Source organism: Beutenbergia cavernae DSM 12333 (assembly GCF_000023105.1).
In the GTDB taxonomy this organism is placed as follows: domain Bacteria; phylum Actinomycetota; class Actinomycetes; order Actinomycetales; family Beutenbergiaceae; genus Beutenbergia; species Beutenbergia cavernae.
Genome location: NC_012669.1, coordinates 2169889 through 2227559 on the forward strand (window position 1 = coordinate 2169889; position 57671 = coordinate 2227559).

At 73.7% G+C, this 57671-nt stretch carries 51 protein-coding genes, 1 pseudogene and 2 riboswitches (1 of these 54 running past the window's edge); of the genes and pseudogenes, 35 read left to right on the forward strand and 17 right to left on the reverse strand.

The window, feature by feature from the left end; translation table 11 throughout:
* Positions 1-12: 12 nt before the first annotated feature.
* From BCAV_RS09600 to BCAV_RS09610, 3 genes are all read left to right on the forward strand, one after another.
* Entirely contained in the window at positions 13-1239 is a 1227-nt protein-coding gene (locus BCAV_RS09600; RefSeq protein WP_015882401.1) for a pyrophosphate--fructose-6-phosphate 1-phosphotransferase, read from the forward strand.
* Positions 1240-1327: 88 nt separating this feature from the next.
* Positions 1328-2689 (forward strand): class II 3-deoxy-7-phosphoheptulonate synthase, encoded by a 1362-nt coding sequence (locus BCAV_RS09605; protein WP_015882402.1) that lies wholly within the window; start codon positions 1328-1330, stop codon positions 2687-2689.
* Positions 2686-3291 (forward strand): molybdopterin-dependent oxidoreductase, encoded by a 606-nt coding sequence (locus BCAV_RS09610; protein ID WP_015882403.1) that lies wholly within the window; start codon positions 2686-2688, stop codon positions 3289-3291. The genes BCAV_RS09605 and BCAV_RS09610 overlap by 4 nt, the downstream gene beginning before the upstream one ends.
* Before the next feature lie 30 nt (positions 3292-3321).
* On the opposite strand, the gene pknB is transcribed toward BCAV_RS09610, so the two are convergent.
* On the reverse strand, positions 3322-5289 hold the full coding sequence (gene pknB, locus BCAV_RS09615; protein WP_015882404.1) for a Stk1 family PASTA domain-containing Ser/Thr kinase: 1968 nt from the start codon (positions 5287-5289) through the stop codon (positions 3322-3324).
* Positions 5290-5365: 76 nt separating this feature from the next.
* Between pknB and BCAV_RS09620 the strand changes: the two genes are divergently transcribed.
* Together BCAV_RS09620 and BCAV_RS09625 are read left to right on the forward strand one after the other, a co-directional pair.
* The gene (locus BCAV_RS09620) at positions 5366-5746 is read left to right on the forward strand and encodes an Rv2175c family DNA-binding protein (protein ID WP_245529000.1); all 381 of its coding nucleotides are present in this window, start codon (positions 5366-5368) and stop codon (positions 5744-5746) included.
* A gap of 47 nt (positions 5747-5793) precedes the next feature.
* Entirely contained in the window at positions 5794-6531 is a 738-nt protein-coding gene (locus tag BCAV_RS09625; protein WP_015882406.1) for a dienelactone hydrolase family protein, read from the forward strand.
* 37 nt (positions 6532-6568) lie between these two features.
* Here BCAV_RS09625 and BCAV_RS09630 read toward each other — a convergent pair whose 3' ends face one another.
* The gene (locus tag BCAV_RS09630) at positions 6569-7657 is read right to left on the reverse strand and encodes a polyprenyl synthetase family protein (protein ID WP_015882407.1); all 1089 of its coding nucleotides are present in this window, start codon (positions 7655-7657) and stop codon (positions 6569-6571) included.
* A gap of 120 nt (positions 7658-7777) precedes the next feature.
* Here BCAV_RS09630 and BCAV_RS09635 point away from each other — a divergent pair, with 120 nt between their 5' ends.
* The 6 genes from BCAV_RS09635 to BCAV_RS09660 all read left to right on the forward strand — a co-directional run bounded on the left by BCAV_RS09635 (position 7778) and on the right by BCAV_RS09660 (position 15861).
* On the forward strand, positions 7778-8920 hold the full coding sequence (locus BCAV_RS09635; RefSeq protein WP_015882408.1) for a DUF4192 domain-containing protein: 1143 nt from the start codon (positions 7778-7780) through the stop codon (positions 8918-8920).
* 82 nt (positions 8921-9002) lie between these two features.
* Positions 9003-9398, forward strand: coding sequence for a universal stress protein (locus BCAV_RS09640; protein ID WP_015882409.1), 396 nt, complete (start codon positions 9003-9005; stop codon positions 9396-9398).
* 80 nt (positions 9399-9478) lie between these two features.
* A riboswitch (glycine riboswitch) is annotated at positions 9479-9570 on the forward strand.
* Positions 9571-9673, forward strand: a riboswitch (glycine riboswitch). It abuts the riboswitch before it with no gap.
* A gap of 31 nt (positions 9674-9704) precedes the next feature.
* Entirely contained in the window at positions 9705-10850 is a 1146-nt protein-coding gene (gene gcvT, locus BCAV_RS09645) for a glycine cleavage system aminomethyltransferase GcvT (protein ID WP_015882410.1), read from the forward strand.
* 26 nt (positions 10851-10876) lie between these two features.
* Positions 10877-11251 (forward strand): glycine cleavage system protein GcvH, encoded by a 375-nt coding sequence (gene gcvH / locus BCAV_RS09650; protein WP_015882411.1) that lies wholly within the window; start codon positions 10877-10879, stop codon positions 11249-11251.
* Positions 11244-14111, forward strand: coding sequence for an aminomethyl-transferring glycine dehydrogenase (gene gcvP, locus BCAV_RS09655; protein ID WP_015882412.1), 2868 nt, complete (start codon positions 11244-11246; stop codon positions 14109-14111). Before gcvH ends, gcvP begins: the two co-directional genes overlap by 8 nt.
* A gap of 250 nt (positions 14112-14361) precedes the next feature.
* The gene (locus tag BCAV_RS09660; protein ID WP_015882413.1) at positions 14362-15861 is read left to right on the forward strand and encodes an RNA polymerase sigma factor; all 1500 of its coding nucleotides are present in this window, start codon (positions 14362-14364) and stop codon (positions 15859-15861) included.
* A 78-nt stretch (positions 15862-15939) separates the two neighbouring features.
* On the opposite strand, the gene BCAV_RS09665 is transcribed toward BCAV_RS09660, so the two are convergent.
* Positions 15940-16683, reverse strand: coding sequence for a LysR family substrate-binding domain-containing protein (locus tag BCAV_RS09665; RefSeq protein ID WP_015882414.1), 744 nt, complete (start codon positions 16681-16683; stop codon positions 15940-15942).
* 35 nt (positions 16684-16718) lie between these two features.
* Here BCAV_RS09665 and BCAV_RS09670 point away from each other — a divergent pair, with 35 nt between their 5' ends.
* Both BCAV_RS09670 and BCAV_RS09675 read left to right on the forward strand, forming a co-directional pair.
* Positions 16719-17129 (forward strand): DUF5997 family protein, encoded by a 411-nt coding sequence (locus BCAV_RS09670; RefSeq protein WP_015882415.1) that lies wholly within the window; start codon positions 16719-16721, stop codon positions 17127-17129.
* Between the two features lie 67 nt (positions 17130-17196).
* A complete protein-coding gene (locus tag BCAV_RS09675; protein WP_015882416.1) occupies positions 17197-18297 on the forward strand; it encodes a GNAT family N-acetyltransferase in 1101 nt (366 codons plus the stop codon).
* A 68-nt stretch (positions 18298-18365) separates the two neighbouring features.
* On the opposite strand, the gene BCAV_RS09680 is transcribed toward BCAV_RS09675, so the two are convergent.
* Positions 18366-18566 carry a DUF7455 domain-containing protein gene (locus tag BCAV_RS09680; protein ID WP_043346947.1) on the reverse strand — a complete coding sequence of 67 codons (201 nt, stop codon included), beginning with the start codon at positions 18564-18566 and terminating at the stop codon, positions 18366-18368.
* 171 nt (positions 18567-18737) lie between these two features.
* Between BCAV_RS09680 and BCAV_RS09685 the strand changes: the two genes are divergently transcribed.
* Positions 18738-20864 carry a DNA gyrase/topoisomerase IV subunit B gene (locus BCAV_RS09685; RefSeq protein WP_015882418.1) on the forward strand — a complete coding sequence of 709 codons (2127 nt, stop codon included), beginning with the start codon at positions 18738-18740 and terminating at the stop codon, positions 20862-20864.
* Here BCAV_RS09685 and BCAV_RS09690 read toward each other — a convergent pair.
* Positions 20782-21372 carry an rRNA adenine N-6-methyltransferase family protein gene (locus tag BCAV_RS09690; RefSeq protein WP_015882419.1) on the reverse strand — a complete coding sequence of 197 codons (591 nt, stop codon included), beginning with the start codon at positions 21370-21372 and terminating at the stop codon, positions 20782-20784. The two genes, BCAV_RS09685 and BCAV_RS09690, sit on opposite strands and share 83 nt — an antisense overlap.
* 97 nt (positions 21373-21469) lie before the next feature.
* On the opposite strand from BCAV_RS09690, the gene BCAV_RS09695 reads away from it, so the two are divergent.
* From BCAV_RS09695 to BCAV_RS09710, 4 genes are read left to right on the forward strand one after another with little or no spacing between them, the layout of a single operon-like run.
* Complete coding sequence (locus BCAV_RS09695) at positions 21470-22492, forward strand: GNAT family N-acetyltransferase (RefSeq protein WP_015882420.1); 1023 nt, start codon at positions 21470-21472, stop codon at positions 22490-22492.
* Between the two features lie 32 nt (positions 22493-22524).
* Positions 22525-23583, forward strand: coding sequence for a GNAT family N-acetyltransferase (locus BCAV_RS09700; RefSeq protein WP_015882421.1), 1059 nt, complete (start codon positions 22525-22527; stop codon positions 23581-23583).
* Between the two features lie 55 nt (positions 23584-23638).
* Positions 23639-24982: a M20/M25/M40 family metallo-hydrolase gene (locus BCAV_RS09705; RefSeq protein WP_015882422.1), complete on the forward strand. Its 1344-nt coding sequence runs from the start codon at positions 23639-23641 to the stop codon at positions 24980-24982.
* Positions 24983-24994: 12 nt separating this feature from the next.
* The gene (locus BCAV_RS09710; protein ID WP_015882423.1) at positions 24995-26521 is read left to right on the forward strand and encodes a YfcC family protein; all 1527 of its coding nucleotides are present in this window, start codon (positions 24995-24997) and stop codon (positions 26519-26521) included.
* Positions 26522-26527: 6 nt separating this feature from the next.
* Here BCAV_RS09710 and BCAV_RS09715 read toward each other — a convergent pair whose 3' ends face one another.
* The gene (locus BCAV_RS09715; RefSeq protein ID WP_015882424.1) at positions 26528-28987 is read right to left on the reverse strand and encodes a DNA gyrase/topoisomerase IV subunit A; all 2460 of its coding nucleotides are present in this window, start codon (positions 28985-28987) and stop codon (positions 26528-26530) included.
* 71 nt (positions 28988-29058) lie between these two features.
* Between BCAV_RS09715 and BCAV_RS09720 the strand changes: the two genes are divergently transcribed.
* From BCAV_RS09720 to BCAV_RS09735, 5 genes are read left to right on the forward strand one after another with little or no spacing between them, the layout of a single operon-like run.
* Complete coding sequence (locus BCAV_RS09720) at positions 29059-31782, forward strand: bifunctional acetate--CoA ligase family protein/GNAT family N-acetyltransferase (protein ID WP_015882425.1); 2724 nt, start codon at positions 29059-29061, stop codon at positions 31780-31782.
* A gap of 38 nt (positions 31783-31820) precedes the next feature.
* Positions 31821-32336 (forward strand): DUF5998 family protein, encoded by a 516-nt coding sequence (locus BCAV_RS09725; RefSeq protein ID WP_342618174.1) that lies wholly within the window; start codon positions 31821-31823, stop codon positions 32334-32336.
* A complete protein-coding gene (locus tag BCAV_RS23580; protein ID WP_342618176.1) occupies positions 32308-32400 on the forward strand; it encodes a hypothetical protein in 93 nt (30 codons plus the stop codon). The genes BCAV_RS09725 and BCAV_RS23580 overlap by 29 nt, the downstream gene beginning before the upstream one ends.
* Positions 32397-33545, forward strand: coding sequence for an alkaline phosphatase family protein (locus tag BCAV_RS09730; RefSeq protein WP_015882427.1), 1149 nt, complete (start codon positions 32397-32399; stop codon positions 33543-33545). Before BCAV_RS23580 ends, BCAV_RS09730 begins: the two co-directional genes overlap by 4 nt.
* Positions 33546-34235, forward strand: a complete 690-nt coding sequence (locus tag BCAV_RS09735) for a thymidine kinase (protein WP_015882428.1) — start codon at positions 33546-33548, stop codon at positions 34233-34235.
* Positions 34236-34245: 10 nt separating this feature from the next.
* Here the strand turns inward: BCAV_RS09735 and sepH are convergent, their stop codons facing one another.
* Entirely contained in the window at positions 34246-35376 is a 1131-nt protein-coding gene (gene sepH, locus BCAV_RS09740; RefSeq protein WP_015882429.1) for a septation protein SepH, read from the reverse strand.
* A gap of 88 nt (positions 35377-35464) precedes the next feature.
* On the opposite strand from sepH, the gene BCAV_RS09745 reads away from it, so the two are divergent.
* Both BCAV_RS09745 and BCAV_RS09750 read left to right on the forward strand, forming a co-directional pair.
* Positions 35465-36298 (forward strand): inositol monophosphatase family protein, encoded by an 834-nt coding sequence (locus tag BCAV_RS09745; protein WP_015882430.1) that lies wholly within the window; start codon positions 35465-35467, stop codon positions 36296-36298.
* Positions 36299-36475: 177 nt separating this feature from the next.
* A complete protein-coding gene (locus BCAV_RS09750; protein ID WP_015882431.1) occupies positions 36476-36775 on the forward strand; it encodes a DUF4193 domain-containing protein in 300 nt (99 codons plus the stop codon).
* Here BCAV_RS09750 and BCAV_RS09755 read toward each other — a convergent pair.
* Positions 36745-37272 carry a DUF3093 domain-containing protein gene (locus BCAV_RS09755; protein ID WP_015882432.1) on the reverse strand — a complete coding sequence of 176 codons (528 nt, stop codon included), beginning with the start codon at positions 37270-37272 and terminating at the stop codon, positions 36745-36747. The genes BCAV_RS09750 and BCAV_RS09755 overlap by 31 nt on opposite strands.
* An 82-nt stretch (positions 37273-37354) precedes the next feature.
* Between BCAV_RS09755 and dut the strand changes: the two genes are divergently transcribed.
* The 4 genes and pseudogenes from dut to BCAV_RS09775 form a co-directional block, all read left to right on the forward strand.
* On the forward strand, positions 37355-37888 hold the full coding sequence (gene dut / locus BCAV_RS09760; RefSeq protein WP_015882433.1) for a dUTP diphosphatase: 534 nt from the start codon (positions 37355-37357) through the stop codon (positions 37886-37888).
* The gene (locus tag BCAV_RS09765; protein WP_015882434.1) at positions 37885-38619 is read left to right on the forward strand and encodes a DUF3710 domain-containing protein; all 735 of its coding nucleotides are present in this window, start codon (positions 37885-37887) and stop codon (positions 38617-38619) included. Before dut ends, BCAV_RS09765 begins: the two co-directional genes overlap by 4 nt.
* A gap of 52 nt (positions 38620-38671) precedes the next feature.
* Positions 38672-39049 carry an OB-fold nucleic acid binding domain-containing protein gene (locus tag BCAV_RS09770; protein ID WP_015882435.1) on the forward strand — a complete coding sequence of 126 codons (378 nt, stop codon included), beginning with the start codon at positions 38672-38674 and terminating at the stop codon, positions 39047-39049.
* 140 nt (positions 39050-39189) lie between these two features.
* A pseudogene (locus BCAV_RS09775) lies at positions 39190-39702 on the forward strand (DUF3159 domain-containing protein); the annotation flags it as partial.
* Position 39703: 1 nt separating this feature from the next.
* On the opposite strand, the gene BCAV_RS22120 reads toward BCAV_RS09775, so the two are convergent.
* Both BCAV_RS22120 and BCAV_RS09785 read right to left on the reverse strand, forming a co-directional pair.
* Positions 39704-40429 carry a potassium channel family protein gene (locus BCAV_RS22120; RefSeq protein ID WP_015882436.1) on the reverse strand — a complete coding sequence of 242 codons (726 nt, stop codon included), beginning with the start codon at positions 40427-40429 and terminating at the stop codon, positions 39704-39706.
* A complete protein-coding gene (locus BCAV_RS09785) occupies positions 40429-41079 on the reverse strand; it encodes a potassium channel family protein (RefSeq protein WP_015882437.1) in 651 nt (216 codons plus the stop codon). Before BCAV_RS09785 ends, BCAV_RS22120 begins: the two co-directional genes overlap by 1 nt.
* Before the next feature lie 116 nt (positions 41080-41195).
* Here BCAV_RS09785 and BCAV_RS09790 point away from each other — a divergent pair, with 116 nt between their 5' ends.
* From BCAV_RS09790 to BCAV_RS09810, 5 genes are all read left to right on the forward strand, one after another.
* Positions 41196-43232 carry an APC family permease gene (locus tag BCAV_RS09790; protein ID WP_015882438.1) on the forward strand — a complete coding sequence of 679 codons (2037 nt, stop codon included), beginning with the start codon at positions 41196-41198 and terminating at the stop codon, positions 43230-43232.
* Positions 43225-44442, forward strand: coding sequence for a class I SAM-dependent RNA methyltransferase (locus BCAV_RS09795; protein ID WP_015882439.1), 1218 nt, complete (start codon positions 43225-43227; stop codon positions 44440-44442). The genes BCAV_RS09790 and BCAV_RS09795 overlap by 8 nt, the downstream gene beginning before the upstream one ends.
* A complete protein-coding gene (locus BCAV_RS09800) occupies positions 44439-46838 on the forward strand; it encodes an HAD-IC family P-type ATPase (protein WP_015882440.1) in 2400 nt (799 codons plus the stop codon). The genes BCAV_RS09795 and BCAV_RS09800 overlap by 4 nt, the downstream gene beginning before the upstream one ends.
* A 76-nt stretch (positions 46839-46914) precedes the next feature.
* Positions 46915-49659 carry an aconitate hydratase AcnA gene (gene acnA, locus BCAV_RS09805; protein ID WP_015882441.1) on the forward strand — a complete coding sequence of 915 codons (2745 nt, stop codon included), beginning with the start codon at positions 46915-46917 and terminating at the stop codon, positions 49657-49659.
* Between the two features lie 112 nt (positions 49660-49771).
* On the forward strand, positions 49772-51052 hold the full coding sequence (locus BCAV_RS09810) for a serpin family protein (RefSeq protein ID WP_015882442.1): 1281 nt from the start codon (positions 49772-49774) through the stop codon (positions 51050-51052).
* Positions 51053-51081: 29 nt separating this feature from the next.
* Here the strand turns inward: BCAV_RS09810 and BCAV_RS09815 are convergent, their stop codons facing one another.
* From BCAV_RS09815 to BCAV_RS09830, 4 genes are all read right to left on the reverse strand, one after another.
* On the reverse strand, positions 51082-51963 hold the full coding sequence (locus BCAV_RS09815; RefSeq protein WP_015882443.1) for an aminoglycoside phosphotransferase family protein: 882 nt from the start codon (positions 51961-51963) through the stop codon (positions 51082-51084).
* A gap of 79 nt (positions 51964-52042) precedes the next feature.
* Entirely contained in the window at positions 52043-52717 is a 675-nt protein-coding gene (locus tag BCAV_RS09820) for an NUDIX hydrolase (RefSeq protein ID WP_015882444.1), read from the reverse strand.
* Positions 52714-53388 carry a trimeric intracellular cation channel family protein gene (locus tag BCAV_RS09825; RefSeq protein ID WP_015882445.1) on the reverse strand — a complete coding sequence of 225 codons (675 nt, stop codon included), beginning with the start codon at positions 53386-53388 and terminating at the stop codon, positions 52714-52716. The genes BCAV_RS09820 and BCAV_RS09825 overlap by 4 nt, the downstream gene beginning before the upstream one ends.
* 145 nt (positions 53389-53533) lie before the next feature.
* Positions 53534-54991, reverse strand: a complete 1458-nt coding sequence (locus tag BCAV_RS09830) for a GuaB1 family IMP dehydrogenase-related protein (protein ID WP_015882446.1) — start codon at positions 54989-54991, stop codon at positions 53534-53536.
* Positions 54992-55091: 100 nt separating this feature from the next.
* On the opposite strand from BCAV_RS09830, the gene BCAV_RS09835 reads away from it, so the two are divergent.
* Positions 55092-55460: a YciI family protein gene (locus BCAV_RS09835; protein ID WP_015882447.1), complete on the forward strand. Its 369-nt coding sequence runs from the start codon at positions 55092-55094 to the stop codon at positions 55458-55460.
* Positions 55461-55488: 28 nt separating this feature from the next.
* Here the strand turns inward: BCAV_RS09835 and BCAV_RS09840 are convergent, their stop codons facing one another.
* The 3 genes in view from BCAV_RS09840 to BCAV_RS09850 are tightly spaced (at most 10 nt apart) and all read right to left on the reverse strand, a layout consistent with a single transcriptional unit that may run on beyond the window.
* Positions 55489-56382 carry a carbohydrate ABC transporter permease gene (locus BCAV_RS09840; protein ID WP_015882448.1) on the reverse strand — a complete coding sequence of 298 codons (894 nt, stop codon included), beginning with the start codon at positions 56380-56382 and terminating at the stop codon, positions 55489-55491.
* Entirely contained in the window at positions 56379-57458 is a 1080-nt protein-coding gene (locus BCAV_RS09845; RefSeq protein ID WP_015882449.1) for a carbohydrate ABC transporter permease, read from the reverse strand. The genes BCAV_RS09840 and BCAV_RS09845 overlap by 4 nt, the downstream gene beginning before the upstream one ends.
* A gap of 10 nt (positions 57459-57468) precedes the next feature.
* Positions 57469-57671 carry the end of an extracellular solute-binding protein gene (locus BCAV_RS09850; RefSeq protein ID WP_015882450.1) on the reverse strand. Its footprint extends 1057 nt past the window's final position, so 203 of the gene's 1260 nt are visible here — the last part of the coding sequence; its start codon lies beyond the right edge, outside the window; its stop codon occupies positions 57469-57471.

Genomic DNA, 57671 nt, shown 5'->3' on the forward strand with positions numbered 1-57671 from the left:
GAGGTTGTCTCCATGTCCGTGAAGCGTGTCGCCCTGCTCACCGCCGGGGGCTTCGCCCCGTGCCTGTCGTCGGCTGTCGGCGGCCTCATCGAGCGGTACACGCAGCGCGCGCCGGACGTCGAGATCATCGCGTACCAGTACGGCTACCACGGTCTGCTCACGGGCACGAAGGTCGTCGTCGACGACGCCGCCCGTGCCCAGGCGCACGTCCTGCACCGCTTCGGCGGCAGCCCGATCGGGAACAGCCGCGTCAAGCTGACGAACGTGAAGAACCTCGTGGACCGCGGCCTCGTCGCCGAGGGTGCGGACCCGCTGGCCGTGGCCGCGGAGCAGCTGCGCACGGACGGCGTGGACGTGCTCCACACGATCGGCGGGGACGACACCAACACGACCGCCGCCGATCTCGCCCACTACCTCGAGGAGCACGACTACGGCCTGACCGTCGTCGGGCTGCCCAAGACGATCGACAACGACATCGTGCCGATCCGGCAGAGCCTCGGTGCGCACACGGCCGCCGAGCAGGCCAGCGAGTTCGCCCAGAACATCATCGGCGAGCACCGCTCGAACCCGCGGATGCTCATCGTGCACGAGGTCATGGGGCGGCACTGCGGCTGGCTCACCGCCGCGGCCGCCCGGCGCTATCGCGAGTGGGTCGCACAGCAGGAGTGGGCGCCTTCCATCGGGCTGCAGCGCGAGCGCTGGGACGTGCACGCGGTGTTCCTCCCGGAGCTCGCGCTCGACCTCGAGGGCGAGGCCCGCCGGCTGCGGACCGTCATGGACGAGATCGGGAACGTCAACATCTTCCTGTCGGAGGGTGCCGGCGTGCCGGAGATCGTCGCGGAGCTCGAGGCCCGGGGCGAGGAGGTCCAGCGCGACCCGTTCGGGCACGTCAAGCTGGACACGATCAACCCTGGCGCCTGGTTCGCGAAGCAGTTCGCGGAGCTCATCGGGGCCGAGAAGACGATGGTCCAGAAGAGCGGGTACTTCTCCCGCTCGGCGGCCGCGAACGCGGAGGACCTCGAGCTCATCGGCTCGATGGTCGACCTCGCCGTCGAGTGCGCGCTCGAGGGCACCTCGGGCGTCATCGGCCACGACGAGGAGCGCGGTGACGAGCTGCGCGCCGTCGAGTTCGCGCGCATCGGCGGCGGCAAGGCGTTCGACACCTCAGTGGGCTGGTTTACTCGTCTCCTGACGGGCATCGGGCAGCCGCTCGTCCCGGCCGCGCCCGGCGCCCACTGACGGCCGCGACGCGCCGGCGGGCGTCGTCGCCGGAGTCCGCGCTACGGACGCGGCGGGAGCCGTCCCTCCGGGTGCCTATCCTGGGGTCGTGACGATCCCCGCCGACCCGCAGGTCCTCGCCGGCCTCGACGCCTGGCGCCGGCTGCCGGCCGTGCAACAGCCCGAGTGGCCGGACGCGGCGGTGCTGGCCTCGATCGGCGCCGAGCTGGCGGCGGCGCCCCCGCTCGTGTTCGCCGGGGAGGCCGACGCGCTGCGCGAGAAGCTGGCCGCGGCGTCGCGCGGCGAGGCGTTCCTGCTGCAGGGCGGCGACTGCGCGGAGACGTTCGCCGAGAGCTCCGCCGACAACATCCGGAACAAGGTCAAGACCATCCTCCAGATGGCCGTCGTGCTGACGTACGGCGCGAGCCTGCCGATCGTGAAGATGGGCAGGATGGCGGGGCAGTACGCCAAGCCGCGCAGCACCGGCACCGAGACGCGTGACGGCGTGACGCTGCCGGCGTACCGCGGCGACACGATCAACGGGCACGAGTTCACGGCCGCGTCACGCACACCGGACCCCGCTCGGCTGCTCAAGGCGTACCACACGTCGGCTGCCACGCTGAACCTCATCCGCGCCTTCACGATGGGCGGGTTCGCGGACCTCCGGCGGGTGCACGAGTGGAACCGCGGCTTCATGACCAACCCGTCGTACAAGCAGTACGACGAGCTCGCGTCCGAGATCGACCGGGCGATCAGGTTCATGGCCGCCGCGGGAGCCGACTTCGACGCGCTCCGCACCGTCGAGTTCTTCTCGAGCCACGAGGGTCTGCTGCTCGACTACGAGCGCCCGCTCACCCGCATCGACTCCCGGACCGGGCTGCCCTACGACTGCTCGGCGCACTTCCTGTGGATCGGCGAGCGCACCCGCCAGCTGGACGGGGCGCACGTCGACTTCTTCTCCCGCGTGCACAACCCGATCGGCGTCAAGCTCGGGCCGACGACGTCCGGGGACGACGCCCTCGCGCTGATGGACGCGCTCAATCCCGACGGCGTCGCGGGGCGGCTCACGTTCATCACCCGCATGGGTGCTGGCCGGATCCGCGACGCGCTGCCCGGCGTCGTCGAGAAGGTCGCCGCCGACGGCCGGCCTGTCGTGTGGGTGTGCGACCCGATGCACGGCAACACGATCACGTCGGCGAACGGCTACAAGACCCGACGGTTCACCGACGTCATCGACGAGGTGCGCGGCTTCTTCGAGGTGCACGCCGCCACCGGCACCGTGCCGGGTGGGCTGCACGTCGAGCTCACCGGCGACGACGTGACGGAGGTGCTCGGCGGGGCGGAGGAGATCGACGACGTCGGGCTCGCCCGGCGGTACACGACGCTCGTCGATCCGCGCCTCAACCACCAGCAGTCCCTCGAGATGGCGTTCCTCGTGGCGGAGATGCTGCGGGAGCGTCCCACCGCGTGACGGCGCCGGAGGTCCCGGCCGAGCTGCCGGCAGACCGGTCGCTCCCCCCGGGGCAGCGCCTCGTCGGCGCGCTGCCCGTCATGCACTACGGTCCCGTGCCGAAACGCCGCCCCGAGCGATGGGACCTGCGCGTCGGCGGGGCGACGGCGAGCGGTGCCGAGCACGTCCTCGGGTGGGACGACGTCGCCGCCCTGCCTCGGCTGGAGGTCGTCGCCGACCTGCACTGCGCGAGCCGGTGGAGCGTGCTCGACCAGTCCTGGTCGGGGCACGCCGCGAGCGCCCTGGTGGAGCTCGCCCCACCACGCAGCGACGTGGCGGAGGTGCTCGTCTTCGCGGAGTTCGGGTACGCCGCCGTCGTCGCCCTCGAGGACCTCGTGTCCGGTCGCGCCGTGCTGGCGACCCACCTCGACGGCGAGGTGCTCGACGACGCGCACGGGGGCCCGTTGCGCCTCGTGATCCCGCACCTGTACAGCTGGAAGGGTCCGAAGTGGCTCCGGGGGTGGACCTACCTCACGGAGCCCGAGCGTGGCTTCTGGGAGGCACGCGGGTACCACCGGCGGGGGGACGCCTGGCGGGAGGAGCGGTACGCCTACCAGGAGTGACGCCTCGGTGCGCGAGGTGACCGGCGCGCCCTAGACGACGGTGAGCGTGATGACCGTGCCGCGAGGCTGCATCGACCCGGCCTCGACGCTCTGCAGCCGCACCGTGCCGAACAGTCCGCCGAACACGTCCTCCCTGGCCACCTCGAACCCCAGGCCGGTGAGCAGCGCCTCGGCATCGACGAACTGTTCGCCGACGACGTCGGGCACCTCGAACAGCTCGGGTCCCTTCGAGACGACGATCGTGACCGGCGTGCCCTGGACGGAGGGACCGACGACGCTCTGCGAGATCACGTGCTGAGCCGCGACGTCGTCGCTGAACTCCTCGGTGACAGTGATCTCCTCGCGGGTGATGTCGAGCACCCGTGTGAGCTCCTCGACGGCGTCGTCCACGTGCGCCCCGAGCAGCTCCGTCACGGTGACCGGCTCGGGCCCCTCGGAGACCGTGAGCTCGACCACCGTGTCGTGCGGGACGGAGTCGCCCGCCTCGACGTTGGCGCTGACGACGGCGCCCTCCGGGACGTTCCGGTCGTGGTCGCGGTCGGGTTCTGCCGCGGTCAGCCCGACGGACGCGAGGGCGGCCAGCACCTCGTCCTCGGGGACGCCCACGAGCTCCGGGACCTCGACCATGCGGATCCCGAGGGAGACGACCAGGTCGATGGCGGCGCCCCGGGCGAGACGGCTGCCGGAGGACGGGTCGGTCCCCACCACCTGGCCGGCCGGGATCGAGTCGTGGTGCTCCTCGGACCGGGAGACCTCGAGGTCGAGCTCCGTCAGGGCGGCGGCGGCGTCGTCGGCCTCCTCGCCGGCGAGATCCGGGACGAGGACCGGCGCGCCCGGCCCGAGCGTCACGTACCAGCCGCCGGCCCCGGCCACGGTCACCAGCAGCAGCGCGAGCACCCACGCGATGATCCGGCGCCGCGGCGACCGACGGCGTCGCGGCGCCGGCGGAGCCTCCGCGGCGGGCGGGGACACGGCACCGATGGGCAACGCGATCGTGCCCGTGCCCGGGCCGTCGTCGAGCCGGGTGGTCGGGGAGTGCGGGATGCCGTCGAACGCGTCGTCGACGGCGTCGTCGCTCTCGTCCGGGTCGTCCTCGACGCCGATCTCCTCGCCCGCCCCGGGGACGTCGGCGCGCAGGGCGAGCGCCCGGTCGTCCATGGCGGCCCGGGTCCGGCGGAGCTCGACCACGGCGGCGCCGGCGTCGACGGGGCGTTCGTCGGCGTCGCGGGCGGTGAGCGCGGCGAGCAGGTCGTCAACCTCGATCGGCAGCCACGGCACCCGGTCCGACGGCGCCGGGACGTCCTCGTGGACGTGCTGGTAGGCGACCTGGATCGGGGAGGTCCCCGTGAACGGCTGGCTCCCGGTGATCGCCTCGTACAGCAGGATGCCGGCGGCGTACACGTCCGCGCGCGCGTCGGCCTCACCGGAGGTGACGATCTCGGGGGAGAGGTACGCGACGGTGCCCAGCAGCGTGCCGGTGCTGGCCGCCGTCGCCTCCGTCACCGCCCGAGCGAGCCCGAAGTCCGCGACCTTCACGCGACCCTCCGGCGTCACGAGCACGTTCTCCGGCTTGACGTCGCGGTGCACCAGGCCGGCGCGGTGCGCGGCCGCGAGCGCGTCGAGCACGGCTTCCCCGACGTCGAGCGCCTCCCCGAGCGGCAGCGAGCCCCTGGCGTGCAGCTCCGCCCGGAGGTTGCGCCCGGGCACGTACTCCATCGTGAGGTAGCTGAGGTCGCCCTCGGTGCCCTGGTCGAGCACGGCGACGATGCCCGGGTGGGTGAGCCGGGCGGCCGCGCGGGCCTCACGGCGGAAGCGGGCGACGACGTCGGTCCCGTCCGCGAGGTGCGGGTGCATGACCTTCAGCGCCACCTCCCGGTCCAGACGCCGGTCGGTCGCGAGATAGACGGTCGCCATGCCGCCTCGGGCGATCCGGCGCACGACCTCGTACCGCCCGTCGACCGTCCGGCCGACGAGAGGATCCGTGATCGTGGTCGCCACGCGGCCGATGGTACCTGCGGGAAAGCGTGTTTCCCGCGAGGCGCCGCGGACGGTGCGGCGCCTCTACGCTGGAGGGGTGGACATCGATCTCGACGCCCTGGTCACAGACTGGCTCTCGATCCCGGAGGCGGCCGACCTGCTCGGCGTGGAGCAGCGGCAGGTGCGCTCCCTCGTGCGCGACCGCCGGCTCGTCGCGGTTCGCCGTGGCTCGAACGACGCCCTGGGCGTCCCGGCGGCGTTCCTCGTGACGACGACGGACGACGACGGGGCCGCGACACGTGTGCTGCCGCCGCTCCGGGGGAGCCTGATCCAGCTCGGCGACGCCGGGTACGACGATGCCGAGGCCGTCCGGTGGCTCTTCACCCACGAGGAGTCCCTCGACGCGCGGCCGGTGGACGCGCTCCGAGCCGGCCGGGCGAGCGCGGTGCGACGAGCGGCGCAGTCGCTCGCGTTCTGATGCGAGAGCGCGATCGGGCCGCCGGCGGAGGCCCCACGACCTCGACGATGCACGTCATCGCCGAACGCCTCATCGACGACGGCGTCCTCGAGCGTGAGTTCACCCTCGGCGAGATCCCCGGCGTCCTGTGGACGCCCCCATCCGCCTCCGCATCCGCGCCGGCGCCGGTGATCCTGCTCGGCCACCCTGGCGGACTGAACGGGATGTACCCCCGGCTGGCGGGGCGTGCCCGGCAGTGCGCGGCGAACGGCTTCGCCGCCGCCACCATCGAGCTCCCGGGAAGCGGCGACCGGCCCCGATCCGTCGACGCCGAGCAGGCTCGCGCCGACCTGCGTCGGGCGGTGGCGGCCGGCGAGCCGGTCGACGGCGAGATCGTCGACCGGCTGGTCCTCCCGCTGGTCGAGAAGGCGGTCCCGGAATGGCGGACCACGCTGGACGCACTCCTCTCGCTGCCCGAGATCGGCGGACCGGTCGGGTACTCGGGCGGCGTGATCGCGATCGGCGTCCGGCTGGCGCTGGTCGAACCGCGCATCGCGGCCGCCGGTCTCTTCGCCGGGAGCTTCGTGCCCCGCGCCACGTTCGACGAGGCCCGACAGGTCACGATCCCGCTGCACGTCCTGCTGCAGTGGGACGACGAGGGAAACGACCGGCAGATGGCCCTGGACCTGTTCGACGCGTTCGGCTCCGAGGAGAAGACGCTGCACGCCAACATGGGCGGGCACACCGGCGTCCCACGGTTCGCGGGGGACGACGCGGCCAGGTTCTTCGTCCGGCACCTGCGGTGAGGCCCGAGCCGTAGGCGTCGGGAGTGCGGGGCCGCGCTCAGGCGACGCGCGCGACGGCGGAGCGCAGCAGGCGCTCCAGTCGCTCGGTCGAGCCGACGCCGGGGGGCGGGTCGGCCAGTGCCGCCAGACCTTCCTGCGCCCGTGCCTCGATCATCTCCTCGACGGCGTGCAGCGCACCCGAGGACGTGAGGATGCCCCGCAGCCGGGCGACGCCGTCGGCGTCGAGCCCCTGGTCGCCGACGGCGGAGCGCAGGTCGTCGGCGTCGGCGTCGTCGGCGAGCTCGAGACCGAGCGCCAGGAGCACTGTCCGCTTGCCCTCGCGCAGGTCGTCCCCGGCGGGCTTCCCGGTGACGGCGGGGTCGCCGAAGACCCCGAGGACGTCGTCGCGCAGCTGGAACGCCGTCCCCACGGGAAGGCCGACCCTGCTGCACCACGCGAGGACGTCGTCGTCGGCCCCGGCGAGCGCGGCGCCGAGCACGAGCGGGTGCTCCACCGAGTACCGCGCCGCCTTCGCCTCGATCACGCGCCGCGCGCGGTCGGCGTCCCCGGCGGGATCCCACGGGGCGAGCGCCGCGTAGACGTCGAGGTACTGGCCGAGCGTCACCTCGCCGGACATGTGGGCGTAGACCTCGTCCGCGCGTGCGGCGCGCTCGAGGGGCACCAGCCGGACGGCCCGCGCGAACGTCGACGAGCTGAGCATGAGCAGGAGGTCCCCGAGGAGGATGGCCCCCGCCTCGCCGAACCGGTCCGCGTCGCCGAGCAGGCCGGCCGCACGGTGCTCTGCGGCGAGACGGCGGTGGGCGGCGGGCGCGCCCCGGCGGACGTCCGACGCGTCCATGACGTCGTCGTGCACGAGTGCCGCCGCCTGGAACAGCTCGAGCGCCGCCCCCGCGAGCACGACCGGGTCGCCGGCGCTCGGGACCGCGCCGCCGGCCGCCTCCCACGCCGCGCAGCACAGGAGGGCGCGGAGCCGCTTCCCTCCGGTCGCGGCCTGGGCTGCGGCCGCGAGCAGCGGCAGCGACTCCGGCCCGATGGACGCGTAGGCGGCGCCGGCGGCATCCAGCGACTCGCCCACGCACTGCTCGACGAGCGCACGGTCGCGCTCGTCGGGATCGATGGTCGGCACGTGGTCAGCGTAGGCGAGTCGCGTGTCGCGGGTTGTCCCCGGATCGCGCTGCGTCCTGGGTCCGTGACGTCGTCCACACCGCGCCGACGAGCCCGGCAGCGAGCGCTGTGTGATGCCGTCATGAGCCCCTCATCCTCAGCCCCGCGTCCCACCTCCGGATCCGCCGACGTCGTCCCTGTCGTCCGCGCCAGCGAGCCACGCGAGATGCTCGCGTTCCTGCCCTACGCCGTGGGGTTCCACCCCAGCGACTCCGTGGTGGTGGCCTCGCTGCGCCCGCCACGCGGCCGGATCGGCCTCGTCGCGCGCCTCGACACGGCCGATCTCGCGGGTCCGGACGGCGACGCCGTCGCCGCCGCCCTCGCGCACCACCTCGCCCGCGACGGCGCGAGGCGCGTGTTCGTGGCCGTCTACACCGACCTGGATCCGGCCGAGGCGCGTGAGCCCGGGAGCGTCCCGGCGCGAGCTCTCGGTGCGTTCCTGGCGACGCCCGAGCTCCCCGAGGTGCTCGAGCCGTGGGTGGTCGGCCGCAGGGGGTACGCCGGGTGGCGATGCGCGGACGCCACCTGCTGCCCGGCTGCCGGCCGGCCGCTGCGCGAGCTGGACGGGACGCAGGTGGCTGCGCACATGGTGCTCGCGGGCGAGCGGCCCGCCCGGGACAGGTCGGATCTCGTGCCGCGACCGGAACCGAGCGGGCCGCGCCGTCGCGCGGCAGCCGCTGCGGCTCGGCGCGTGCGCCTCGCGCCCGGGGCGTCACGGTCCGAGCTCGCGGCATGGCGTGCCGAGCGGGCCGAGCAGGTGATCGGGCTGCTCGACGACGCCGACGGCGGCGGTGCCGGGCCCGCTCCTCGGGCGCTCGGCGAGCTGGCGGCCGGGCTCGCTGACACCGGCGTGCGGGACGTCGTGCTCGCGTGGCTCGTGCACCACGGCGTGGGAGCCGGGGCGTGCCCGAGCACGGGCGCCTGCGACCTCGACGTCGGGGCGGCGCTCGGTGCCGTGTTCCGACCGGGCGGCGTGCAGCCGCGTCCCGCGCTCCTCGCGCCGGCCCAGGGCGTGCTGGAGGCGGCCGCACGGGTGGCCCCGAGAGCGACGCGGGTGCACGTCCTCACCACGTTGGCGTGGGTGGCGTGGTGGAGCGGCGAGGGTGCACGGGCGGGTGCCCTGCTCGAGGCCGCGCTCGTGCTCGACCCGGACCACGCGCTCGCCGGACTCCTGGACGCGACGCTCGCGGGAGGGATCCCGCCCGGGTGGGCACGTTCGGCCTGACCGCTGCTGCCCCGTGCCGGGCCGGTGCCGTGGGGATCGGGTAGCCTCGCGGCACCTGGACACCGAGCCGAGGAGGGCCTCCATGCCGATCGTCGTGGGCTACCTGGCCACCGCGGAAGGGGAGGCCGCTCTCGAGGCGGCTCTCGCCGAGGCGAGGCGCCGCGAGGACCGCCTGGTCGTCGCCGTCTCGCAGCGACGCGGGGACGACGACGCGGCCGGTCTGGAGGAGCGCATCGAGGCGGTCCGCGACCGGCTCGACGCCGAGGGCGTCGGGTACGAGGTCCGGCAGGTGCAGCGCGGCAGCGACGTCGCCGACGACCTCATCGCCATCGCGGAGGAGACCGACGCGTCGCTCATCGTCATCGGGCTGCGCCGGCGCTCACCGGTGGGCAAGCTCATCCTCGGCTCCAACGCCCAGCGCATCCTGCTGGACGCACCCACCCCCGTGCTGGCGGTGAAGTCCGCAGGAGAGCGGTGATAGCGTGCCCGGCGGGCGCCAGGTGCCCGGCACACGCCGGGCAGAGCCGGAACCCACCACAACTGCACACGAGGCCATGACGAGTCGCGGCGGGAGAGCCCCCGGATCCCTGGGGGCACCGAAGGAGCAACGACCCCGCCAATCTCTCAGGTACCCGTACCGCCGTGACCAGGCCACTCTGGAAAGCAGGGCGCCCCGCGCCCTCGCCCAAGGTGAAAGGCTCCCCGACCAGCTGGGGCGCCGAAGCTCTCAGGCACCGCAACAGAGGGGGAACGCCCAGCTCGCCCCTGCCCCCGGAGCGCCGTCGTGACCGAACCCGCTGCAGTTCCCGCCCCACCCGTCTCGCCGCTGCTCCAGGAGCACGTGCGCGCTGGCGCGACCCTCACCGACTTCGCCGGTTGGCGCATGCCGCTCCGCTTCACCGGCGATCTCGCCGAGCACCACGCCGTGCGGCAGGGCGGTGGGCTGTTCGACCTCTCGCACATGGCGCAGATCGAGGTCACCGGCCCCGCCGCCGCAGCGGGCCTCGACGCATCGGTCGTCAGCCGCGTCGCCGCCCTGGAGGTCGGCCGCGCGCGGTACACGATGCTCCTCGCACCGGACGGCGGCGTCCTCGACGACGTGATCGTGTACCGGCTCGCCGCTGACGACTTCCTCGTGGTCGCGAACGCCGCGAACCGGCTGACCGTCCTCGACGCGCTCACCGCCCGCTGCCCGGGCACCGGCGTCGCCGTGACCGACCGGACGACGCAGCGGTCCCTCGTCGCGCTGCAGGGTCCGGTCGCCGAGCGCGTGCTCGGCACGCTCACCGACACCGACGTGACGGCACTGCGCTACTACACGATCGCCGCGGCCACCGTCGCCGGCGTTCCCGCGCTGCTCGCCCGCACCGGGTACACCGGCGAGGACGGGTTCGAGGTGTCCGTGCCCGCGTCGTCCGCCGTGAGCGTGTGGCGGGCGCTGCTCGAGGCCGGCGCGGCGGAGGGTGTCATCCCGTGCGGCCTCGCCGCCCGCGACTCGCTCCGGCTCGAGGCCGGCATGCCGCTGTACGGTCACGAGATCGACGCCACGACCACCCCGTTCGAGGCGGGACTCGGCCGGATCGTGCACCTGGACCCGGACCGCGAGTTCGTGGGCCGCGCCGCCCTGGAGCGACGCCGCGACGAGCCCGGTGCGCGGCGGCTCGTCGGGCTCGCGGGCGAGGGACGACGCGCGGCACGGGCGGGATACCCGGTGCTCGACGCGGACGGTGCCACGGTCGGCACCGTGACGTCCGGCGTGCTCTCGCCGACGCTGGGTCACCCCGTGGCGATGGCCCTGGTGCACGACCCCGCCGGCGCCCTCGTGCCGCCGTCGGACGACGCGCCGTCGAGCACCGTGCACGTCGACGTGCGGGGCCAGGCCCTGCCGATGTCCGTCGTGGCCCTGCCCTTCTACCGCCGCCCCCGCTGACAGCGCCCCACCCCGAGGAGACCCTCATGTCCGTCCCCACCGACCGCTCCTACACCGCCGAGCACGAATGGGTCCTCGTCGACGGGTCCGTCGCGACCGTCGGGATCACCGAGTTCGCCGCCGAGGCGCTCGGCGACGTGGTATTCGTCCAGCTCCCCGACGTGGGCGCCCAGCTCACGGCGGGGGAGGCGTGCGGCGAGATCGAGTCCACCAAGTCCGTGTCCGACCTGTTCGCGCCCGTCACGGGCTCGGTCATCGAGGTGAACTCCGCCATCGACGCCGGCCCCGAGACGGTCAACAGCGACCCGTACGGTGCCGGCTGGCTGTTCCGCGTCGAGATCGCCACCGCCGGTGAGCTTCTCGACGCCGCTGCGTACGCGGCGCTGACCAGCGGTGAGTGAGTTCGCGCGCCGGCACATCGGGCCGGACGAGGCCGAGACCGCCGCGATGCTGGCCACCCTCGGGCGACCGAGCGCCGGTCAGCTGCTCCGCGAGGCGATCCCGGAGGACATCGCGACCACGGCCGCCAGCTCGCTGCCGCACGCGGCCGACGAGGCGAGCGTGCTCGCGGAGCTGCGCGCGATCGCGTCGCGCAACACCGTGCGGACGTCGATGATCGGCCAGGGCTACTACGACACGCTGACGCCGTCCGTCCTCGTCCGCGGGATCCTCGAGAACCCCGCCTGGTACACGGCGTACACGCCGTACCAGCCGGAGATCTCGCAGGGCCGGCTCGAGGCCCTGCTCAACTTCCAGACGATGGTCGAGGACCTGACCGGCCTCCCGGTGGCCGGCGCGTCGATGCTCGACGAGTCGACTGCTGTCGCCGAGGCGATGCTCCTGGCCCGCCGCGTCGTGCGTGGCGAGGGCGGCACGTTCCTCGTCGACTCACGCACGTTCCCGCAGACGAAGGCGGTCCTCGCCACGCGCGCCGAACCCCTCGGCATCCGGCTCGCCGAGTTCGACCCGACGGCGGCGCCGGAGGAGAGCCTGCTCGAGGACGCGTTCGGGGCGGTGATCCAGTACCCGGCCGCCGACGGGCTCGTCTACCCCCGGTCCGCGGTCGAGGCGTGGGCCGCGGCGGTGCACGACCGGGGCGGGCAGCTCGTGCTCGCCGCCGATCTGCTGGCCCTCACGCTGCTGGCCTCGCCCGCCTCGCTCGGGGCCGACATGGCGGCGGGGACGACCCAACGGTTCGGTGTCCCGATGGGCTTCGGCGGGCCGCACGCCGGGTACCTCGCCGTGCGCGACGGGCTCCAGCGGCAGCTGCCCGGACGGCTCGTCGGCGTCTCCGTCGACGCGGAGGGTGCCCCCGCGCTGCGGCTCGCGCTGCAGACCCGGGAGCAGCACATCCGGCGCGAGCGGGCGACGTCGAACATCTGCACCGCCCAGGTGCTGCTCGCGGTGCTCGCCTCGATGTACGCCGTCTACCACGGGCCCACGGGGCTGCGCGCGATCGCCGAACGCGTGCACGGCCGGGCCGTGGAGCTGGCCGCCGAGCTGCGCGTCCGCGGGGCCGACGTCGTGCACGCGCGGTTCTTCGACACGCTCACCGTGCGGGTGCCCGGTCGCGCGGCGGAGCTCGCCCGGGCGGCGCTCGAGCGGGGCGTCACGATCTGGGTCGCCGACGCCGACACGGTCTCCCTCTCGTGCGACGAGGCGACGACGCCGTCCACGCTCGCCGCGGTGCTCGCCGCCGTCGACGAGGCCGCGCCGACGCCGGACGCTCACGTGGCCGAGGACGACGGTGCCGCCGCGCCGGCGGCGGACGACCTCGCCGACCTCTCTCGGGACGTCGACTACCTGCTGCACCCGGTGTTCAGCAGGTTCCACTCCGAGACGGCGATGATGCGCTACCTGCGCACGCTCGCCGACCGCGACTACGCCCTGGACCGGGGGATGATCCCGCTCGGGTCGTGCACGATGAAGCTCAACGCCGCCACCGAGATGGCGGCGATCACGTGGCCGGAGTTCGCGCGGATCCACCCGTTCGCTCCGCGAGGTGACGTCCAGGGGTACCTCGATCTCATCGGAACCCTCGAGGGCTGGCTCGCGGACCTCACGGGCTACGACGCCGTCCGGGTCCAGCCGAACGCCGGGTCGCAGGGCGAGCTCGCGGGGCTGCTCGCGGTCCGCCGCTACCACGAGGCGAACGGCGAGTCCGGGCGCGACGTGTGCCTCGTGCCCTCCTCCGCGCACGGCACGAACGCCGCGTCGGCGGTGCTGGCCGGGATGAGGGTGAAGGTCGTCGCGTGCGACGACGGCGGCAACGTCGACGTCGAGGACCTGCGCCGCGTCCTCGCGGCGCACGACGGCGAGGTCGCCGCCATCATGGTGACCTACCCGAGCACCCACGGCGTGTACGAGTCGAGTATTCGGGAGATCTGCTCACTCGTCCATGACGCAGGCGGGCAGGTGTACATCGACGGCGCGAACCTCAACGCGCTCCTCGGTGCGGCCCGGCCGGGGGAGTTCGGCGGCGACGTCTCGCACCTCAACCTCCACAAGACGTTCTGCATCCCGCACGGGGGCGGCGGCCCGGGCGTCGGACCCGTCGCCGCCCGGTCCCACCTCGTGCCGTACCTGCCGGGTCACCCGCTCGATCCGGCGGACGGCCCGACCGACGGCGCGGTGAGCGCTGCGCCGTACGGGTCGGCGTCGATCCTGCCGATCAGCTGGGCGTACGTGCGGCTCATGGGCGCCGAGGGCCTCCTCGCGGCGACCCGTGCGGCGGTGCTGTCGGCGAACTACGTCGCGTCCCGCCTGGAGGAGCACTTCCCGGTCCTGTACCGCGGGAACGGCGACCTCGTCGCGCACGAGTGCATCCTCGACCTGCGTCCCCTGACGAAGGAGACCGGCATCACCGTCGACGACGTCGCGAAGCGACTGATCGACTACGGCTTCCACGCGCCGACGATGAGCTTCCCGGTCGCGGGCACGCTCATGGTCGAGCCGACGGAGAGCGAGGACCTGCGGGAGATCGACCGGTTCTGCGACGCGATGATCGCGATCGCGGGCGAGGCGCGGGCGGTCGCCGACGGCGAGTGGTCCGCCGAGGACAACCCGCTCGTCAACGCGCCGCACACGGCGGTGAGCCTCGTGGGGGACTGGGCGCACCCGTACTCCCGGGCGCAGGCCGTGTTCCCGGTGCCCGGCATCGAGCGGAACAAGTACTGGCCGCCGGTGCGCCGGATCGACGGCGCGTTCGGCGACCGCCACCTCGTGTGCAGCTGCGCCGGGATCGAGGCCTACGCGACCTGACGTGCCCGGCGCACCCACGTGCGCCGGGAGCGGTCGGACCCGGTCGCCGTCGCGCGGGAACAGAACGGCGGAGCCCCGCGTTGTACCCGGTTGATTGACAGCACCCGCCCGTCGGCATGCCCGGAAGTGCCGCGTCGGAGGCAGGTCGCCGGTTATAATTGAGGGGCTGGAGGCGGTGGAGCACCGCACCGCACGCCGAAGGCCCCCGAACCCCGCCGAAAGGTTCTCTGTGTCGTCTCCTCGTATCGCCATGCCCGAGCTCCCTCGCGAGTTCCAGCACGCCGCTCTCCAGGACGTCGTCCGCCACGGCCGTGTGCACGGGCGGGTCGCCGCTGAGGAGTTCCAGGCGGCGTGCTCCAGCGCGCACGTGGCGCCCCGTCGCCTCGCGACGGTGCTGCGCGCGTTCGTCTCGCTCGGGATCGAGATCAGCGCCCCCGCTGCCCCCGCAGCCGCGGCGGCCCGGTCCACGACGTCGAGCACCGCCGTCGTCGAGGACGCGCCGGCCCCGAAGCGCGCTCGCGCCACGAAGACCAGCTCTGCGGCGTCCGCCAAGGCCGCGCCGAAGAAGGGCGCCGTCAAGCCCGCCGCCAAGACGACCTCGAAGACGAAGGCCGCCCCCGCCCCGAGCGACGAGACCGAGGAGGTCGAGCTCGAGGAGGTCGACGTCGCCGAGGACGCGGTGGACGTCGACGACGCGACCGAGGCGACCGAGGGCGACGCCGCCGAGGGCGGCGCGGCGAAGACCGCGAAGACCGGCACGGACGAGACCGAGGACAAGGGATTCGTCTACTCCGACGCGGACGACGACGACGCGCCGGCGCAGCAGGTGGTCACGGCGGGTGCGACTGCCGACCCCGTGAAGGACTACCTCAAGCAGATCGGCAAGGTCGCGCTGCTGAACGCGGAGCAGGAGGTCGAGCTCGCGAAGCGCATCGAGGCCGGCCTGTTCGCGGAGGAGACGCTCGCCGCGGGCGGCTCGATGGAGTTCAAGCTGCGCCGCGAGCTCGAGTGGATCGCCGCCGACGGGCGTCGGGCGAAGAACCACCTGCTCGAGGCGAACCTGCGCCTCGTGGTCTCCCTGGCCAAGCGCTACACCGGCCGCGGGATGCTGTTCCTGGACCTCATCCAGGAGGGCAACCTCGGTCTGATCCGCGCCGTCGAGAAGTTCGACTACACCAAGGGCTACAAGTTCTCGACGTACGCCACGTGGTGGATCCGGCAGGCGATCACCCGCGCGATGGCGGACCAGGCGCGCACCATCCGCATCCCGGTGCACATGGTCGAGGTCATCAACAAGCTCGCCCGCGTGCAGCGGCAGATGCTCCAGGACCTGGGCCGCGAGCCCACCCCGGAGGAGCTCGCCAAGGAGCTCGACATGACCCCGGAGAAGGTCGTCGAGGTCCAGAAGTACGGCCGCGAGCCGATCTCGCTGCACACCCCGCTCGGCGAGGACGGCGACAGCGAGTTCGGTGACCTCATCGAGGACTCCGAGGCCGTGGTGCCGGCCGACGCCGTGAGCTTCACGCTCCTGCAGGAGCAGCTACACGCGGTGCTCGACACGCTCTCGGAGCGCGAGGCCGGCGTCGTCTCGATGCGGTTCGGCCTGACCGACGGCCAGCCGAAGACGCTCGACGAGATCGGCAAGGTCTACGGCGTCACGCGCGAGCGGATCCGCCAGATCGAGTCCAAGACGATGTCGAAGCTGCGTCACCCGTCGCGGTCGCAGGTTCTGCGCGACTACCTGGACTGAGTCTCGAGCTCACGAGGAGCCCCGTCACCCCTGGTGGCGGGGCTCCTCGCGTTGCGGCCCGGGTGGGCCGGCCGTGCCTCAGCGCCGGCCGCCCCGGCGCGCGCGACGGCTGCCCGGCGCGCCGCTGCGGCCCCGCGCTCGGCTGGGCGCGCGAGCGGCTCCGGCCCGGGGCGCACCGGCACGTGCGGGATCGCTCGCGGCGTCGGCCTCACCCGGTGCCGGGCGACGTCCGCGCGAGCTGTTCGCCGTGCGGCCCCGGACGACGCCGACGAAGTCCTCGATCCGGTCGTCGTCGCGCTCTCGCGGCCAGGCGAGGCCGACCTGCGACGTGGGTCCGTCCCGCAGCGGGACGGAGGCCACGTCCTTGCGCTGGTGCGCCCGGGCGAGGGACATCGGCACGGCCAGCACACCGGCACCGGCGGCGACGAGCTCGACCGCCTGCGCCGTCGTCCGCGGCGTCACGCCGGCGAACGGCTCGCCGGGCGGGTCCGCCCAGGCGAGCACGTCATCGACGGGCACGAGGAGCGTCTCGCCGGCAAGGTCGCCCGGCTCGACCTCGTCGGCGGCTGTCAGGACGTGGTCGCGCGGCACGACGACGACCGTCGCCTCGGTCCACAGCGGGATGGCGTGGAACTCGTCGGTCGGCATCGGGAGCCGGACGAACCCGACGTCAGCGACGCCGTCGGCCAGCATCCGCACCTGGTCGGCCGCCTCGGCGTGGACGAGCTCGAGCGGGACCCGCGAAAAGCGCCCCCGCCAGGTGGCCACCCAGCGGCCCGGGCTCACGCCGGGCACCAGCAGCAGCCGAAGCGTGGGGTCCACGCGGACAAGGGTAACGATCGCCGTACCCTGGCGGGGTGAGCAGCTCTCGATCCTCCCAGACCATGAAGCCCGCGACGGCGGCCCGCAAGCTCGACGTGTACCTGCCGGCCACACCGGCGGAGTTCCGCACGGGCACGGTGACGCGGGAGGAGCTCGAGGAGCTGCAGCGGAACCCGCCGGAGTGGCTCGTGACGCTGCGGCGGGACGGTCCGCACCCGCGCTCGGTCGTCGCCGGACGGCTGCGGGTGTCGATCGGCGGCCTCGCCCGCGGGGGTGTCACGGAGGCGTTGACGACGGCGCAGATCCAGGAGCTGCACGACGATCCGCCCGCGTGGTTGCGCCACGAGCGCGCGGTGCACGCCGAGGTCCGGCGCGAGGAGAAGCGGCTCGCGCAGCAGCGGGCGGGCGAGGACTCGCAGCGCTCGGACGACGACGCCGACGGCTGAGCCACGCGCGAGGGGCCCAACGGAAAAGCGCTCGGCCGAGCACCGGCGACGCCCGTACCGTGCCGCCATGACCGACCTGCGCCTCGCACCGATCGCCGAGCGGGCCGACCCACCCGCGACGCTTCCTCCGCTCACCGCCGGTGGACTGTCTTGGCGCCCGGCCACCGCGGCCGACGCCGCCGACCTCCTGGCCCTGCGGAACGCCGTCGCCGTCGCCGACGACGCCCCGTACCGCGAGACCGAGGCCGAGGTCGCCGACCTGTTCGCGGCGTCCTGGCGCGACTTCTCCACCGACTCCCTCCTCGGCTACGACGAGGCGAATGTCCTGCGCGCCTACGCCCTCGCCGACACGCGCCCGGGGGACACCGGCACCGTGCGGGCGTTCCTGTGGGGCGCCGTCCACCCGGAGCGCCGCGGGGAGGGGATCGGGCGGGAGGTCCTGGCGTGGCTCGTCGGCCGCGGACGGCAGCTTCTCGCCGCCAGCGGGAAGGACGTCCCGGCACGCCTCGTGACCTACGCCGAGGACGACGCGCCGGGCTCGCAGCACCGGATGTTCGAGCACGCCGGCTTCGAGGCGCGGCGCTTCTACTCGGACCTGCGCAGGGACCTCGAGGTCTCGGTGCCCGACATCAGGCTCGGCGAGGGTCTGCGGCTCGTGCCGTGGTCACCGGAGCTCGACGAGCCGACGCGCCTGGCGCACAACGACGCGTTCCGCGACCACTGGGGCAGCGAACCGCAGGACACCGAGACCTGGACGAGCGGCCGCTCGGAGTTCGCACCTGCGTGGAGCGGCCTCGTCCTGGACACCGCGCCCGACGTCGAGCGACTCCTGGGTGCTGACGACACCGACGCCGAGACGGCGGCCTCGCTCCGCGCCGGCGCCCCTCTCGTGGTCGGCTACCAGCTCGCGTCCCGTTACGACTCCGATTTCGACGTGCGCGGCTACCGGTTCGGGTACACGGACGCGCTGGGCGTGCGACGGGCCTATCGCGGACGTCGCATCGCGCCCGCGCTGCTCAGCGCGGCGATGCGGGCGTTCGCAGCCGACGGCATGCGCTACGCCGTGCTCGACGTCGACACCGCGAACCCCACCGGGGCCGCGGGTCTGTACGCCAGCCTCGGCTACGAGAAGGTCTCGGGCTCGCGGATGTACTCGATCGAGCTCTGACCCGGCCAGCGAACGACGACGGCCGCACCCCGGGCGTGGGGTGCGGCCGTCGTCGTTCGGGCCTCAGCTCAGCGACGGTCGGACTGGTCCTCCGAGAGGAGTCGGTCGGACTCGTCGAGGATGTCGGTCGCGATCTCGCTGAAGGCGGGCGCGTGCTTGCGCCCGTGGTGGGCGCAGAAGTACAGCTCGCCGCTCGGCAGCGAGACGCGGACGTAGGCCTGAGCGCCGCACCGGTCGCACCGGTCCTCGGCGGTCAGCTGGGGGCTCATGGTCGCTGTCACATCCACATACAACCACCGGCCGCTCGGATCCATCCCCGAACGGGCGCCCGGTTCGCTCACCGCGTACATCGCGCGAGACGCAGGTCACACCCCCGGCGCCGCCCGCGGGCTCCGGCGAGGCGTGACGGCCGCGTGGGCGGACGTCCGTACGATGAACCGGTGACCACCGCAGCGCCCGAGTCGACCTACACCGCACGGCACCTGTCCGTGCTCGAAGGGCTCGAGGCCGTCCGCAAACGGCCCGGGATGTACATCGGCTCGACGGACTCGCGCGGCCTCATGCACTGCGTGTGGGAGATCATCGACAACTCCGTGGACGAGGCGCTCGGCGGCCACGGCGAGGCGATCGACATCGTGCTGCACCCGGACTCCTCGGTGGAGGTCCGTGACTCCGGTCGCGGCATCCCGGTCGACACCGTCGAACGCCTGGGGCTCTCCGGCGTCGAGGTCGTGTTCACCAAGCTCCACGCCGGCGGGAAGTTCGGCGGCTCGTCCTACGGCTCCTCGGGCGGGCTCCACGGCGTCGGCGCGTCGGTCGTCAACGCGCTGTCGGCGCGGCTCGACGTCGAGGTGGACCGGGCGGGCAAGACCTACCGCATGACGTTCCGGCGCGGCGAGCCGGGGACGTTCGACGACGGCGCGGTGCCGAGCCCGGAGGCGCCGTTCGCGCCGTTCACCGACCACTCCGAGCTCGCCGTCGTGGCGAAGGTGCCGCGCGGGCGCACCGGCACCCGCGTGCGCTACTGGGCAGACCGGCAGATCTTCCCGGTCTCGGCGGCGTTCGCGTACGACGAGCTGCTCACGCGCGCCCGGCAGACGGCGTTCCTCGTGCCGGGGCTGTCCATCACGGTGCGCGACGAGCGCCGGCTGCCCGGGACGCCCGGGGAGGGCGGCGTCGTCGAGGAGGTCTTCCGGTACGACGGCGGCGTGCGGGACTTCGCCGACTACCTCAGCCCTGATGCGTCGGTCACCGACACCTGGCTCCTGCGGGGCTCGGACACGTTCACCGAGAGCATCCAGGCGCTCGACGACGCCGGGCACCTGCGTGCGCAGGAGGTGGAGCGCACGTGCGAGGTGGACGTCGCGCTCCGCTGGGGGATCGGCTACGAGACCGAGGTCCGCAGCTTCGTCAACATCATCGCGACGCCCAAGGGCGGCAGCCATCTGGCCGGGTTCGAGCAGGGCCTGCTCAAGACGGTCCGCAAGCAGGTCGAGGTCAACGCGCGTCGCCTCAAGCTCACGGGCAAGAACGGCAAGGAGCGGATCGAGAAGGACGACGTCATGGCCGGTCTCACGGCCGTGGTCACGGTCCGGCTCCCCGAGCCGCAGTTCGAGGGCCAGACGAAGGAGGTCCTCGGCACCGCCCCGGTGCGCGCCATCGTCGCCCGGGTCGTCGAACGCGAGCTCACCGCGTTGCTGACCTCCACGAAGCGCGGCGAGAAGACGCAGGCGGCCGCGGTGCTCGACAAGGTGGTCGACGAGATGCGTGCCCGGGTGGCCGCGCGCACGCACAAGGAGATCTCCCGGCGCAAGAACGCCCTGGAGACGTCGTCCCTGCCGGCGAAGCTGGCGGACTGCCGCAGCGACGACGTCGACCGCTCCGAGCTGTTCATCGTGGAGGGGGACAGCGCGCTCGGCACCGCCAAGCTGGCCCGTGACTCGGACTTCCAGGCGCTCCTGCCGATCCGCGGGAAGATCCTCAACGTCCAGAAGGCGTCCCTCGCCGACATGCTCAAGAACCTCGAGTGCGCGGCGATCATCCAGGTCCTGGGCGCGGGTTCGGGGCGGACGTTCGAGCTGGAGGCCGCGAGGTACGGCCGGGTCGTGCTCATGACGGACGCCGACGTGGACGGCGCCCACATCCGCACGCTGCTGCTCACGCTGTTCTTCCGGTACATGAGGCCACTGGTGGAGGCGGGTCGCGTGTTCGCCGCCGTCCCGCCGCTGCACCGCGTGGAGATCTCAGGATCCGGAGGGCGCAAGCCGGAGGTCGTCTACACGTACTCGGAGTCGGAGCTGCGGCAGCTGCTCGCGAAGCTCGAGAAGTCCGGCCGGCGCTACAAGCAGCCCATCCAGCGCTACAAGGGGCTCGGCGAGATGGACGCGCACCAGCTGGCGGAGACGACGATGGACCCGGCGCACCGCACGCTGCGCAAGATCAGGCTCTCCGACCTCGAGCGGGCGGAGCAGGTCTTCGAGCTCCTCATGGGGAACGACGTCGCCCCGCGGAAGGACTTCCTCGTCGCCGGCGCCGCGGAGCTCGACCGGGACCGGATCGACGCCTGAGCGTGAGCACCAGCGCGTCGACGCTGGGCGAGGGCTCGAACGCCGTCCGCGGGATCGCGAGCGTCGTCTCCACCACCCAGCGCGGGTCGTCCGCGTGCGCCCGGGCCAGGTTGCGGGCCGTGTCGTGGCGCAGCACGAGGTCGGCGCGCACGAGCAGGCGCGCGCCCAGCAGGTCGGCGACGATCGGACGCGCGAGGTGGAAGGGCGGGTTGGCCACGACCCGGAACGGTCGCGCCGGAAGCCGCAGGTCGCGGATGTCGGCCTCGACGACGGACACGGACCGTCCGTCGAAGCGCTCGCGCAGCCGTTGCACGCGTCCCGCGTGCCGTTCGAGCGCGATGACTCGTGCGCCGCGATCGACGAGCGGGCCGGTCAGCGCCCCGGCGCCGGCGCCCAGGTCGAGCACGGTGTCCCCGTGCTCCACGCCCGCCCGGTCGACGAGCGTGGACGCCCAGTCAGGCGAGAGTCTGAAGTAGCTCCATCGGGAGCGTCCGTGTCCCCCGGACACGACGGACCTGCATCATGCACGTGATCATGCGGCGAGCGTAGGTCGCGTCGTCGCGCGCCAGCCAGGCAATATCGGCGCCGGCTCCTAGGCTGATGGCGTGATCGCACCCCTTGCCGACCGGGCCGCCGCCCCGGAGGTCCTGCCCGTGCCGGACGCGGCGGGTCTCGCCTGGGCTCCCGTCCCGGCCGCTGCCGACGCCGACCTCCTCGAGCTCGTGCGTGCGAGCGAGACGGCCGACGCCACCCGGAGCCGGACGTCGGCAGACCAGGTCGCGATGCTGTTCGCGTCACCGTGGTTCGATGCTGCGTCGGACTCCTTGGGCGGACGTGACGCGGACGGCGTCCTGCGTGCCGCCGCGTTCGTGCAGCACGTGCCGGACGAGCCCGACATCGCCCGCGTCGTCGTGAGCGGGACGGTGCATCCCGACGCGCGGGGCGCCGGGGTGGGGACGGGTCTGCTGAGCTGGGCGCTCGGCCGGGCACGCCAGATCCTCGCGACGATGCGCCAGGACCTTCCCGGGCGGATCTCCGTTTGGCTCGAGGAGGAGCAGGTGCAGGCGCGCGCCCTGCACGAGGCAGCGGGGTTCGTGCCGGTCCGCTACTTCCACGACATGCGGCGTGACCTCGCCCAGGAGCTGCCCGACGTCGTCGTCCCCGCGGGCCTCGAGCTCGTGTCGGACCGGGTCGATCTGGCCGAGGCGGTGCGGCTGGCGCACAACGAGGCGTTCGCCGACCACTGGGGCTCGCAGCCGATCCCGCGCGAGCGGTGGGAGCTGTGGATGGGCAGGGTCGTCCCCGAGTGGTCCTACGCGATCCTCGACACGTCCGGCGGGACCGAGGAGGTCGCCGCCTACCTCATCTCGAGCAAGCCCGAGGAGAACTGGGCGTCGCAGGGGTGGACCGACGGTCACACCGAGCTGCTCGGAGTCCGCCGGGCGTGGCGCGGGCGACGGCTCGCCCCGGCGCTGCTCGCGGCGGCGATGCACGCCTACCGGGCTGCCGGGCTCGAGTTCGCGACGCTCGACGTCGACACGGAGAACCCGAGCGGCGCCCACACGCTGTACGGGGCGCTCGGCTACGAGCGGACCGGGACGTCGGTGCTCTCGGTGATCGACCTCTGAGCGGGCCGACGGCGTCCCGTACGCTCGTCGGCATGACGAGTGACGCCGCGAGCGCGCACGGCGCGTCCCTGGCCCCCCTCGCCGGACGCGCTGCGCCACCACGCATCCTCGACATGCCACCGGGCGACCTGGGTTTCGCCTGGCGGGCGTTGTCGGCGGACGACCTCGACGCGCTGCACGCCCTGATCGCGGCGATCGAGGACCACGACGACCCGCCGTACCGGACCACCCGGGACGAGGCGGCGGAGATGTTCGTGGGCGACTGGAAGGACCCGCTCAACAACACGTTGGGCGCGTTCGACGACGATGGCGTGCTGCGCGCGTACGGCGCGGTCCAGGTCCTGCCGGGGGACGAGAGCACGGTCCGCGCGTTCCTGGAGGGCGGCGTCCGCCCCGGCGACCGGCGTCGGGGCGTGGGAACCGCCCTCCTGGAGTGGCAGGTCGGCCGTGCGCGGCAGCTCCTCGCCGCCAGCGGGAAGGACCTCCCCGCCAGGATCGCCGTGTTCGTGGACGAGGGGATGGACGACACGGCGGCGATCGTCGAGCGCGCGCGGTTCGCGCCGCGGCGCTGGTACACGGACATGCGCCGCGACCTCTCCCGACCGGTCCCGGAGGTCCGGCTCGACCGCCCGCTCGTCGTCGCACCGTGGAGCGAGGAGCTGGACGACCAGGTGCGCCTGGCCCACAACGAGGCGTTCGCCGATCACTGGGGCAGCGAGCCGCAGACGCCGGAGACGTGGGCGGACGGGCGGACGTGCTTCGCACCGCAGTGGAGCTTCCTCGTGCTCGACAAGTCGACCGACCGCACCCAGGTGGCCGGGTACCTGCTGTCGGGACGCTACGAGCAGGACTGGCCGTCGCTCGGCTACTCCGAGGGATACACGGACATCCTCGGCGTCCGCCGCGCCTGGCGCGGCCGCCGGGTCGCGACGGCGCTGCTCACCGCGGCGATGCAGGCGTACGCGCAGGACGGCATGGAGTACGCCGCGCTCGGCGTCGACACGGCGAACCCGTCCGGGGCGTTCGGCCTGTACGGCCGACTGGGCTACGAGCCGACGCGCGGGTCGGTCATGTACAGCATCGAGCTCTGACGGGCGCCGCCTCGGGGGCGGTGATACGTTCGCCGCCGTCCGGAAGGAGGCGGCCATGGGTGGGGTCGCGGAACGTGTCGGGGCACTCGTGCCGCAGCTGGTCGACGACCTGAAGGCGCTGACGGCGATCCCGTCGATCGCGTTCCCGGGCTTCCCCCAGGAGGAGGTCGTCCGGGCCCACGACACCGTCGTGGGGCACCTGCGTGACGTCGGGGTCACGGACATCTCCTCGATCGACCTGCCGGACACCTCGCCGGTGATCCTGGCGCGGGTGCCCGGGCCGCCGGGCGCGCCGACCGTCCTGCTGTACGCGCACTACGACGTGCAGCCCGCGGGCGACGAGTCGCAGTGGACCCATCCGCCGTTCGAGCCCGTCGAGATCGACGGCGTCGTGTACGGCCGGGGCGTCGCCGACGACAAGTCGAACCTCATGGCGCACATCGGAGCGCTGCGGTACTACGAGGGCCGGCCGCCGGTGAACCTCACGATCGTCTTCGAGGGGCAGGAGGAGTGGGGGAGCCCGCTCGACACCTACCCGCCCCAGGCGCCCGAGCTGTTCGCGTGCGACGCGATGGTCATCGCCGACACCGGCAACATCCGGCCCGGCGTCCCGACGTTCACGACGGCGCTGCGAGGCGACGCCGAGCTGACGGTCGAGGTGCGCACGCTGCCCGAGCCCAAGCACAGCGGCCTGTACGGGGGACCGGCGCCGGATGCGCTCCTGGCGCTGCTCGCCGCGCTCGCCACGCTGCACGACGACGCCGGACGCCCGGCGGTCGACGGGTTGCGGGCGGACGAGTGGACGGGCGCGCAGCCGATGGACGAGGCCGCCTACCGCGAGGCGGTCGGCGCGGCTGATGGCGTCCCGCTGCTCGGCTCCGGCACGATCGCCGACCGCCTGTGGGCAGGTCCGGCGATCACCGTCGTCGGCATCGACGCGCCGCAGGTCGACGGCGCCGTGCTCGCCGTCGTGCCGTACGCCCGCGCCCTGGTGAACATCCGGGTGCACCCCCAGCAGAGCGCGGCCGAGGCGCAGGAGGCCGTCGCCAGGCACCTGGAGGCCGTGCGCCCGTTCGGGATCGAGCTGACCGTCGCGCGCAACGACGCCGGCGACGGATTCTCCGCCGCCACGGACGGTCCGGCCTACGCGGCGGCGTCGGCGGCGATGGCGACGGCGTGGGGGGCCGAGCCGATCCGGATCGGCAGCGGCGGGGCGATCCCCCTCGTCAGCGGGTTGCACGCGGCGGTGCCCCAGGCCGAGATCCTCATGTTCGGCGCGGAGGACTCCCTGTGCAACCTCCACGCGCCGAACGAGCGCCTCGTGGTGGACGAGCTGCGCCGCACGGTGATCGCGATGGTGGAGTTCTTCGACGCGTTCGGACGGCCCGACGCGCACTGAGGGGGTTGGGGCATGAGCAGTCCTGAGGCACCCGCGGACGTGGCGCCGGCCGAGGAGCCGCCCGCGCCGCGCACGAAGTCGTTCTACAGCTCGTACACCGTGCTGGCGATCGTCACCGTCGCGATCTGGGTGCTCGCGTTCATCATCCCGTCCGGCCGGTACGAGCTCGACGCCGACGGCCGGCCTGTCCAGGGCACGTACGAGGAGGTGCCCTCGCCCCTGTCGTTCTGGGAGCGGGTGCAGGACCTCTTCCTCTCCCCGGTCAACGGGCTGTACGGCGTGCAGGACTCCGACGGGTTCGTCAGTCCGGACGCCACCGGCGAGCTGTTCGGCAGCGTGGCGGTCTTCCTGTTCGTCCTCGCGATCGGGGTGTTCGTCTCGATGATGATGGCGAGCGGCGCGCTCGACGCCGCGATCGCCCGCCTGGCGCACCGGCTCTCGTCACGGGGCTGGCTGCTCATCGTCGGGATCATGGTCGTGTTCTCCCTGCTCGGGACCGTGGAGGGCTTCGCGGAGGAGACGCTCGGGTTCTACGGCGTCGTCGTCCCGCTGGTGCTCGCCCTCGGGTACGACCGCATGACGGCGGTCGGGGCGATCATCGTCGGCGCGGGGGTGGGGGTCCTGGCGTCGACGGTCAACCCGTTCGCGATCGGCGTGGCCTCCTCGGCGGCGGGGGTCTCGATCGGGGACGGGATCGAGCTGCGGGCCGTGATGTGGGTGGTGCTGACCGCCGTCGCCGTGGGATTCGTGCTGCGCTACGCGAAGCGTGTCCGGACCTCGCCGGAGACGTCGCTGTCCGGGTTCCTCCCGGGCGACACGACGACCACGGTGGAGGAGAGCCCGCCCCCGATGACCCGGCGTCAGGTCGCCGTGCTGTGGTGGGTCGGGTTCACGTTCCTGTTCATGATCTACGCGATCATCCCCTGGTCGTCGATCATCGAGGGGCCCGACGCCGCGCCGTACGCCTGGGAGCTCGGGTGGTACTTCGGGGAGCTCGCCGCGTGGTTCATCGTCGCGGCGGTCGTGTGCGGTCTCATCGGGGGGCTCGGCGAGAAGAAGCTGTCGGAGACCATCAGCGCCGGCGCCGGGGACTTCGTCTCCGCCGGGCTGGTCATCGTGCTCGCCCGCGGCGTCGCCGCGATCATGAACAACGCGCAGATCACCGACACGGTGCTGCACTCGATGGAGTCGATCGTCACGGGGACGACGGCGGCCGTGTTCGGCATCCTCGTGTTCGTCGTCAACCTGCCGCTCGCATTCCTCATCCCGTCGACGTCCGGGCACGCCACGCTGGCGATGCCGATCATGGCCCCGCTCGCCGACTTCGCCGGCACGGACCGGTCGATCGTCATCACGGCGTGGGCGGCGGCGTCGGGCTGGATGAACCTGTGGGTGCCGACGACGGCCGTCATCATGGGCGGCCTCGCCCTGGCGAAGGTCGGCTACGACAAGTGGCTGCGGTTCATCTGGCCCCTGCTGGCGATCCTGGCGGTGCTCATCTGCGTGTTCGTGGGCGTCGGAGCCGTGACGAGCGCCTGAGCCGCCTCACCCGATCGCGTGCACCGGCGCCGCGAGCGCCGTCCCGGAGGAGTCGCGCCGCTCGTCGACGGCGGGGAGCTCGATCACCTGACCGCCCGCGCCGGTGGCGCGCGCGGGTGCCGGGCCGATCCAGGCGAGCACCACGGCGTCCTCCCCGCGCAGGAATCGCTGGGCGCGGACACCACCCGTGCCCCGCCCCTTCGCCGGGAAGCGGTCGAGCGGCGTGACCTTCGCGCTGCCGGCCGCCGTGCCGGGCAGGGCGTCCGAGGAACCGGCGACGGTGACGACGACGGCCGTGGAGACGTCGTCGTGGGCGACGGCGGCGAACGCCACGGCTCGGACGTCGCCGGCGAGGCGGACCCCGGCCATCCCCGCGGCCGCCCGGCCCTGCGGGCGGACCGACGCCGCCCGGAAGCGCAGCAGCTGGGCGTCCGACGTCACGAACACCACCTCGTCGTCGTCGGCGGCGGTCGCGGCGCCGACCACCTGGTCGCCGTCCTTGAGCGCGATGACCTCCCACGCGTCGCCCTTCGCGGGCGCCTCAGGCGAGACGCGCTTGACGACGCCGGACGCCGTGCCGAGCGCGAGCGCCGGCGCGTCCGGCCCGAGCGCGGCGAGCGTGAGGGGGCGCTCGCCGGGCTCGAGCGCGACCAGCTCGCCGACGCCCACGCCGCCGGACAGGCTGGGTGGACCGTCGGTCGGCGGGAGCGCCGGCGCGTCGAGGACGTTCACCCGGACGATCCGCCCGCGGGACGTGACGAGGCCGACCTCGCCGCGCGCCGTCGCCGGTACGGACCCGAGGATCGCGTCGTGCGCCGCGCGGCGCCCCTCCCGCACGGGCCGCGCGTCGTCTCCCGTCCGCGCGAGCAGGCCGGTGGCCGACAGGAGCACCCAGCACGGCGTGTCGGGGATCTCGAGCGGTACGGCGCCGGCCCGCCCCGACGTGGGCGCCGCGGCGGCGGCAGCGGCCGGCGCACCGGCCGACTCGAGGAGCACGGTGCGGCGCGGCGTGCCGTGCTGGTTCGCCACCTGGGCGAGCTCGTCCGAGACGAGGGCGCGCAGGCGGGCCGGGTCGCCGAGCAGCTCGGTGAGCTCCGCGATCTCGCGCTGCAGCTCGTCGCGCTCGGACGTGAGCTCGATCCGCGAGAACTTCGTGAGGCGCCGCAGCTGCAGCTCGAGGATGTAGTCGGCCTGCGGCGTCGAGAGGTCGAACACCGCCACCAGCCGCTCGCGGGCCTGCGCGGCGTCGTCGCTCGACCGGATGACGGCGATGACCTCGTCGATGTCGGCGATCGCGATGAGGAGGCCCTCGACCAGGTGCAGCCGTTCGGAGCGGCGGCGCAGCCGGTACTCGGAGCGGCGCCGCGTGACGACGAGCCGGTGCTCCACGTACACGGTGAGCAGCTCGCGCAGACCCATCGTGCGGGGCTGGCCGCCGACGAGCGCGACGTTGTTGATCCCGAACGACTCCTCGAGCGGCGTCGCGCGGTACAGCTGCTCGAGCACGGCCTCGGGGTTGAACCCGCTCTTGACCTCGATCACGAGGCGGAGGCCGTGCTGCCGGTCCGTGAGGTCCTGGACCCCGGCGACGCCCTGCACCTTCTTGGACCGCACCGCCTCGGCGATCTTCTCCGTGACGCGCTCGGGGCCGACCAGGTAGGGCAGCTCCGTGACGACGATGCCACGACGCCGGGGGGTGAGGTTCTCCACGCGGGCGGTGGCCCGGGTGCGGAACGAGCCGCGCCCGCTCACGTAGGCGTCGCGGACGCCGTCGAGACCCACGATCTTGCCGCCGCCGGGCAGGTCGGGTCCGGGCACGAACCGCATGAGCGCCTCGAGGTCGGCGTCCGGGTGGGCGATGAGGTGCCGCGCCGCCGCGATCACCTCCACGAGGTTGTGCGGTGGCATGTTCGTGGCCATGCCGACGGCGATCCCGCTCGCGCCGTTGACCAGCAGGTTCGGCATCGCCGACGGCAGGACCTCGGGCTGGGTGAGCTGGTTGTCGTAGTTCGGCACGAAGTCGACGACGTCCTCGTCGAGCCCGCCCGTCATCACCAGCGCAGCGGGAGCCAGACGGGCCTCGGTGTACCGAGGCGCCGCGGGTCCGTCGTCGAGCGAGCCGAAGTTGCCGTGGCCGTCGACCAGCGGGAGCCGCAGGGAGAACGCCTGGGCCATCCGCACGAGGGCGTCGTAGATCGCCGTGTCGCCGTGCGGGTGCAGCTTGCCCATGACCTCGCCGACGACGCGTGCCGACTTGACGTGGCCGCGGTCTGGTCGGAGCCCCATGTCCGCCATCTGGTACAGGATCCGGCGCTGCACGGGCTTGAGACCGTCGCGGGCGTCGGGCAGGGCGCGCGCGTAGATGACCGAGTAGGCGTACTCCAGGAAGCTGTCCTGCATCTCCTCGGCGACGTCGATGTCGACGATGCGCTCGTCGGCGGGCGGTGGGGCGGAACGGCGGGCCATGAGGGTGATTCTCCCGCGCCTGGGCCTGTGGTCCCGCCAACGCCGCACCGGCGCGCCCTAGGGTGAGGACCATGTCAGCTCCCGGCGATCCCGCGGCGGCCGGCTACCCGCAGCACTGGGAGGCCGACGTCCTCCTGCGGGACGGCTCGACGATGCACATCCGGCCGATCCGGCCCTCGGACGCCGACGCGCTGCAGCGGTTCCACACCGCCCAGAGCGAGGAGTCGGTGTACTTCCGGTTCTTCGCCCCGATGCGGCGCCTCGGAGACCGTGATCTCACGCGGTTCACGAACGTCGACCACGTCGACCGCGTGGCGCTCGTCCTCACGATCGGCGACGACATCGTCGCCGTGGGCAGGTACGACCGCCTGGACCAGGCGCGGGCCGAGGTCGCCTTCAACGTCGCCGACGCCTACCAGGGGCGCGGGCTCGGCTCGATCCTCCTCGAGCACCTCGCGGCCGCCGCCCGGGAACGCGGCATCCGGCGCTTCGTCGCCGACGTGCTGCCCGGCAACGCAAAGATGATCAACGTCTTCACCGAGGCGGGCTACGACGTCACCCAACGGTTCGACGACGGCGTGATCTCGGTGGAGTTCCGGATCGATCCGACGGAGCGGTCGCTCGCCGTGATGGCCCAGCGCGAGCAGCGCACCGAGGCGCTGAGCATGAGCGCCCTCCTCGCGGCGTCGTCCGTGCTCGTCGTCGGCGGCGGGACGCCCGAGGACGTGCTGGCGGTCCGCGCCCTCGAGGCGGTGCTCGCGTCGGAGTTCACGGGCGCCGTCACGTGCGTCGGCGAGGTGCTGCGCGGCCCGGCGGAGGGGACCCGGGCGCGCTGGCACGCGAGCATCGACGGGGCGATCGGCGACGGACGCGGAGCCGACCTCGCCGTCGTCGCCCTGCCGCCGGCCGCCGTCGTCGACCTGCTCGGCCGGCTGACGCCGCTCGGGACGCACGGCGTGGTGGTGCTCTCCGACGGGTTCGGCACGGGCGACCCCACCCGGCCCGCGGACGTCACGCAGGCCGACCTCGTCGCCGCCGCCCGCACCCGGGGTGTGCGGGTCGTCGGCCCGCGCTCGTACGGCATCCTCGCGCAGGGCGAGGCGGGCCGGATGAACGCGACACTGTGGCCGCGGGCGGCGCGGGTCGGCGACGTCGGCCTGTTCTGCCAGTCGGGCGCGGCTGCCGCGGCGCTCGCGGCGTCGGTCGAGGGCCGCCGCCTCGGCCTGTCGACGTTCCTGTCGGCGGGACACCGGGCGGACGTCTCCGGCAACGACGCCATGCAGTTCTGGCAGAGCGACGAGCGGACGAAGGTCGCCGCTCTGTACCTCGAGTCCTTCGGCAACCCGCGCAAGTTCTCGCGGGTCGCCCGCCGGCTGAGCGCCCAGACGCCGGTCGTGGCGCTCGTCTCCGGGCAACGGGGCCAGGTCGTGGCGCCCGGGCACCTGGTCGCGACCACGGGGGCGCCGCGACGCACCACCGAGGAGATGCTGCGGCAGGCGGGGGTGCTGGCGGCGCAGACGACGCACGAGCTGCTCGACATGGCCACCGTGCTGTCGGCACAGCCGCTGCCGGCGGGGGAGCGGGTGGCGGTGCTGACGAACTCCGGGACTCTCGCGGCGCTCGTCGTCGACGCGCTCGGGGCGCGTGGGCTCGAGGTCGCCGGCGAGCCCGTGGCGCTGGCGCCGCTCGCGGACGGCGCCGGGTACGAGGCGGCGGTGCGCACGCTGCTCGACGGCGCGGACCGGGGCGAGTGGGACTCGGCAGTCGTCGCGTACGTCCCTCCGCTGGGCGAGCGGGACCCGGCGGTGGGGGAGGCGCTCGCCCGCCTCGCGCACGAGAGCGCCCGGCCGGTCGTCGGCGTCGTGCTCGGCCTGCGCGGCCTGACGCCGGAGCTCACGACGCAGGGCGTGACCGTGCCCGCGTACGGGACGGCGGAGGACGCCGTGCACGCGCTCGCCGCGGCGCACACGTACGCGCGCTGGCGGCGGACGGACCACGGCACCCTCGTAGTGCCCGACGGCATCGACCGGCACCGCGCGAAGGAGCTCGTCGGCGCCGAGCTGGCGCGCGTCGCGCCCGCCGAGCGGCGCCGCCTCGACGCCCCGCGTGCGACGGAGCTCCTCGGCGCGTACGGCATCCGGCTGTGGCCGGCCATCGGCGTGGCGTCCGCGCAGGAGGCCGTGACCGCCGCCGACGAGCTGGGGTGGCCGGTCGCGCTCAAGTCCACCGACGAGCGGCTCCGCCACCGGGCGGACCTGGGCGGGGTCCGCCTGGACATCTCGACTCCCGCCGAGCTCGCCGAGGCCGTCGCGCAGATGCGTCGGCGGCTGGCGACGGGCGCCGCGCCGGCCCCGCACGTCGAGGTGCAGGCCATGGCGCCCCTGGGCGTCGCGTGCGTCGTCCGCGGCGAGGAGGACCCGCTCTACGGGCCGGTGGTGGCCTTCGGTCTCGGCGGGGACGCCGTCGAGCTGCTCGGCGACGTGAGCTACGGCGTGCCGCCGCTGACGACGAGCGACGTCACGAGGATGGTCCGGTCGGTGCGAGCCGCGCCGCGGCTGTTCGGCCATCGCGGTCTGCCGCCGGTGCGGGTCGCCGCCCTGGAGGACGTCGTCGCCCGCGTCAGCGTGCTCAAGGACGACCTGCCGGAGGTCGTCCGGGTGGAGCTCAACCCGGTGCTCGCCGCCACGAGCGGCGCGGCGGTGCTCTCCGCGGTCGTCGAGGTGGCGCACCCCGAGCGCGGCGACGACGCACGCCGGGTGATGCGCAGCACCCGGCTCGCGCGGCCCCGGACGTGACCTCGCCCGTGGTGGGTGGCGGGTGCGAAGATGTCCGGGTGCAGCCGACGACCGACCTGGTGCGTGCCCTCCGTGACGACATCGACCGCTCCGGGTACTACCCGGAGCTCGTCGCCGACGTCGTCGAGGTGGCGCTCGCCGGCGAGGAGGTCACCGCCTACCTGCTCCAGCCGGAGACGACGTTCGACGACGTCGAGGTCCGCCGGCACCTGACCGCCCTCGTGCTGACGCCGCAGCGCCTCGTCGTCGCGCACGTCGACGACCATCCGCCGGAGGCGGGTGGACCGCCGACCGCGACGGCCAGCACCGAGGCCGTGCCGCTCGAGCAGATCCGCACCGTCGTGGTCACCCACGGCGTGAGCGATCCCGCCAAGCACAGCAGGGGTGCCCGGCGCACCGACCTGACGATCGCCGTCGGCTGGGGGGCTGTGCAGCGCATCGACCTCGAACCGGCCACGTGCGGCGACCCGAACTGCGAGGCGGACCACGGCTACACCGGGGCGACGGCTCCGGGACGACCTCGTCGTGCGCGTCAGCGAGGCGGCGGAGGGTGAGGGCGCCGTGGCCGCGGCGGTGGCGTTCGCGCGCGCCCTCTCGGCCGCGACCGCTCGCGCGTGAGCACGGCGCCGGCGGCACCGGCGGACCTGCTGCCCCCGACGGCGACGCCGGGCCTCGCGGGAGTCCTCGGCGACGCGGCCCGCTCGCTCGGCACCGAGGTCGGCGGTCCCTCCGCCGGCCTCGCCCTGGCGCCGGGGTCGCGCGTCTGCGTGGTCCTCGTCGACGGGCTCGGGTGGGAGGCGGTGCAGGCGCGCCTCGGGCACGCCCCGGTGCTGCGTGGGCTCGTGCGCGGCGGTGAGCCGGTCCGAGCCCCGTACCCCTCGACGACGGCGGCCAGCCTCGCGACGTTCGCGACGGGGGTGCTCCCGGGTCGCACCGGGATGCTCGGGTACACGGTGCGCTCACCGCTCACGGGCGGTCTGCTCAACCTCGTCTCGTGGAACGCCCACCCCGGCCCGCCGCCGGAGCCGACGGCCTGGCAGCGCGAGCCGACCACGTTCGAGGCGCTCGTGGCGGCCGGCAGCACGGTGACGAGCCTCGGGCCCACCCGGTTCGCCGGTTCGGGCCTGACGCGTGCCGCCCTGCGCGGCCCGGCGTTCGTCGGGGCGGACGCGCTCGAGGACCGCGTGGACGCGGCGCTCGCCGCCCTGCGCCGGCCGGGCCTCGTCTACCTGTACTGGGGCGACCTCGACAAGGTGGGCCACCACGAGGGCTGGTCCTCGCCCGAGTGGGGCGAGCACCTGGGCATGGTCGACGCGGCGCTCGGGCAGCTGCTGCGGCGGGCTCCGCGCGGGACGACGGTGATCGTGTGCGCCGACCACGGGATGGTGGACGTGACGTCCCGCGTCGACGTGGCGGACGTACCGCACCTGTCGGCCGGGGTCCAGCTCGTGGCGGGCGAGCCGCGCGCGTCCCACGTGTACTGCGAACCCGGTGAGGCCGACGCCGTCGCGGCGCGCTGGCGCGACGTGCTCGGCGACGCGGCATGGGTCCTCACCCGCGCAGAAGCCATCGCCGCCGGCCTGTTCGGCGAGGTGGCGCAGAGGTTCCACGACGTCGTGGGCGACGTCGTGGTCGCCGCCGCCGGCACGACGGCGATCGTTGACTCCCGGACCCAGACGCCGGCGTCGATCGGACTGATCGGCATGCACGGCTCGCTGACGAGCGCCGAGACGCTCGTCCCGGCCGTCGTGGAGGTGACGTAGGTGGCGCAGCTGGTGTTCTTCTCTGGGACGATGGACTGCGGGAAGTCGACCCTCGCCCTGCAGCTCGACCACAACCACGCGGCGCGCGGACGCTCGGGCGTCATCTTCACGCAGCGGGACCGGGCGGGTGCCGACGTGCTGTCCTCCCGGCTGGGCCTGAGCGTGCCGGCGGTCGAGGTGAGCGCGGAGACCGACTTCTGGGACGAGGTCGTGCGCCGGCGCAGCCGCGGGCGCGCCGTCGACTACCTCGTGTGCGACGAGGCGCAGTTCTACGCGGCCGAGCAGGTGGACCAGCTGGCCCGGCTCGTCGACGAGATGGACGTCGACGTCTTCGCGTTCGGGATCACGACGGACTTTCGCGCGCGCCTCTTCCCGGGTTCCGCGCGGCTCATCGAGCTCGCCGACCGGGTCGAGATCCTGCAGGTGCCCGCCCTGTGCTGGTGCGGCGCGCGTGCGACGCACAACGCCCGCACCATCGACGGCGTCATGGTGCTCGAGGGGGAGCAGGTGGTCGTGGGCGACGTCGGCGTGGGGCGCGGTGCCGTGCCCGGCGGCGTCGTCGGCTACGAGGTGCTCTGCCGCCGGCACCACATGCGGCGCATGACGGCGACGTCCGCACGCGCCGTCGCGCTGTCCCAGGAGGGGTTGCCGCTCGACGTCGCGGCGTGCGGGCTTCCGCCGCGCGGCTGACGCGAGCCGGTCACTCCGGCTTGGCGCCGAAGACGATCTCGTCCCAGCTCGGCACGGACGTCCGCTTGGTGCGGTGCCGGCCGCGGGCGGGCGCCGCCGGTTCGTCGGGCACGTCCGCCGCCTGCGGGGGAGGCGTCGGGAGGGCGACCACGCGTGCGGCGGGCGCCGGCTCGGCGGACGTCCGCTCGTCCTGCTCCGGCGCGTGGTCGAACAGCGTGGGGGCGTCGTCGGTGTGGTCGTCGGGCAGGGTGTCCAGCGGCTGCCGCGTCCCGCGGGAGGCGTCAAGCTCGTCGAGCAGCCGTTCGGTCGCGGCGGACGGGTGCTCCGGCTCGGCCTGCTCCTGCGGCGCGTCGACGGTCTCGTCCGGGAGCTCGTCGGATGCCTCGGTGGCGGGCGCGGCATCCTCGGACGACGCCGCGGGCCGGGGGCGGGCGTCCCGGATGACGGCGTCGAGCGGCGCGCGCCCGCGCAGGGACGGGTGCTGGCTGGAGATGCGCGGCGAGCTGATGTCGGCGTCGGCCTCGACGTCGTACAGGCGCGCGCGCACCGCGCTCAGGTGCCGGCGGGGGCCCGCCTGCCCGAGCTCGGTCTCGGACAGCCAGCGTCCCTCGTCGTCGAGCGCCACCAACGTGCGAGCCACGAGGTCGACGCTCCACCGGGCCTCGCGGGGCGAGTCCCCGGCGGCGAACCGCACGAGCACCTCCCACGGCTCGCCCGCGCGGCGCACCGCGTCCCAGGTGAGCTCGGCCTCGACCCCCCGCGCCGCGAGGCGGTCGACCACGAGGTCGCCCAGCGTCGGTGCGCCGGGCTCGCGCCCGATCGGCAGCTCCTGCGCCTGGCTCGCGATCCAGGCGCGCTCGTCCGTGACGGGGCCCGAGTAGCGCAGCACCGCCTCCACGGGCAGCCCGGACTCGCTCGCGACGTCCGCCTCCGTGGCGCCGGCCCGGATCCTCGCCTGGATCTCCCGCGGGCGCAGGGTGCTCTCCTCGGTGGCGCGCAGATGCTCCAGCCGGGGGCGATCACGCCGGACGGCGGCGCGCAGCGCGTCGTCGATCGGCAGCTTGTGCCGCTGGCCGTCGGGGGCCAGGAGAACGAGGTGGTCGCCGTCTGTGTGCAGACCGACCAGCTCCAGCTCGACCATGTGCCTCTCCTTCGTCCACCTCGAGGGTGCCACCTCGACTCCGTCAGCTGCCACATTCCGCCCGGTGTGGCGCGCGGCTCCTAGGCTGATGGGCGTGACAGGAGCGCCCACACCCGCCGAGACCGCCGACCTCGTCGTGCTCGCGAGCGAGCTGGCCAGGGCGGCCGGCGACGTCGCGGCTCGCATGCGAGCCGAACGCGTCGACGTGGCGTCGACGAAGCTCAACGCGAACGACGTCGTGACGCGCGCCGACCTGGCGGCGGAGACGCTGCTCCGCGAGCGGATCGCCGCGGCGCGGCCGCACGACGGGATCCTCGGCGAGGAAGGGGCGCGGGCGCCGTCGTCCTCGGGGCTGACGTGGGTGGTGGACCCGATCGACGGCACGGTGAACTACCTCTACGGGCTGCCGATGTACAGCGTGAGCGTCGCCGTCGTCGTCGGCCCGGCCGACGACCTGCGGGAGTGGACGCCGATCGCCGGGGCCGTGCACGCACCGGGGCTCGGGCGGACCTACGCGGCCGGGCGCGGCCTCGGCGCCACCCGGGACGGGGAACCGATCGCACCGTCGGCCACCGAGGATCTCGCGTCGGCGCTCGTCGGGACGGGCTTCCACTACGACCCGGTCCTCCGGGAGCGTCAGGGTGCGCTGGCGGCGTCGCTCGTCGGGCGGGTCCGCGACCTCCGGCGCATCGGGTCCGCCGCGCTCGACCTGTGCTTCGTGGCCGAGGGTGCCCTCGACGCGTTCTACGAGGAGCGCCTCAACCCGTGGGACGTCGCGGCCGGCGTGCTCGTCGCCGCCGAGGCCGGTGCCCGGGTCCAGCACCTGCCCCTCGCGGGCGAGCTGCTCACGCTCGCCGCAGCGCCCGGTCTCGACGAGGCTCTGGCGGCGCGTCTCGGCGACCTGGCCCGTGACCTCGGCTGAGCAGCGAAGGGCCGTCTGACCTGCGCGAACACGGTTCAGGGCGCGTCGCATGTGCACTTTCCGTCGGCGTGGTGCACAATCCAGGCGCCAACCACGCTCGACGCGGGAACAAATCCGCCGCTCCGACGTTGGACAGGCCGACCATCCCGACTGACGAACCGGAGCGTGACGCCCGATATGGCGACTGATTACGACGCACCGCGCAAGACCGACGAGGACCTCAGTGAGGACTCCCTCGAAGAGCTCAAGGCGCGCAGGGCCGAGAAGAACTCGGGTGCGGTCGACGAGGACGAGACCGAGGCGGCCGAAGGCTTCGAGCTGCCCGGGGCGGACCTGAGCGGCGAGGAGCTGTCGGTCCGCGTCCTGCCCAGGCAGGCGGACGAGTTCACCTGTTCCCGCTGCTTCCTGGTCCACCACCGCAGCCAGCTCGCGTACGAGGAGAACGGTCAGCTCGTGTGCTCGGAGTGCGCGGCCTGACCATCATGACCGTCCGGGCGCCGGGGTAGCGCCCGGACGGCGTCCGCGAGCGCCTGCGGGTCACGGCTCGAGAGGAGCCAGTAGGGCGCGGGGTCTCGCGGGTCGACGACGGCGATCCGGACCGACCGGCGGATCCAGCCACGGTGCACGGCGAACGCCCGCGCGTCAGCGCCCGGGCCGAGCACGTCGCGCGTCTGCGCCTCGTCGAGCGCGTCGACGGCTCCGATGTGCTCGACCGGGAGGAACGCGCGTCCCGCCCGGACGCCTGGGCGGGCGCCTCCCACGACCGCGAGGGTCGGCGACCCGGCCCCCAGCAGCCCCAGCACGAGCAGGCACACGGCGAATCCGGCGGACAGGGCGACGCCCTGGCCCACCGGGGTGAGCGCGAGGCCGGCGAAGAGCCCTGCCCCCGGTCCGAGCGCCCAGAAGCCCGGGCTCGGCCACAGCCGCTCCACGTGGACGGGGGGCGGGAGAACGGCAGGGCGCGGAACCGACATGGCACCAGCCTGCCACCAGCGGACGGGCCGCCCGGCTCCGTCCCGACTACGACCTGCCGACGCGCAGGTAGAGTGGAGCATCGTGACCGACGCTCCTGCACGCTCCGACGGCGACCGCACGGCCGACGACGGCGCCGGGCCGGGCAGCGACGTCGTCGACGTGCTGCTCCGCCGCCTCGACCCCGATCTGCCAGCGCCGTCCTACGCGCACGCCGGGGACGCGGGCGCCGACCTGCGCGCCCGCCACGACGTGGATCTCGCACCCGGCGAACGTGCCCTCGTGCCCACCGGTGTGGCGATCGCCCTCCCGCCGGGCTGGGTGGGCCTCGTCCACCCGCGGTCCGGGCTGGCGGCCCGCTCCGGGGTGACCACGCTCAACGCGCCCGGCACGATCGACGCGGGGTACCGCGGCGAGATCGGCGTGATCCTCGTCAACCACGACCCGTCCCGCACCGCACAGGTGCGGCGTGGTGATCGCATCGCGCAGCTCGTCGTGCAGCGGGTCGCGCACGCCCGCTTCGTCGAGGTCGAGGACCTCCCAGGATCGGTGCGCAGCGACGGCGGATTCGGTTCCACGGGTGGGTTCGCCGCCGCGGAGACCGGAGGCCGCTCATGAGCCTGTTCTCGCGCAAGAAGCAGCGCCCCGAGGACTCGGAGGCCACGGACGTCGAGGCGACGGACGTCGAGGCCGAGGTCGCCGAGGACGGCACGGAGCCCGCCGAGGCGCCGCCCACCGGCCGCGGGCCGTGGGACGTCGACGACGACGACGCCCCGGACCTGGCCGGCCGCGTCGATCTCGGCGCGGTGGTCGTACCGGCCCGCCCCGGGATGCAGCTGCGCATGGAGCTCGACAAGAAGACGCGCCGGGTGATCGCCGCGAACATCACCCTGGGCGCGACGAGCCTGCAGGTGCAGGCGTTCGCCGCCCCGCGCACCGCAGGGTTGTGGGACGAGATCCGCACGGAGATCGCCGAGTCGATCCGCGAGCAGGAGGGCACCGTCGACGACGTGCCCGGCCCGTTCGGGCGCGAGCTGATCGCGAAGCTGCCGTTCCGCAGCCGCGACGGCCGCACGGGGACGCGGCCGGCCCGGTTCCTCGGGGTGGACGGTCCACGGTGGTTCGTGCGGGGAGTCGTCACGGGTGCGGGTGTGGCGGACGAGGCCGCGGCGGCCGACATCGAGGCGTACTTCGCCGACGTGGTGGTCGTGCGCGGGTCGGAGGCCCGTCCGCCCCGCGAGCTCCTCGCGCTGCACGTGCCGGGCAAGGCGGAGAGCGCGATCGCTCCCGCACCCGACGCCGGGCTGGAGATGCTGCGGCGCGGTCCCGAGATCACGGAGGTCCGGTGAGTACCGAGCGAGACGCCGGCAGCGAGGTACGAGCGCAGGAGGATCGCGACCGATGACTCGAGCGAAGGGCACGTTGGCGTCGCTGTTCGCGTCACAGGCCGAGATCGAGGCGGACGACGAGCGCGAGCAGGCGCGGGGCCGCGGCTGCGCGCCGGTCGCCGAGCTGGCCGCCAGGCGCCGCGCGCACGTCGCGGGCGTCCTGCGCAGCGTCACGTACCAGCCCCGGGGCGTGGACCCGGCGCTGACCGCCGAGCTGTACGACGGGTCCGGCAGCGTCGACCTCGTCTGGCTCGGCCGGCGCGAGATCGCCGGGATCGAGCCGGGTCGCCGGCTCGTCGTCGACGGCATGGTGTGTTCGCCGGAACCCGGCCGACCGCGTCTCGTGATGTACAACCCCGCGTACGACCTCCTGCCGCGCGAGGGCGAGTGACCACCCCCGCGGGCAGCCCCGGTGAGAGCCCACTGACGCCGCGGGGTGTGCGCGCCCTCACCGAGGACGAGTTCTCGCTCGCGGCGTCGGTGGGCGGCTGGCGCGGGCTGGTCGAGTCGGTGCTGCCCGGCCTCGTCTTCGTGGTCGTCTACGTCGCGACGCGCGACCTGCGCGCCTCGCTCATCGCTTCGCTGGGGGTCGCGGCCGTCGCCGTCGTCGTCCGCCTCCTCGGCCGGACACCCCCGACGCAGGCCTTCGGCGGCGTCCTCGGCGTGGTGATCGGCGCGATCTGGGCCTGGCGCTCCGGGCAGGCGGAGGACTACTTCGCGTGGGGGTTGTGGGTCAACGGTGGCTTCGCGCTCGGCGTGCTGGTCTCGATCCTGGCGCGCTGGCCCGTGGTCGGGCTCCTCGTCTCGCTGCTGCGGCTCCAGTCCGACGTGCGGCGGGAGTCCGCAGCCTCGCCCGGCGCGGACGACGGCGAGGCGGCGCCGGTGTCGCTGCGGCCGGACGGCTCGTGGCGCTCCGACCGGCTCGCGATGCGCCGGTACACGATCGCGTCATGGCTCTGGTTCGCCGCGTTCATGCTCCGGCTCGCCGTGCAGATCCCGCTGTACTACTCCGCGGAGATCGGCTGGCTCGGCACGGCGCGGCTCGTCATGGGGCTTCCGCTGTGGGCGTTGGTGCTGTGGCTGACGTGGGTGCTGGTCCGCCCTCTAGTAGCTCCTGCAGCGCGAGAGCCGCACGATCCCCGCTCCCCGGCTCCTCCGACACGATGAACACGAGCTCGTCGTGACCCTCGAGGGTGTCGTCCGGACTCGGTGAGATGGGTCGCGCACCGCGGATCACCGCGGCCAGCACGACGTCGGGCGGCCACGCGACCTGACCGACGCGGCGGCCCACGAGCGGGGAGTCGTCCGCGAGCGTGAGCTCGTACATGCTCGCGCCGGACGAGTGGAACGTGAAGATCCGCACGAGGTCGCCGACGCTCACCGCCTCCTCGACGAGGGCGGTCATGATCCGTGGGGTCGAGACGAGGACGTCGACCCCCCAGGCGTCGTCGAACATCCACTCGTTCTTCGGGTTGTTGACGCGCGCGACGGTGCGCGGCACGGAGAACTCGGTCTTCGCGAGCAGGCTGAGGACGAGGTTGACCTTGTCGTCGCCCGTGGCGGCGACGACGACGTCGCACTCCTCGAGCCGCGCCTCCACGAGCGTGCTGATCTCGCACGCGTCGCCGAGCAGCCAGTCCGCGTCGGCCACGCTCGCCACCCGCATCGCGCTCGGCTGACGGTCGATGAGCAGCACCTCGTGGGCGTGTCCGAGCAGCTCCCGGGCGATCGAGCGGCCCACGCTCCCCGCGCCCGCGATCACGACGCGCATCACGCGCTCCTCACCGGCGCGGTGGCCAGGACTCGTTGGGCGGCGGACACCGCGTCCCGCGCGCAGAGCACGTGGACGACGTCGTTCTCCTGCAGCACCGTCTCGGCCGTCGGGACGAGGCCGACCCCCAGCCGCGTGAGGTACCCGACGCGGGCGCCTGCGGCCTCCTCGAGCTGGGACAGCGGCGAGCCGACCCACCCCGGGTGCAGGTCCATCTCCGCCAGCACGACGGCACCGGAGGCGTCCGTGAACTCCTTCGCCGCGCCGAGTGGCAGCAGTCGGCGCAGCACCTGGTCCGCCGTCCACCGGACCGTCGCGACGGTGGGGATGCCGAGGCGCTGGTACACCTCGGCGCGCCGGGCGTCGTAGATCCGGGCGACGACGTTGTCGACGCCGAACGTCTCGCGGGCCACGCGAGCGGCGAGGATGTTCGAGTTGTCGCCGTTCGAGACGGCGGCGAACGCGTACGCCTCGTCGATCCCCGCCTGCACGAGCGCGTCGCGGTCGAAGCCGAGGCCGGTGACGCGCCGGCCGCCGAAGTCGGGGCCGAGGCGCCGGAACGCGTCCGGGTTCTGGTCGATGACGGACACGGAGTGTCCGTGGGCCTCGAGCGTCTCGGCGAGCGTCACGCCGACGCGGCCGGCACCCATGATCACGAAGTGCACACGGGCGAACCTACCTCCACTCGGGTCCGCGCGGTGGTCCGACGGCGCGCGGGTGGATGACGAGGCGCACCACCGGCCGGTGCGGCCTAGCATGGGGCCTCGTGCCGGACCTCGTCGATGCCACGAAGCGGCTGCTCGTCGGTCGTCCGATGCGCAGCGACCGCCTCGGGCACACCCTGCTGCCGAAACGTGTCGCCCTTCCGGTGTTCGCCTCGGACGCGCTGTCGTCGGTCGCGTACGCCCCGGACGAGATCCTGCTGACGCTCTCGATCGCCGGCCTCGCCTCCTACGCGCTCTCCCCGTGGGTGGGGCTCGCCGTCGTCGTCGTCATGGCCACCGTCGTGACGTCGTACCGGCAGACCGTGCGGGCGTACCCCTCGGGCGGCGGCGACTACGAGGTCGCCACCGTCAACCTGGGTCCCAAGGCCGGGCTGACCGTCGCGAGCGCCCTCCTGTGCGACTACGTGCTCACCGTCGCCGTGTCGATCTCCTCCGGCGCGCAGTACCTCGCGACGCTGGTCCCCGCGCTGAAGGAGCACGAGGCGCAGGTGGCGATCGGGCTCGTCGTGCTGCTGACGCTGCTCAACCTGCGAGGCGTGCGGGAGTCCGGCCTGCTGTTCGCGATCCCCGTGTACGTGTTCATGGCCGCCATCGGGCTGACGGCGATGGTGGGGTTCGCGCAGCAGCTCGGCGGCTCGCTGCGGCCGGCGGAGAGCGCCGGCTTCACGCTGGCGGCGGAGCCCGGGTTCGACGAGGGGCTGGTCGGGGTGGCCGGTGCGTTCCTCGTGATGCGGGCGTTCTCGTCAGGATGTGCCGCGCTCACCGGGGTCGAGGCGATCAGCAACGGTGTCCCGGCGTTCCGGCCGCCGAAGTCGCGCAACGCGGCCACCACGCTCTTCCTCCTCGGCGGCATCGCGATCTTCATGATGCTGTCGATGCTGTCGCTCGCGCGGGCGACCGGCGTCGTCTACGTCGAGGACCCGCACACCCAGCTGCTGCAGGACGGCGTCCCGGTGGGGGAGGGCTACCAGCAGGACCCGGTCATCGGGCAGATCGCGCAGACCGTGTTCCATGCGGTGCCGGTCGTGTTCTACGTCGTCGTCGCCGCCACCGGACTCATCCTCGTGCTCGCCGCGAACACCGCGTTCAACGGGTTCCCCGTGCTGGGCTCGATCCTCGCGCGCGACGGGTTCCTCCCGCGCCAGCTCCACACCCGGGGCGACCGGCTGGCGTTCTCCAACGGCATCGTCACGCTCGCGCTCGCCGCGATCGTGCTCATCTGGGTCTTCGACGCCTCGGTCACGAGGCTGATCCAGCTGTACATCGTCGGTGTGTTCATCTCGTTCACGATGAGTCAGCTCGGCATGGTGCGGCACTGGACGTCGGCGTTGCGGACCGAGGCCGATCCACGGGAGCGCACGCGCATGCTGCGCTCGCGGGCCGTCAACGCGTTCGGCCTGGGGCTGACCGGCGTGGTGCTCGTGGTCGTGCTGCTCACGAAGTTCACGCACGGCGCCTGGATCACGCTCGCCCTCATGGCCCTGCTGTTCGTCACCATGCGGTCGATCCGGCGCCACTACGACCGCGTCGCCGACGAGCTGACCATCGACGACGCCGACGTCGCCCGCGCGCTCCCGTCGCGGGTGCACGCCATCGTCCTGGTCTCGAAGGTGCACAAGCCGACCATGCGCGCGCTCGCGTACGCCCGCGCGACGCGACCGTCCACGCTCGAGGCCATCACCGTCGGCGTCGACCCCGGTGAGGTCGAGACGCTCCGCACCGCCTGGGACGACGCCGCGATCCCGGTCGCGCTCACGGTGCTCGCCTCGCCGTACCGCGAGATCACGCGCCCCGTGCTCGAGTACGTGCGCTCGATCCGGCGGGAGTCGCCGCGCGACCTCGTGGTGGTGTACATCCCGGAGTACGTGGTGGGCCGGTGGTGGGAGCAGCTGCTGCACAACCAGAGCGCCCTGCGCCTCAAGGGTCGCCTGCTGTTCACTCCCGGCGTCGTCGTGGCCTCCGTGCCGTGGCAGCTGGACTCGGCCCGCTCGGCCGCCGGGATCTCCGGGTGGGACGAGCCCGCCCCCGGGGTGTGGATCGACAGGGCCGGCCGAGACGACGAGGTTCCCCGTGGCTGAGCTCATCCGCCTGACGATCGGACCGCCGGCGCACGGCGGTCACGCCGTCGCCCGGATCGACGACCGCCCGGACGGCCGCGTCGTCTTCGTGCGCCACGCCATCCCGGGCGAGGTGGTGCTCGCGCGGGTGACCGACGGCGGCGAGAGCGCCCGGTTCTGGCGAGCCGACGCCGTCCGGATCCTCGAGCCGTCACCGGACCGGGTGCCGTCCGTGTGGCCCGAGGCCGGACCCGACGGCGTGGGCGGTGGCGAGCTCGCGCACGTGGCCCTTCCAGCGCAGTTGCGCTGGAAGGAGGAGGTGCTCCGAGACGCGCTGCGCCGCATCGGGCACCTCGAGGCGGACGTCACGGTGCGCGCGGCGCCCGGGGACGCCGAGTCCGGTGGGCTCGGCACCCGGACGCGCGTCGAGCTGACGGTGGCACCGGACGGCCGCCCGGGCATGCACCGGCACCGCAGCCACGTGGTGCTGCCGCTGAACGACGTGCCTCTCGCCGTCGACGCCCTCCGCGAGCACGACGCGCTGCGGCGCCGGTGGGAGCCGGGTTCCCGCCTCGACCTCGTCGCCGGGTCGGAGGGTGCGCCGCTCGTCCTGCTCGACGGCGCCCCGGTGCGCGGCGACCGGCGCACGGTGCGGGAGCGGGTCGAGCTCGGCGACGGCCGCGCGTGGCGCTACCGGGTCGCGGGCTCGGGGTTCTGGCAGGTGCACCGTGCGGCCCCGACGGTGCTCGTGGAGGCAGTCCTCGATGCGGCGCAGCCACAGGCCGGGGAACGGGTGCTCGACCTGTACTCCGGTGCCGGGCTGTTCACGCTCCCGCTCGCTGACGCCGTCGGCGCCGACGGGCAGGTCGCCGCGGTCGAGGGCGACCCGGCAGCGGTGCGCGACGCCCGCCGCAACCTGCACGACCGCGGGCAGGTGGACCTGCACGGCGGCTCCGTGGCCGATGTCCTGGACGCCGGGGTCGGTGCCGGCGCGGACCTCGTGATCCTCGACCCGCCGCGCGCCGGAGCGGGCCGGGACGTCGTCGAGGCGGTGACCGGACGCCGCCCGCGGCGGATCGTGTACGTCGCCTGCGACCCGGCCGCGCTGGCCCGGGACCTACGGCTCGCCGCCGACGCCGGCTACGCGCTGACGTCCCTGGACGCGGTCGACCTGTTCCCGCACACGCACCACATCGAGGCGCTCGCGGTGCTCGAACCGGCGGCGCGGTGACCGAGCCCGCGACCGATCCCGCCGTCCGCGGCCTCACGGGCGCGGAGGTCGCCGAACGCGTCGCTGACGGCCGCGTCAACGTCGCCGACGACTCCGCGTCGCGCAGCCTGCGGGACATCGTCCGGGCCAACGTCTTCACGCTGTTCAACGCGATGCTCGGGATCGCGCTCGTGTGCGTGCTCGTCACCGGGTACTGGCAGGACGCGCTGTTCGGGTTCGTGCTCGTCCTCAACATGGGGATCGGGATCGTCACCGAGTACCGCGCGAAGCGGACGCTCGACCGGCTCGCGATCCTCGACGCGCCGCACGCCCGGGTCCGGCGTGACGGCGTCGAGCACCGCGTGGACCTCCCCGAGATCGTGCTCGACGACGTCGTCCTCCTGTCGACCGGCGACCAGGTTCCCGTCGACGGCGCGGTCCTGGGCTCCGGCGGCCTCGAGGTCGACGAGTCGCTCCTCACCGGCGAGTCCGAGCCGGTGCGCAAGGCGGCGGGCGACGAGGTGCTCTCGGGGTCGTCGGTCGTCGCTGGTTCGGCCGTCGTGCGGGCCACCAAGGTGGGCCCCGACAGCTACGCGAACCGCATCACCGCGCAGGCGCGGCGCTACTCGCTGGCGACGTCGGAGCTGCAGCAGGGCATCCGCACCGTGCTCCGCGTGATCAGCTGGGTCATCGTGCCGGTCGCCGTCGCCCTGTTCGCGAGCCAGGTGCGCAGCCGGGGCGGCCTGGACACGGTGCTGAGCACGGGGACCTGGCGCGACGCCGTCGTGTCGGCGGTCGCCGGCGTCGTCGGCATGATCCCGGACGGGCTCGTGCTCCTCACGTCCCTGAACTTCGCGCTCGCGGCCGTCCTGCTCGCCCGCGTCAACGTGCTCGTTCAGGAGCTGCCCGCCGTCGAGGTCCTCGCCCGGGTCGACACGCTGTGCCTCGACAAGACCGGCACGATCACCGACGGCGCGATCGTCCTCGACCGCATCGTCGACGTCGGGGACCGCGCGGGCGCGACAGCGGCGCTCTCGGCGCTCGCCCACGACCCGGAGGCCAACGTCACGGCGGCCGCGCTCGCGGAGGGGCTCGACGGCGTCGTCCCCGCCGAGGTCCTCGACGCGGTGCCGTTCTCCTCGGCGCGCAAGTGGAGCGCGATCGCGACGGCGGACGGTGCGTGGGTGTTCGGCGCGCCCGACGTGCTGCTGGCGGGCCGGACGGACGACGACGCGCGCGCGGCCCTCGCCGCGGTGGGCGACGACGCCGGCGCCGGTGCCCGCGTGCTGCTGCTCGCGGCCGCGCCGGACGGCCTGCCGGACGCGGACGCCGCCCTTCCCGCGGCCCTGGCGCCGCAGCGGGTCGCCGTGCTGCGCGAGCACGTGCGCCCCGACGCCGCGGAGACCCTGGCGTACTTCCGCGACCAGGACGTGGCGCTCCGGGTGATCTCGGGCGACAACCCGGCGACCGTCGCGGCGATCGCGACCCAGGTCGACCTCGACGGCCAGGCGCGCGAGGTGTCCGGCGTCGACGCGCGCGGGCTGCCCGACGACGTCGACGCGCTCGCCGGTGTGCTGCGAGAGTCTGCGGTGTTCGGGCGCGTCGTGCCGGAGCAGAAGGTCGCCATCGTCGAGGCGCTGCAGCACGACGGCCGGACCGTCGCGATGACGGGCGACGGCGTCAACGACGCGCTCGCCCTCAAGAACGCGGACCTCGGGATCGCCATGGGCAACGGCGCCCGGGCCACGAAGGCCGTGGCACGGATCGTGCTGCTCGACGGCAAGTTCCAGACGCTCCCACGCGTCGTGGCGCAGGGCCGCCGCGTCATCGCGAACATGGAGCGTGTCGCGAACTTCTTCCTCGTGAAGACCACGTACTCGGCGGTGATCGCCGTCGTCGTCGTGCTCCTCGCCCTCCTGACGCCGTTCAGCTACCCGTTCCTGCCGCGGCACCTCACGCTCGCGTCGTCGTTGACGATCGGCATCCCCGCGTTCCTGCTCTCGCTCCCGCCGAACGACCAGCGGTACCGGCCCGGGTTCCTGCGACGGGTGCTCTCCTTCGCGATCCCGAGCGGCGTCGTCGTCGCGATCGCCGTCCTGGTGGCGTACGCGCTCGTCGACGGCGACGGGAACCAGGCCGAGGCGCGGACCGCCGCCACGTACGTGACGATCGCGATCGGGCTGTGGATCGTGGGGATCTTCGCGCGGCCCTGGAACGTGTGGCGCGTGCTCCTCGTGCTCGGTCTCGCCGCCGCCGGGATCGGGGCTCTGCTGGTCCCGCTGGCCCGGGACTTCTTCCTGCTCGTGCCGCCGACGCCGACGGCGTGGGCGATCGTGGGAGGGCTGGGCGTGCTCGGGGCGTGCGCTGTCGAGCTCGTGCACCGCTGGGCCCACCGCGTGGCGGACCGGCCGGCCTGAGCGGGTGTGCGTCCGGGGGGACAATGAGATATCTTGACGTCGAGATAAAAGATCGCAGCAAGCTGAGGAGAGCGCCGTGAGCAGCGTCGACACGTTCGGAGCCAAGGGAACCCTCGCCGTCGGGGGGAGGAGCTACGAGATCTTCCGGCTCTCGGCGGTGCCGGGGGTCGAGCGGCTGCCGTTCAGCCTCAAGGTGCTCGCCGAGAACCTGCTCCGCACCGAGGACGGCGCGAACATCACCGCCGACCACGTGCGCGCCCTGGCCGCCTGGGACCCGGACGCCGAGCCCGACACCGAGATCCAGTTCACGCCCGCGCGCGTGGTCATGCAGGACTTCACCGGCGTGCCGTGCGTCGTCGACCTCGCGACCATGCGCGAGGCCGTGACCAGCCTCGGCGGCGAGGCCTCGACGATCAACCCGCTCGCCCCCGCCGAGCTGGTCATCGACCACTCCGTGCAGATCGACGTGTTCGGCACGTCGGACGCGTTCGCGCGCAACGTCGAGTACGAGTACCAGCGCAACGGCGAGCGGTACCAGTTCCTGCGCTGGGGGCAGACGGCGTTCGACGACTTCAAGGTCGTGCCGCCCGGCACGGGCATCGTGCACCAGGTCAACATCGAGTACCTGGCGCGCGTGGTCATGACGCGTGAGGTGGACGGCGTCGAGCGCGCCTACCCGGACACGTGCGTGGGTACCGACTCGCACACGACGATGGTCAACGGGCTCGGCGTGCTCGGCTGGGGCGTCGGCGGCATCGAGGCCGAGGCGGCGATGCTCGGCCAGCCCGTGTCGATGCTCATCCCGCGCGTGGTCGGCTTCAAGCTGTCGGGCGAGATCCCCGCGGGAGTGACGGCGACGGACGTCGTCCTCACGATCACGCAGAAGCTGCGCCAGCACGGCGTCGTCGGCAAGTTCGTCGAGTTCTACGGCGACGGCGTCGCAGCCGTGCCGCTCGCGAACCGCGCCACGATCGGGAACATGAGCCCGGAGTTCGGCTCGACGGCGGCGATCTTCCCGATCGACGACGTCACCCTGGAGTACCTGCGCCTCACGGGCCGGTCCGGCGACCAGGTGGCCCTCGTCGAGGCGTACGCCAAGGAGCAGGGACTCTGGCACGACCCGGCCAGCGAGCCCGTGTTCTCGGAGTACCTCGAGCTCGACCTGTCGACCGTCGTGCCGTCGATCGCCGGCCCGAAGCGCCCGCAGGACCGCATCGAGCTCTCACGGGCCAAGGAGCAGTTCGCCCGCGACCTGCCCGCGTACGCCCCCGAGGCGACGAACGGCGTCGACGAGGCGGAGGAGGAGTCGTTCCCGGCGTCCGACTCGCCGGCGATCTCGTCGCACGTGCACCGCACGGTGCCGGTGACGACGCCCGACGGCGTCACGTACGACCTGTTCCACGGCGCCGTCGTCATCGCGTCGATCACGTCGTGCACGAACACGTCCAACCCGTCGGTCATGCTCGCGGCGGCACTGCTCGCCAAGAACGCCGTCGAGAAGGGCCTCACGGTGAAGCCGTGGGTCAAGACGTCGATGGCGCCCGGCTCCCAGGTCGTGACGAACTACTACGAGAAGGCCGGCCTGTGGCCCTACCTCGAGAAGCTCGGCTACCACCTCGTCGGCTACGGCTGCACGACGTGCATCGGCAACTCCGGGCCGCTGCCCGACGAGGTCTCCGAGGCCGTGAACACGCATGACCTCGCCGTCGCGAGCGTGCTGTCCGGCAACCGGAACTTCGAGGGCCGGATCAACCCGGACGTCAAGATGAACTACCTCGCGTCGCCGCCGCTGGTCATCGCGTACGCCCTGGCGGGCACCATGGACTTCGACTTCGAGGCCGACCCGCTCGGGCGCGACGCCGACGGCCACCCGATCTTCCTGCGCGACCTCTGGCCGACGCCGGAAGAGGTGCAGGCGACGATCGACAGCTCGATCACGCGCGAGATGTTCACCGCCGACTACGCGGACGTCTTCGCCGGCGACGACCTGTGGCGCGCCCTGGACACGCCGGAGGGCGACACGTTCGCGTGGGACCCGGAGTCCACGTACGTGCGCAAGCCCCCGTACTTCGAGGGCATGGGCGCCGAGCCGGAGCCGGTCACGGACATCGCGGGTGCCCGCGTGCTCGCGAAGCTCGGCGACTCCGTCACGACCGACCACATCAGCCCCGCCGGGTCCATCAAGGCGGACAGCCCGGCCGGTCGCTACCTCGCCGAGCACGGCGTCGAGCGGCGTGACTTCAACTCCTACGGCTCGCGCCGCGGCAACCACGAGGTCATGATCCGCGGCACGTTCGCGAACATCCGGTTGAAGAACCAGCTGCTCGACGGCGTCGAGGGCGGGTTCACCCGCAACCTGCTGTCCGGTGAGCAGACGTCGATCTACGACGCCGCGCAGGCGTACGCCGAGGCGGGAGTCCCGCTCGTCGTCCTCGGCGGCAAGGAGTACGGCTCCGGGTCCTCGCGCGACTGGGCGGCGAAGGGCACGAGCCTGCTCGGGGTCCGCGCCGTCATCACCGAGAGCTTCGAGCGGATCCACCGGTCGAACCTCATCGGGATGGGCGTGCTGCCGCTGCAGTTCCCGGACGGCGAGACCGCCGACTCCCTGGGCCTGGACGGCACGGAGACGTTCGACGTCGCGGGCATCACGGAGCTCAACTCCGGCACCACGCCGTCGACCGTGCGGGTGACCGCGACGAAGGCCGACGGCACGGCCGTCGAGTTCGACGCCGTCGTCCGCATCGACACGCCCGGCGAGGCGGACTACTACCGCAACGGCGGCATCCTGCAGTACGTGCTGCGCTCGCTCGTGGCCGCCTGAGGCTCCGCCGGCGACCCGATCGGGGAGGATCCGTGCTGCTCCGGCGCACGGATCCTCCCCGTTCCCGTTCCCGGGCTGCAGGAAGTGGCCGGTCCGCGACAGAGGCAGGGGTATGACACCTCGCCGCGCCCATCTCGGTGCCGGGACCCTCGCCGCCGCTGTGCTCGTGCTCGTCGCCTGCCAGCAGCCCGCGCCGGGAGAGCCCGACCAGCGTTCCGACGCGGAGCGCGTCGTGGTCCAGGTCTCGGATGCGGAAGCGGCGACCGACGTCGTCTCGGCGACCGAGGCGTTCGGACTCACGATGCTCGCGTCGGGCGACGCCGACTCGAACGTCGTCACGTCGCCGGCCTCCGCCGTCGTCGCCCTGGCGATGCTCGCCGAAGGTGCGCGCGGCGTCAGCGAGGCGGAGCTGGACGCGCTCCTCGGCGCATCCGGCCCCGACCGCACGGACGCCGTGGGCGCCCTGCTCGCCGCGCTGCAGGAGCACGACGGCGATCCCGCCCTCGCCGCCGCCGACGAGCTGCCGGAGACGCCTCTCGCGCACCTCGCGAACCAGATCGTTCTCGACGAGGGGTTCGAGGTGCGCGCGGAGTTCCTCGACACGCTGGCCGCCGGGTACGGCGCCGGGATCGCGACGGCGGACCTCGCCACCCGCGACGGCGTGCGGGTGCTCGGCGCCTGGGTCCGCGAGCACACCGGCGGGCTCATCCCGGGCTCGGCGATCGAGCCCAAGCCCGAGCTGCGGCTGGTGCTCCAGAACGTCGTGGTGCTCGCCGCACGCTGGGAGAGCCCGTTCGACGCGAGCGACACGCGGGACGTTCCCTTCGCCGTCCGGGCGGACGACGTCCCGCTGGTCCGCACGATGCACGGTCTCCGGGAGGTTCCGTACGCGGAGGTCGACGGCTGGCGGGCTGCCCGGGTGCCGTACGCCGAGGCCTTCAGCGCCGACCTCGTGCTGCCGCCGGACGGCGTCGATCCGGCGGACGTGCCGGCCGGGACGCTCGGCGCGCTGGTCGCGGCGCTCGACGCCGCGCAGCCGGTCGAGGTCGAGCTCGCGGTCCCGGCGCTGGACCTGCCGCCTGCTCGGCTCGCGCTCGCGCCGGCGATCGAGGCGGCCGGCGCCGCCAGCCTGCTCGACCCCGACACGGCCGACCTCACCGGGATCGACGACGATCTGTTCGTGGGCCAGGCCGTGCAGCAGGCGATGCTGCGGATGGACGAGGAGGGGACCGTCGCGGCCGCGGTCACGGAGATCGGCGTGGAGCTGTCGTCGGGGGAGGCGCCGCGCGACGCCCGGGAGCTCAGCCTGGACCGCCCGTACCTCGTGCGGATCGCGCACGACGACACGGGCTGGCCGCTGTTCGTGGCCGCGATCCGGGACCCCCGGGGCTGAGCGGCGTTCCCTCGGGCGCCGACGCGGCGTCAGGACTCGCCGAGGCGGAGCATCGCGGGCCGGGCCCACGCGGCGTTGGTCCGATCCACGGGCTCGTGCGCCAGCACGGCGACCGCCATCACGACGGCCCAGCCCTGTGCGCGGGACCACGTCGCGTCGTCGACGCCGCCGTACGCCGCCAGGAACGCGGCGCGCCCCGGAGCGTCGAACGCGAGGGAGGCGGTGGAGAGGTCGACGGCGGGGTCGCCGGAGGTGAGGTCGCCGAAGTCCACGAGCGCGACGAGGCGCCCGTCGGCCACCACGAGGTTCGCGGGGTGCGGATCGCCGTGGATCCACAGCGCCGGGCCGGCGTGGTCCGGGGCGGCGACGGCCTCGGCCCAGATGCGGCGCAGGCCCCCCACCGTGTCGCGGGGGAGCACCCCGCCGGCGATGGCGTCCAGCCGGGAGCGCAGCACCTCGTCCCGGTCCGCAAGGCGTCCGCGGCGGAACGGGTTCACCGGGGCGTCGTCGGGTGCCGGGGCGTGCAGGGCGCCGATGACCTCGCCGAGGTGCGCCGCCCAGGCGGCACGGCTCTCGACGGGCGTGCGCGCCGCCGTCGTGCCGGACGTCCACCGCACCACGCTCCACGGCCACGGGTAGCCCGATCCCGGGACGCCGACGCGCACCGGGGCGGGGACGGTCACCGGGAGCCGGTCGGCCAGCCGGGGGAGCCAGGTCTGCTCGTTCTCCAGCAACCTGGCGCCGACCTCCCGGCGGGGCAGGCGGACGCCGAGGTCCTCGCCGAGCCGGACGACGACGTTGTCCCACCCCTCGGCGACGATCCGTACCGGAAGGTGGGCGAGGTCGGGGTGCTGCTCGGCGAGCAGCGCGGTCACGAGGTCCGGGGTGATGTCGAACTCGGCGTCGGGCACGGCGGTGCGAGCTCCTCGAGCTGGTGGTGGGTGGGCGCAGGATCGTCTCACGCGCACCTGTCACGCGTCACGGCGGAGGTCAGAGCGGCACGGGGATCTCGCGGCGGCGGTCCCAGGGCTCCGACCAACCGAGCGCGTCCAGGAGGGCGTCGAGCACCATCGCCGTGAAGCCCCAGACCACGCGGTCCGCCACCTCGAACGCCGGGCCGCGCCACGTCTCCGACCCGCGCGTGATCGCCGTCGTCCGCCGGTTCCCGGGATCCACCAGGTCCGCGACCGGGACGCGGAAGACCTCGGCGGTCTCCGTGCCGTCCGGCACGAGGGGCGACGGCGTCGCCCACCAGGCGAGGACCGGCGTCACGACGTTGTCGCTCACCGGCAGACCGAGGTCGCCGAGCCTGCCCAGGACCTCGACGCCGGCCGGATCGAGGCCGGTCTCCTCGACCGCCTCGCGCACGGCGGCGTCCTCGGGACCGCCGTCATCGTCATCGATCCCGCCGCCGGGGAACGCGATCTGGCCGGGGTGGTGGGTCAGGTCAGGGGAGCGCCGGGTCAGCAGGACGTCGAGGTCGGCCGCGACGTTGGGCGTTGCCGGCGTGGCGGCCGGGACGGTGTCGAGCACGCCGAACAGCACGAGGACGGCGGAGCGTCGTGCCGACGGGTCGGGGCTGCGCCCCGGGATCGGCAGGGCGCGGTTGTCCCGGGCGAGGGCGAGGAGCTGGGCACGCGCGCCGGTGGGCGTCGGTTCGCTCATCGCGCGTCCTTCGTGCGGCTCCGTCGCACCGGGCGCCAGTCCCGCGCCTCGGGGAGGCGCCAGCCCTGGCGGTAGGCGAGCAGGCACAGCGCGGCGCCCACCGCCGCGGCGACGAGCGTCGTCGCCCCGGCCCACCCCTGGGGCGTCAGGCGGTCGAGGAGGACGACGACGGCGGCCGCTGCCGTCGCGCACGTCGCGTACAGCGTGTTCCCGCCGAACACGATGGGCGTGCGGCGCACGAGCAGGTCGCGGATCATGCCGCCGCCCACCGCGGTGAGCGTGCCGAGGAGGATCGCGGGGAGCCAGTGCAGGCCGGCGTCCAGCGCTCGCTGGGCGCCGACCGCGCCCCAGGTGCCGAGCGCCACGGCGTCGATGAGGCGCACGCCCCGCAGCCACCATCGACCGGAGGTGCGCACGAGGTAGGCGAAGAGGGCGACGCCGATCGCTGTGACGAGGTACGCGACGTCCGTCAGGGCGACCGGCGTGCCGACCTGGAGCAGCGTGTCGCGCAGCAGACCGCCGCCGAGCCCGGACGCGACCCCCAGGACGATGAACCCGACGAGGTCGAACCGCTGCTCGCGCGCCAGGATGCCGGCGAGCAGGACGTTCGCGGCGACGCCGAGGAGATCCAGCACCCGCACGACCTGCGTGCTGAGATCCGCCACGTCCACGCCGTCGAGCGTAGTGCGGGAGCGCCCCGACCCATCCCCGAGAGGAAGTCTGCGTCACCGCGAGAGGAAGTCTGCGTCACCGCGAGAGGAAGTCTGCGTCACCGCGAGAGGAAGCTTGCGTCACCGCGAGAGGATCCGTGCGGCGTCACCACCCGACGGGCAGCGGGCGACCCTCCTCGTACCCGGCCGCGGACTGGATCCCGACGACGGCGCGGTCGGCGAACTCGGCCAGCGTGCGCGCTCCGGCGTACGTGCAGGCGCTGCGCAGACCCGCTGTGATCTGGTCGAGGAGGTCCTCGACGCCGGGCCGGTCCGGGTCGAGGTACATGCGCGACGACGAGATGCCCTCCTCGTACAGGGCCTTGCGGGCGCGCTCGAACGGCGAGCCCGCACGGGTCCGGGCGGCCACGGCGCGCGCCGAGGCCATGCCGAAGCTCTCCTTGTACTGGCGTCCGGTCCCGTCGGTGTGCAGGTCGCCAGGCGACTCGTGCGTCCCGGCGAACCAGGAGCCGATCATGACCTGCGACGCACCGGCGGCCAGCGCCAGTGCCACGTCGCGCGGGTGCCGCACCCCGCCGTCGGCCCACACGTGCGCGCCGAGCTCGCGGGCGCGGCCGGCGCACTCGAGGACGGCGGAGAACTGGGGGCGACCGACGCCGGTCATCATCCGCGTGGTGCACATCGCACCGGGCCCGACGCCGACCTTGACGATGTCCGCACCCGCCTCGACGAGGTCGGTGACGCCGTCGGCCGTCACGACGTTGCCGGCCACCACCGGCACACCGGGGTCGATGGCGCGGACCGCGCGGAGCGCCTCCAGCATCTGCTCCTGGTGGCCGTGCGCGGTGTCGACCACGAGCAGGTCGACGCCCGCCGCGACCAGCTCCTTGGCGTGCGCGCCGACGTCGCCCCGCACGCCGACCGCCGCCCCGACGCGGAGCCGGCCGGCGCCGTCGAGCGCCGGCGGGTAGATGCTCGAGCGCAGGGCGCCGGTGCGGGTCAGCACGCCGATCAGGGCACCGCCGGCCGCGTCGTCGACCACCGGGACGATCTTGCGGCGTGCCTCGTGCAGCTGGGTGTACGCGGCGGCGAGGGCGTCCGGTCCGTCGAGGGTCGAGGCGCCGAGCACCTCCGGGCGCGCGGCCATGACGTCGCGCACCTGGGTGAACTGGTCGACGCCCTGGCAGTCGGCGAGCGTCACGATGCCGACGGGGCGGTCCTGCTCGACCACGACCGCCGCGCCGTGCGACCGCTTGCCGATGAGGGCGACGACGTCGTGCACGGTGTCGTCCGGACGGATCGTGACGGCGCTCTCGACGATCGCGTGCCGGGACTTGACCCACTCGACGACGTCGGTCACGACGTCGGTGGGCGTGTCCTGCGGCAGGATCCCCATCGCCCCGCGCCGGGCGAGGGTCTCTGCCATCCGCCGTCCGCTGACGGCTGTCATGTTCGCGGCGACGACGGGGATCGTCGGTCCGGTGCCGTCCACCGGCGTGAGGTCGACGTCGAACCGGCTGGCGACGTCGGACCGGGACGGGACGAGGAACACGTCGCCGTACGTGAGATCCGTCGTGGGGTTCTGCCCCGGCAGGAAACGCATAGGTCCAGGGTAGTTCCGCGACTCGCGGCGCGTCGGTGTCGATCCGGACGGTGCCGACGCGTCATCGCGATGACAGACTCGCACCGAGGGAGGACGCGCCATGAAGTTCCTGGTTCTGCTGGCCGAGAAGGACCACTTCGATCGCTGGGACGCGGCGGACGAGGAGGAGCGTGATGCCGCCTTCGCCGCCTATCGGAGCTTCGCGGCCGCCGTGAAGGCGCGCGGCAGGATCGTCTGCGGTGATGCGCTGCACCGTCCGGAGACGGCGCGGACCGTCCGCCCGGGCGAACCCGGCCGCTCGGCCGAACGCGCGGCCACCGGCGGTCCCTACGCCGAGACCGTCGAGCAGATCGGCGGCTTCTACGTGATCGACATGCCCACGCTCGACGACGCCGTCGAGGCGGCCCGTCTTCTGCCGGCTGAGTACACCCTCGAGGTCCGACCCTGCCTCGGGGTCGACGTGGGGTGAGCGGCGAGCCTCCCGGCGAGCCGCGACCTCAGCCCTTCTCGGCGCCCTCCGCGGTGCTCATGATGCGCCGCTGGAACACGAAGAACAGCACAGCCACCGGGATCGTCATGACGGCGGCCGCGGCGAGCTTGAGCGGGAACTGGGACCCCTGCCCGAGCCCGCCCGCGGACAGCTGCGCGACGCCCTTGGTCAGCGTGTACAGGTCCGCGGAGCGCGATGCGACGATGAAGTGCGACAGCTCGTTCCACGACCCCTGGAACGACAGGATGACGATCGTGATGAGCGCCGGCCGGGCCATCGGGAGCACCACGGACCAGAACGTGCGGAAGACGCCCGCGCCGTCGATCCGGGCCGCCTCTTCGACGCTCACCGGGATGGACTCGAAGTAGTTCTTCATGATGAAGATCCCGGCCGCGTCCGTCAGCAGCGGCAGGATGAGCCCGGCGAACGTGTCGTAGATGCCGAGCGTGTTGATCACCAGGAACTTCGGGATCAGCAGCACGACGTTCGGCACCGCCATGACCGCCACGAGCAGGGCGAACACGACGCCGCGGCCTCGGAACGGGAGCCGGGCCAGGGCGTAGCCGGCGAGCGAGTTGAAGAAGACCCGCCCGGCGGTGACGACGAGCGTCACGATGACCGAGTTGCGGAACCACAGCGGGAAGTCCGACACGGAGAACAGGTAGGAGTACGCCGCCGTCGTGAACGTGTCCGGCACGAGCGACAGCGGGTCGGCGGCAGCCTCGGCGTCGGGCTTGAACGACGTCGCGACGGTGATGAGGAACGGGTAGACGTACACGACGGCGAGCACCACGAGCACGGCGTAGGCGGCCGACGTCGCCAGCAGCGTGCCGTCACGGGAGCCGCGGCGGCGGACGACGACGGCGTCCGTCGGCCGTGTGGTGGTCGTCGCCCCGCTCACGGGGTCACCCCGCGCCAGAAGCGTCGGCGGCGCGGGACGCCGCGTTCCCGCAACGTCCAGCGCTGCACGGCGGTGAGCACGATGATGATCGCGAACAGCAGGAACGCGATCGCCGCGCCGCGGCCCCACTGCTGGTTGTTGAACGAGGTGGAGTACGACAGGAACGCGGGCGTCAGCGTGGTCTTGCCTGGTCCGCCCGCGTTCCCCGTGACGTAGATCTGGTCGAACAGCTGCCACGTCCCGATCAGCCCGAGCGTGAGGACGGTGAACACCGTCGGGCGCAGCATCGGCAGCGTCACGTGCCAGAACCGCTGCCACCCGCTCGCGCCGTCGACCTCGGCCGCCTCCATCACCTCGCCGGTGACGTTCTGCAGGGCGGCGAGGAACAGCAGCATGAACGTCCCCGACGTCGTGAAGACCGCCATGATGATGAACACGCACATCGCGACGCTCGGCCCGGCGAGCCACTGCCACCAGCTCAGCCCGAGGAACGGTGCCGCCTGCAGCGCCGCCGGTGCCTCGTCGACGCCGAGTGCGCCGAGCACGATGTGCAGCACGCCGCGGGGGTCGTTGACCCAGTTCGGCCCGTCGATGCTGACCACCGCGAGCACGCGGTTCACGGCGCCGCTCGCCGTGAAGAGGAACAGGAACAGCACGGTGATCGCCACGGAGCTCGTGACCGAGGGGAAGTAGAACGCCGTGCGGAAGAACCCGCGCCCGCGGAGCACGCGGCGGTTCACCATGACGGCGAGGAACAGCGACAGCGCCGTCTGGATCGGGACGACGAACAGCACGTAGTACCCGTTGTTGCGCAGCGACGTCGCGAAGTCGCGCTGGGGGAGACCACCGCCCGTGAGCAGCTCGGCGTAGTTCGTGGACCCGACGAACGAGGCCCCGCCGGCGAACGGGTTCCCCTGCCCGTTCCAGTCCGAGACGCTGACCCACAGCGCCATCACGACGGGGACCACGAGGAACACCCCGAGGATCACGAGCATCGGGGTGATGAAGATCCAGCCGGCGAGCCCGGCGCGGCGGTGCAGCCCGCCGCGCCGGGGGCCTGGGTCCACGGCGCTCACCCTGCCGCGCTCAGGACGTGCCGGCGATGGCCTCGAGGTTGGCCTGGACCGAGTCGAGGATCGCCGTCGGGTCGCCGCTCGCGAGCGACTCGAGCTGCGCGTTGAAGTCCGCGAGCACGTCGACGATGCCCTCGATCGGTGGCACACCCTGCGCGTACTCGGCGCCGGCGATGAACGGCTCCTGCTCGGGGAACTGGGCTGCCCAGTCGCCGG

Bases quoted from the DNA above. Each gene is read 5' to 3' on its own strand.
- BCAV_RS09600 (WP_015882401.1), top strand. From the start codon at position 13: ATGTCCGTGAAGCGTGTCGCCCTGCTCACCGCCGGGGGCTTCGCCCCG.
- BCAV_RS09625 (WP_015882406.1), top strand. From the start codon at position 5,794: ATGCACGTCATCGCCGAACGCCTCATCGACGACGGCGTCCTCGAGCGT.
- BCAV_RS09635 (WP_015882408.1), top strand. From the start codon at position 7,778: ATGAGCCCCTCATCCTCAGCCCCGCGTCCCACCTCCGGATCCGCCGAC.
- BCAV_RS09640 (WP_015882409.1), top strand. From the start codon at position 9,003: ATGCCGATCGTCGTGGGCTACCTGGCCACCGCGGAAGGGGAGGCCGCT.
- gcvH (WP_015882411.1), top strand. From the start codon at position 10,877: ATGTCCGTCCCCACCGACCGCTCCTACACCGCCGAGCACGAATGGGTC.
- BCAV_RS09660 (WP_015882413.1), top strand. From the start codon at position 14,362: ATGCCCGAGCTCCCTCGCGAGTTCCAGCACGCCGCTCTCCAGGACGTC.
- BCAV_RS09675 (WP_015882416.1), top strand. From the start codon at position 17,197: ATGACCGACCTGCGCCTCGCACCGATCGCCGAGCGGGCCGACCCACCC.
- BCAV_RS09680 (WP_043346947.1), bottom strand. From the start codon at position 18,566: ATGAGCCCCCAGCTGACCGCCGAGGACCGGTGCGACCGGTGCGGCGCT.
- BCAV_RS09700 (WP_015882421.1), top strand. From the start codon at position 22,525: ATGACGAGTGACGCCGCGAGCGCGCACGGCGCGTCCCTGGCCCCCCTC.
- BCAV_RS09705 (WP_015882422.1), top strand. From the start codon at position 23,639: ATGGGTGGGGTCGCGGAACGTGTCGGGGCACTCGTGCCGCAGCTGGTC.
- BCAV_RS09710 (WP_015882423.1), top strand. From the start codon at position 24,995: ATGAGCAGTCCTGAGGCACCCGCGGACGTGGCGCCGGCCGAGGAGCCG.
- BCAV_RS09715 (WP_015882424.1), bottom strand. From the start codon at position 28,987: ATGGCCCGCCGTTCCGCCCCACCGCCCGCCGACGAGCGCATCGTCGAC.
- BCAV_RS09720 (WP_015882425.1), top strand. From the start codon at position 29,059: ATGTCAGCTCCCGGCGATCCCGCGGCGGCCGGCTACCCGCAGCACTGG.
- sepH (WP_015882429.1), bottom strand. From the start codon at position 35,376: ATGGTCGAGCTGGAGCTGGTCGGTCTGCACACAGACGGCGACCACCTC.
- BCAV_RS09745 (WP_015882430.1), top strand. From the start codon at position 35,465: ATGGGCGTGACAGGAGCGCCCACACCCGCCGAGACCGCCGACCTCGTC.
- BCAV_RS09750 (WP_015882431.1), top strand. From the start codon at position 36,476: ATGGCGACTGATTACGACGCACCGCGCAAGACCGACGAGGACCTCAGT.
- BCAV_RS09755 (WP_015882432.1), bottom strand. From the start codon at position 37,272: ATGTCGGTTCCGCGCCCTGCCGTTCTCCCGCCCCCCGTCCACGTGGAG.
- BCAV_RS09765 (WP_015882434.1), top strand. From the start codon at position 37,885: ATGAGCCTGTTCTCGCGCAAGAAGCAGCGCCCCGAGGACTCGGAGGCC.
- BCAV_RS09770 (WP_015882435.1), top strand. From the start codon at position 38,672: ATGACTCGAGCGAAGGGCACGTTGGCGTCGCTGTTCGCGTCACAGGCC.
- BCAV_RS22120 (WP_015882436.1), bottom strand. From the start codon at position 40,429: ATGCGCGTCGTGATCGCGGGCGCGGGGAGCGTGGGCCGCTCGATCGCC.
- BCAV_RS09785 (WP_015882437.1), bottom strand. From the start codon at position 41,079: ATGGGTGCCGGCCGCGTCGGCGTGACGCTCGCCGAGACGCTCGAGGCC.
- BCAV_RS09810 (WP_015882442.1), top strand. From the start codon at position 49,772: ATGACACCTCGCCGCGCCCATCTCGGTGCCGGGACCCTCGCCGCCGCT.
- BCAV_RS09820 (WP_015882444.1), bottom strand. From the start codon at position 52,717: ATGAGCGAACCGACGCCCACCGGCGCGCGTGCCCAGCTCCTCGCCCTC.
- BCAV_RS09830 (WP_015882446.1), bottom strand. From the start codon at position 54,991: ATGCGTTTCCTGCCGGGGCAGAACCCCACGACGGATCTCACGTACGGC.
- BCAV_RS09835 (WP_015882447.1), top strand. From the start codon at position 55,092: ATGAAGTTCCTGGTTCTGCTGGCCGAGAAGGACCACTTCGATCGCTGG.